The organism is Pseudomonas sp. AAC (genome assembly GCF_000725445.1).
GTDB classification, from domain to species: Bacteria; Pseudomonadota; Gammaproteobacteria; order Pseudomonadales; family Pseudomonadaceae; genus Pseudomonas; species Pseudomonas citronellolis.
The window spans coordinates 1-54,713 of sequence record NZ_KL647104.1; the positions used below are offsets into that span (position 1 = coordinate 1).

Genomic DNA, 54,713 nt, shown 5'->3' on the forward strand with positions numbered 1-54,713 from the left:
CTTTTAACCAATTGGTCGTAGGTTCGAATCCTACACGACCCACCACTATCGCAGCGGTTGTGCGGTACTAGGAAGGGGGGCTTGCCAGCCAGATTTCTAGTCTTGCAGCCGTCTGGAGCGAACCTTAGGCTCGCTCCCTTGTGATGTCAATATGAAATAGCCCGCCTTCCAAGGCGGGCTTTTTCGTTTCTGGGCCAGTGAAATCAGCTATTTGGGCGTAGGACAGCGCCGCTGGTGCGACAATGCCGCAGGCGGTCTAGCTGGGTGGAATCCGCGCAGCCAGAGGCCTGGCGCCAGAATTCAAGCACCAGGAGCTGCATCAGATTTTCCCTATGAGGATGTCGCGAGTGGATGCCGGTGATGGCGCTTTGCCATTCGTCGGTTCGTTGCGCTATGGCGAGGCTCTTGCCGCGAAACGCGTAGAGCTTCCTGCTGATCCAGTTCGAGAATAGGGCGTTGTAGCAGTGCTCGACATGATGGTGAAGAGCAAGCTGGGCGTGAACAATTCCTCGGGAGGCAAGGATGGCTCTGTACCTGCTCGGTCGAACTGCAGCTGCATCAGCGCGGCCGCCATCTCCTGGGTAGCAGGATCCGCGAGAACGGCTCGGCCATGTTCGAGCTGCAGCTGCTCTGTCGAGCGCAGCTCTCGCACCTGAGGTTCGCAGGTTCCTGGTGCTCCGGTTTCATCGGCGTGCCGAACCAACTGCAGAGCACCTTGATGCAGGCTGCGTTCGTGCAGTACCTCTCGCATGTGGTCGTAGTCGGCCTCGATGTAGCTCATCGTGGTGGCGATATTCGAGTGGTTCAGCAAGCTCTTCGTTAGGTGGATGTTCCTTTCAGGCTGCTTCATCAAATCGGTGGCTAGCGTGTGCCTGAATCTGTGCGGAGTCATCCTGACGCCGAGCTTGTCGATCAGCTTTTTATACATCGCTTCGACTTGGTCGGAGTTCATCTCTGCGCGTTTGTAATGCGGGGAGAATCTGTTGACGTTGAACAACTGATCCTTCTGCGAGAAGCCGAGCCTCTCGGCCTCGAGCAGGAGGCGTTCAATATGTGGAGCCAGGCCTTCCACAATCGGCACTCGGAATTCACGGTGCGTCTTCTCGGTCTCGCCTCGGACCAGGATCAGCTGGTTGTTCCAGTCGACATCCTGCAGGCGCAGGCAGAGGAGGGCGTTCAGGCGGATCCCGGTGTAGTAGAACATCTCAAAGGTGGCGAGCCAGAACCAGGCCGGGGTGATCCGGCTGCGCTGGTTCGTGCAGTGCTCTTCATCCGCAAGAGACATCAGCCAGCGCCGCGCTCGGTGTATCGCCTCGCCAGCGACGATTTTGCTTGGGCGCTTTGGCGCCACGACAGTGGTCTTCTTGAAGGGATTGACCATCGCCTGAGGCAGGATGCTGTGTTCGATAGCGTAGCCCCACACGGTACGCAGGTGGTTGGAGTATGTATTCCAGCTTCTTTTGGATAGCCCGCCATCGATGACTTTGTTGCGCCAGGCCAGGATCTGCCGGCGCTCAATGGTTGTGACGTCGACTGCCGGCCCGAAGAAGCGCTCTAGCGCCTTCATGGCCGCTTTGTAGATCTTTGCGCTGGCTTCGCGCAGATCGTGGTCGAGGATGTACTCCTCGACCAGTTCGATAGGCTTCATTGCGTGGCTCCGTCAGCTTGAAGGGCCAGGCTCGGGTTGTCGAAAGGGACCTCATTGAAAACTGCATGCGGATCCCGGAGAAGATACCCGCGCAGCTGCTTGGATTTGCGCGGGCCGACTACATCGAAGGTCCAGATGTTCAGGCTCTTCGCGGTCTTTCGGTGCAGCTTCTCTTTCTCAAATGCGCGTTGGACCAGCTGCCAGGACTTCACTCCTTGCGCTGTCGCCTGCCTTTCCAGGTCGGGGTGCTCGAGCACATAGCGTTTGAATATCCCCGGTGTGACGAGCATTGCGGTGCCATCGGCCGTGTGAACGAGGGCCTTGGCATCGTTGATGATGATTCGGTGGGAAGCGATCCCTGCTTTCAGCCAGGCAACGAATCCCTGTCCCAGTGAGTGGCTACTGGTAGGCATTGCAGTCGTGTCTTCTGGTGCAGGAGACCCAGCAGGGGTCTCGGAAGAGTCTTGAGCCTGCTCCTGGTCTTCCATTGGCATGGTTGGAGCGGCCGTTCGGCCGGGGCTATTGTCTAGCTCTTCTGATGGCGCGGTGATATTACCAAATAGTGACAATAATTCGTCTACTTCTGATGGACGGATATTTGACGCATCGTTGGGAGCCGGCTGTAACGTTTTTCTACGGGGTGCCGGCGGAGGGGATTGCTCGCCAGTTACATCGCCTTCGGTAGCAGGCTGGAGTGGTTCGTCAGGGATCCTGCAGGTAGTTTCCTCCGCGGTAGCGGAGCTGCTGTCCTCGTGTTCCAGGGTGAGGCTTCCCACGTAGGGCTCTGGCCGTTCTTTTGCGTCTGGCCAGATCAAGGCGGGCGCGATTTTCAGCATCGTGAAGGTGTTCTTCCAGCCACGCCCGTTGTCGACGGTAGCCTTCCAGATTGCCTTGTCCTGGGAGTTTGTCTGAATAACAGCCTGGTCCTGGAGCATGTTGAAGAATGGGGCATTCGAACTGGGGATTCCCTCAATGCCCTGGGCCAGAAGGTAAGCTCGAAGCTGATCAGCCGCAGGTTTGCTGACGAGCCACAACGCATCCTGGGCCAGCCAGCCATCGGCAGGGCCATCAGGGTGGTTCAGCTTGAATTTCTCACGCACCAGGTAGCGCAGTCCTTCCGCCAGTTGCCGCTGCAGTGACTGTTTGGGCGCTGCCAGCGCGCGGTCGGGATTGCCGCCGAGTTCCTGCGCGACGGAGGCTGAGTCAGCCCTCACGACGATTTCTCCCAGGATGCCAGCGTTCTCGTATTGGCCAGCGAGCAGGTAGATCAGTGGCTTCCAGAGTTCGGGAAATCCGCTGAGCCAGTCCAAGATGCCCTTGTCGAGGATCTGCGCGTAGATGAGTGCGGAGGCAGCTCCGTGCAGCTGGTATTCACGGCCTTTCACATATCTGAAACGGTAAGGCTTGGTGATCGGGCCGTGCCAGGGGTGCCACGTCCCGCCGCCCTGCAGTTCGACGATCACGTCGACGGCGATCTTCCCGAGGTCGTGGATCAACGCCCCGTAGGCCGCTGCTGCAGACCAGGCTTCCGCTTGAGCTGACTGGGACTCCGGCGGAGCTCCGATCGGGAGGAGATAGGTCTGCCTGATCTTCAGGGCGTATGCGACGATTTCCAGGCCGTGATCCAGTAGGCCGCCAAGATGGGCATGGTGGTGATTCTCCGAGGCAGGGAGTAACTGGACCAGTTCGGCGAAGCGCTCGAGCGGTTGTCGGTAGAGGGCGTCATACTGCTGGCGTGACAGCGAAGCGCGGCGCCAGATGTTCTCCAGAAGCTGCTGTCGACGAGGCAGGCTCAAGAGGTCAGAGGCGCGCGCGGGTAAGTGGAAGCCCTGCGGGGAGGCTTCTGACGGTGGCTCAGCGGATTTTGGTTTCCGGCTGAACCAGGCGAGGAGGGGCATGCGGGGCTCCAAGGCATATGCATGGAGCAGGGTTTTCTACCAACTGACAGCGGGTTATCCATAGAAAAGCGTATTCTCCTTTCTCGGTGATTTTGAGGCAAAATGCCATCACCGTGGCCAGTTGAGCTCATGTAAGGAGAGGTTTATGGAACTAACGAAGGATCAGCCGACAAAAGTTTTAATATGCGGTGACAATGGACTACGGCATACGTTGTATGTCAAGAGAGTTCCAGCGTCTGATGGCCGAGCTTGGCAGCTTGTAGATAAAGATACTGGAGCTCCAGTCTATGGCAGTCTTAGCTTTAAAGTTGAAAGGTCTGAGCATATAGAAATGGTTGGGTTTGTCACGATTGAAAATAATGTCGTGTACAATTTGAAAGTATTCCCTGTTGAAACAGGGCTGCGGATTGGTGAGCTAATTAGCTTCTCATAGTAAATAATAGATCCACTCTGAAAAGCCCTTCCCGGCCGGAGGTCGCCCTTTCGGGTAGGGCTTTTACCCTTCTGAACCATTCCATTATCTATTCCAACCCATTTCCCCTTTGGGCCATTTAGCTTGCGGGAACCTGCTGCAGGTGCCTTTCAACCTCCATGGCATCGTGGAGAATGCGGACGATCTCGACGACCTGGTCGTTGCCTAGCCTATAGAAGACGACATGCCGTGGCCTATCTACACGGCCGCTCTGCGACTCGGTGCGGCAGTAGAGTAGGTGCAAGCTGCGCAAGCCTGCTGCTAACTGCTTGCGATCAAGGCTGCCGATTCGCTCAGGCTCTGCAGCAACTGAGACGAAGGCAGCCTGGATTAGCCCTTGGTAGCGACGCCGAGCGTTCTCGCCAAACTTCGCTTGGGTGTATCGGAGGATGTCGATCAGGTCAGTTTGAGCGTCGAGAGATAGGCGAAATGCGGGCGAGCTCACTGCTTCGTGCTCGCCAGCTGGCCCAGTTCTTCCAGGTACTGCTCGAGCTCAGTATCGGATGCAATCTCGACGAACTGGCCGGCATCTAGTTGCATGATGCCGCTTGACGTTGCGTTGCGTAGCGCAACGAGCTTGGCTGACTCTTCCGCCTCGCGCTCGAGGAGCAGACGTAAGCCGGCGCGGACGACTTCGCTGAAATTCTGGTACCGACCTTCGCTCACGAGGTCATCGATGGATTTCTCCATGGGCTGAGGCAGTACGACGTTATGGGTGGCCATGACGATCTCCGGGTAAAGATTGGTATGGCGTTTTATGCCATGATGCTTGCGGAAATGCAAAAAACGGCGTATATCTGATATCACGGTGCCTTCCCGAAGGCGAGGAGAACGACCATGACTGCAGTGACCAAAGGATTTGCCAGCCGCCTTGGCTTCGGTGTTGGACGCACCCTGCGGTTCTTCATGAACGATCGGAAAGTCGGTCTTCGTTGGGTAAAAAGGGCTTTCCTCGTAACGGCGCTGCTGGTGGTTCTTGTGAACTCCTTCAGCTGGCTTCTCGGCTCATTGTTGACTGTTGGCTGTCTTGGTCTTGCTCTGTATGCCTTGGTGAGGGGTGATGCTGACGTCCTCAAAGGTGTCTTTTCTGAAGATAAAGATGCCCCTTACGGTCGCGATGTCTTTGGTCGGGAGCTGGACAGCTGGGGGAACATCGATGGCGAGTATCTGCACAGCAGTGATGACTGATATCTAGCCCTAGAGGGGGCTCTGGCCTGATCTCCAAGGCTAGCTATCTTCAGTTCCCTATTTAAAGGATTTGATTCCGTCTTGGGCGATTCCCCCCGCGTTCTCTCCTGATTTCTTGACGTCCCTAGTGGCGCTCGCCAGGCCATCTAAAGCACCGCTCGCTTTCACTCCGGCCCAACCAATTGCCGCAATCCAGAAGGCAGGAAGTATGAGGAACATTGCCCCCATAACAAAGTTCAAGATGGTATCTTGAGTTGCCGTGTTTATTCCCATCACTGGGTCAAACGATAGATGGGGTGAGCCGGAGCCATACATAGCATCAATAATGGTGCTATCGATCCATCTGGCAAGTTGAAACCAGAAATCAACGAATATCATTGCGAAGAAAATGACTGAGACTGTCATGGCGACTTGTAACTGGTATGAGCCAATTACTAGAACTATAGGGATGCAAATAACCAAGGCCATCTTCAAGAACGCCATGGCCATCGGTAACGCTTGACGAACCATATCCATTCCTGGGAAGTAGGCTAACGAGCCGACTGCTATACCCAAGGTTCCGCCTGCACGTGAGAGTCCGTTCCAGAGTGTCCCTCCTACCTGGCCGCCATAGTCCGTATAGACGTCGCCGTTAACTTGGTTGGATGGTGACACCAACTGTCGAATCAGCGAGTCAGTTACCTCTTCCTGCGATAGCCACTTTGCCCATCCGAGAAACTGGGTCAGAAGGTCCGGATCGACCTGGGCCTTCAGCCGATCGCGCAGGCCGATGCTACTGTCGGACCACCACTGCTTACATTTGGGATAGCCGCCTCCGCCTGTGACCTCCGGCATGCCGGCATCACGCTGAGAATCATAAGGCCACGCAGCCCGGGGCGTCCTCGAGTAATCGGTGTCGTAGTAACCACTGTTGTTCAGGAAGTAGTGCGAACCGATCCAGTTGAGGTCCTGGAGCGCTTTCTTGTCTTCGGCCATCGAGCCTAAGTCTGGCTGCCTCATGAACAGCCGCGCGCGCGAGGGGCCGAAGCAGTCATGGGTGAAGTCCGCCACCTCCTGGGCGAGGAGTGGGTTGTTGATCCGCGTCGAGTCGACATCCATGCGCATCTGGCGAAGGTCTGTGCCACAGGGAATGGCAGCGATAGCGCCGTTCGTGAAGCCCTTGGAGAGCGCGTGCATGAAAGCCCACCAGATTGGGAGCTCCGCGCTCTTGCCAGCTATCGAACTGAATGTGGTGTTCCAGCCGGTGTCAGTTGGCTTCGGCAAGGTGACTTGGCACTGCTGGGCGCGTTCCTGGTCGAACTGGATGGTGTCCAGCCCCACCGACACCGTGGGAATCCCCCCGAGGCAGACCACCACGTATCCGACGTAGATCTGCGTCTCGATGCGGGCGAGGGACAGGACACCCTTGTTGCCTTCGTCGGCCCCTTCCCCACGAACCTTCAGCCATTCCCGGACGATGATGATCAGAAAGGGAAGGGCAAACAGGCCGGTGTCCGAGATCATGTTCCAGATGCCGTTGTTTATGATCCAGCCGACCAGCGTGAGGTAATACTCAAGGTAATCGTTGGTGTAGAGGGTCATAGCAGGTCACCCCAGCTTACCGGGGCTTTGACGAGCTCGATGATCACAGCAAGGAACACTACCAGGAGCTCGATGCGAAGCATGCGGTTCTTTGTTTGGCCATCCTCAAGAGGGGGCATTCGGCTTTTCAACTTCAACCAGAAGGTGGCGAGCATCACGTATAGACAGATCCTCCAGGCCAGCAGCCACAGGTAGTTGTCTTGTCGCCAGTTCAGCCAGAGCTCTACACCGCCCAGGTGGTTGATGACGATCATGCTGAGCACGATGCTCACCAGGACGAGGCCCAAGGTGAACGCCAGACTGATGGCCACCCCCTTGAGCAGTCCGGCCTTTTTGGTGATTTGCTGGTCCATCGGGCTCACTCCTTGGTCGCGGGTTTCTGCAACTGCTGCAGGCGATCGGTTTCAGGAGCTCCAGGAAGCACCGCTCTGGAGTTCTCGGCGCGAGATTGGCCGCGCTCGACGATGGCCATCGGCGAGTTCTTGGCGAGTTGCTGCCTCATATCGAGTTCTGTCTTCAAGTTGGTGATCAGCTGTTGCAACGTGTCCGTGCTTCCGAGAACAGCATCCACCGCTAGCTTGTTCATATTGACGTTGGGTTCCTTGCTGCCGGTGATCAGCATTCGCTGGAGCAGCAGGCTCTTTTCGAGTACGTCCGCAAGGGCGACCTCTGAAGCCAGGCGTTGGGCCAATACCGACTGGTCGCGTTCGTCGCGCAGCGCCATGATTACGCCGCGTGTGACAGGCAAGGAATCGCTGCCAGCATCACGCAATTTCTCAGCAGTGATCGTTGCCCCTGGTTTGAGCAACTCCTGCAGGGCCTGGATTTTGGTCTCGTAGGTTTCCTGAATCAGGGGGGCAAGTCCGACACCAGGCGAAGATGCGCTGGAGCAGTTTTCACAGGTCTGGATCTGCTGCTCACCGAGTACGCGTGTGGCGAACTCTGCGGCTTTGGCCGGGGATTCCCAGGAGCCGCAGACCAGCCCATTGGAGCAGGCATCCTTCGGAATGCTTGAGGTATCGGTTACCGACCGACTGTTGAGCAGGTTGTAGCCAGCTTTGGTTACATCGCTTACAACCCGGATAGGCTGCTGGCCCGAGCCGCCAGCCTGAGATCCTCCAACCCAAGTGACTCCGGAATTGCCGTAAGCGCTCTCGGTCTTCTCCATGACGGCGACGGCGTCGGAGTTTGCAGTCAGTTCCTGGCCCATCTTTTGGCCTTCGGCGACTTTGCCCCACCCCATCTGGTTACCTGCAATGTCGGCCATGCTTTCGGCTAAGGCACGGCAACTGCCCTTCGATCTGTCGTAGTCGAGGCGGGCCTGCAGGATACCGTTAGTGAGCAGGTTGTAGAGGGCCGGATTGGCGCGTTGCAGGATGAGTGCAGGTAGCGATGAAACTGCTCCGGTAGCGTTCTGAATGACGGAGCCCATGATGTTCTGGAAGCCTTGAGTAGCGCCGTTCAGCTGGTTCTCCAGAGTGTTGTTCAGGCTCATGTTTCCGCAGACCAGGTTGTTCTGCCAGCCGGCGCCGACCGTGATGCTCTCCATCTGACCGGCGCTACCCATTGTCACCGCGCTTCCGCCGCCGATGCTGTAAAGCACGTCGTCTCCGATCACGCTGCCCTGCGATTCAACCTTGATGGGGTCAACGGCGAGTGCTGCGGTACTGCTCAAGCTGAGGGCGATTCCAATTGCTTTGGTGATGTGTTTCATATGGTGCTCCAGTGACTGATGCTCATTGGAAATCGGTGCTGCCCAGGAATGTCTGGCCGCGACGCTGACAGCAGGAGTAGGGGCGCCACAGCGCCCAGGCGTAGGCTTCGTCTTCGGCCTGAACTTGCGGACCGCCGTTGGGGAACACCGCGCACGTCGTCGACAGCGTCGGAGTCAGTTCCTGCCACTTGCCAGTGGTGGCGTCGCCCTCGAGGAGCTCGCCGGCGGGCCAGTAGCCTTCCTCTGGTGTGGCTCGGATAGGCATGTACAGATGAGGTTGGCCGTAGCGCGTGGTGACATCGCCTGCTCGCTGAGCGATTACCGCGCCGGCCTTGTGGTCGTCGCTCTGGTGTAGGAAGCCGCTGCGTGGATAGACACTGCCCCAGAGGTCCCCAGAAAGCATTCCGCCGACCTCACGCATCCCCGGAGTGAGCGATTCCGGATAGACCGACTCTGGAATGCCGTATCGCCAGGCAATCGTATCCAGCGTGCTGAGCATGTAGGGCATGAACGGAGTGGTTGCCCCCTTGCATGCGTATCCCGAGGCGCTGGCAAATCGGCTGAAGAGGGAGCCACCTGGGTGGCCGATGACATCTGCCTCCTTGAACTTGATGTTGTTGTTCTCGTTGTTGTGGTTCGTGGTGCCATCGTTACCGGCCTGCGCAGACGCATTGGGCGCGCCGAGCGAACTCATCTCCGTCCAGGGGTTGTCGCCAGTGTTGGCGTAAGCAGAGACCACGACGTCAGGGATGTAGTGACGGACCTTGGTGGAGGTTCTGACCTTACAGCCGTAGGGGGTGCAGAACAGCCAGTAGCAAATCCCAACGACTTTGTACTCGAGGCAGTCGGGAGATAGCGACGAGCTGATGATCGCTGCTGAGTTGATCGCGGCCGACGTGGAAAACGATGCACAGGCAGCGATTGCCGCAGCCAAGAGGCGAATAGGGGAGTTTTTCATCGCGTCTCCCTCGAGTGTTCGATGGCCTGCAGGGCTAGGGCAACATTCGGTTGGCCATACACGACGTATTTGCGGTCGACAACCACTGCAGGCAGCTTCTCGACTCCCACACTCCAGGCATCGGTGAGGCCTTGTTGGGCCTTGATCAGGTCCTGCTGAATACGTGCGCCTTCCGGGCCATTCAGAACTTTCTGCGCAGCTACTGCGGCCATCTGAGGGTTGGCCGGCAGCAGGTGGGAAAGCTGCTCCTCGAGGCGATGCTGTTCATCCAGCTGAATTAGCCGAATTCCGACGCCTGCAGGAAGGTTGACTGGATGCGCTGAGTCGGTGATGACCCAGGTTTCGGCGTGAGAGGTGGCAGAGGCGATCGCTCCGCAGAGCACCGCCACAGCGCGCCACAGGCCGGTCGAGTAGAAGTTGAACATGGTGCTGCACCTGGTAGTTGTTCAGGTGCAGGAGAACGGAACAGAGGGTGACTATGCAGCAGGAAATGAATATCGCGAGGGCGGGAATTTAATCCGTCGCCCTCGGACTCCCAGTAGTAGCTGAGCTCGCTCGTGCTGGCGAGGTTAAGCAGCGCTCTTTTGTTTGGTCGTTGCGGTTATAGCCAGCTCCCGAACGGCGTGGTCTAGGCTCCCGACGTAGCCAGGATACTTCTGCGAGGCTTGAAACGCTCTATAGGCTGCGAACCCGATTAACCCGGCCCCCGCGCCAACAACTAAAAAGTTGAGTACCACCCACCATCCTATGGCGGCGACTACAGCACCGAAGAATGCGAGCGGTTTGGCGTAGGTGTCGGGAGTAAGCCCCAGGCTTGCAGCCAGGTCTTCATTGCTAAGGACCCGTGTGGTGGTACCTGAACTGTGATTGACTACTGCTGCCACAAACAGTTGCTCGGCGTTCGGGCGGCAAGCGCCAATTACGCTGACTGTCTGACCGATACGAAGTGGCAGATTCGCTCCGGCAAGTTGGACAGGTACTTCATTACCTGCTTCATCCTTGATCCAGAACTCATGAATCTCGACGGTCCTTGAGCTGATTCGTGGAGGTGCTACATAGCCGCCGTTGGAGCCAACGTATCCGCCACCCCCATGAGAGCTGATCTGAGTCTCAGATCTCTTGTCAGTAGAGAGAACGACACCAGTACGGGTTTCCAGGTTGACTGTCGCGTTGCTGAAATTGAGCGTTTTCATCCAAGTTCCATCTAGGCCAGGTATTGCAATCTCAATACTATCAAAGAGCTAGTAGTGGCGGCTGCTGATCTACAAGGACGCTGCTGTGCTACCTGGTAAGGCTATCGACCGCGGAAAGCAGTGTTGTGCTGTCTGCCGGGCCTTCGAGCCTAACGGATCGTCCGGTTCTGTTGTCGGTGATCTCCAAGGTGGGGGTAGCTTGGATTCCTTTCTGTTGAGCATCGAAAAACTCCTGCTCTATATGCAGGGCGGTTTCGCTGCTGTTCGCACAGAGCTTCAATTTGGCCTTCGAATTCGCGCTGTCGAGTCCCAGTATCGCGAAGTCACTGGGAATCCCCTGTCCGTTGCTGCCGGTGCGCGCAAGTACCTGATCCACAGCGTTCCAGAAGGAGGCCGTACCGCCGAGTGTGCCTGCGCAATGCACGAGGCGAGCTTCGTGTACTGCTGCAACACCATGTATCTGCAGAGGAAAGTGATGCCATTTGAGGTTCACGTCAGGCTGCTGGCTCACCCAGCGTTTCAGCTGGGGTGTATAGGACCTGCAGTAGGGGCACTCTAGATCCGCATATTCGGTGATCGTCCACCTAGCTGTTGGAGATCCATACAGCCAGGGGCCGTTTGCTGCAGGTGATGACCAAGGCCACCAAACGCCGATGCCGGCGATCACAAGAAGTACCAACTGAATGCTGACTCGCGTAGGCATCGCTGCGGCTCGCCAAGAGCTGATGATGCCGTTCATTGCTCTGGCCCCGAAGGGGGCACTGATGGAATCAAGGACTGCCGGCGAAGAGCCTCGATCAACGCCTCCTGGGCTTTTTCCGGTAAGGGGTGCTGCTGCAGCCACTCGTCTAGGGCGGCCTGGATCTGGGGGCCGATGTCGCGACGATCGACTGCGCGCTCTTTGATCTGCTGCAGCTCATCGATGAGTACGGGAGCACACACCTCAAGCGTCTGCAGGGCTTCTTGCCCAGGATGTTTGAGCAACTGGGTCAGGTTTTCGATCAGGTTCTGGGTCAGGGAATTGAGAACTCTCATGCCTGGCGCTCCACGGCCTTCGCTGTTACAGAAAATGAAATGGGGTAGGGGGTGATGCCGCGCTTTCGATCAAGGTCGGCAGATACCTCCAGGGCCGCACCGAGCTCATCGCACCCGATAGCCTTCATGATGTCGTAGCGCTGCTTCTTTTCTTCCGGCTCGGTCATGGCAAGCGCGAGGTACAGGCTCGGAGGAACCACACGGAAGAGCAGTTCGATGCGCTTGGCCAGAACGACACCTTCGGTGAACTTGCCGTTCTCTTTCCGGGCCGACAGCATCATCGTCTTCTGGGCTGGCGTCAGCTCGCGGAACCGAGCGATCTTCTCGACTTCATCCGGCGGCATGTTCAGGCAGATCCACCACTCGATCATGTTGAGCAGGGCTGAGGCCTCGGGGGGGACGTCGTCGACGTTCTGGGTGGCCATCCAGAACCACGCCCCGAGTTTCCTCCACATCTTCGTAATTTTCACTGCGTAGGGCGACAGTAGCGGGACCTTCAACTGGATGTGGCCTTCGTCGGTGAAGAAGATCAGTGGGCGGCCCTTGAATTGGTCGCGCTCAGCGATGTTGTTCACCGTGTTGAGGAGGGAGATGTAGGAGATGGCCATCTGCGCCTGGTAACCCTCCCGAGCGTAGGTTGCCAGGTCGACGATGGTGATGTCGGCCTCGGGCCAGGGCGTTCCCTCGCGGTTGAACATTTCACCTTCCGTGCCCATGCAGAAGATCTGCATGGCCTCGGCCATTTCCATGAAGCGGTTTCGACGGCTCTCCGGGATGGATTCATCCGCAGCCATGGCTTTCAGGGCATCGCGCACATCTTCGGTCAAGACAACCCGGTTCGCCGTCGAGCATGTCGCCGCGGCGTCCAGGATGCACTGGCGGATCGCGCTGCGGTCCGCACGCGTCATCCTGGCGTCCTCGTTAGGCTCGCCGCCGGTGATCATCAGGCGGGCCGTGATTTCCAGTTCACCGAGGATGTCGCGCTGTTCATCTTCTGTACCGTCCAGAGCGCTGGCCAGGTGCGCGTCGGATGCTTCGAGGTCCTCCGGGTTTAACACCTTCGCCTTGTCGGGGCGTTCCACCAGTTGGATGGCATCGGCAAATGGGGCCAGGCTGACGCCAGAACCTGGAGCGAGGCGGACGCGGTTGACGGTCAAGCCCAGTCGCTTCGCAAACTCGCCCAGCAGGCCGAAGCTATTGCCCGCTTCCACGACAAACAGGCGCGGCCGGTAGACTGCCGTGATCTGGCAGAGGATGTTGGTGGCTGTGGCTGATTTACCGGCACCAGTCGGGCCGAACAGGAACAAGTGAGCGTTCATCTGCCGGTCGAGGCGGTTCAAGGGGTCGAAGGTGAGGGGCGCGCCGCCTCGGTTGAACAGCGTGATGCCGGGACGCCCAGTACCAGTGGAACGCCCCCAGATAGGGGCGAGGTTCGCGATGTGCTGGACGAACATCATCTGCACGTACCAGTCCATGGCTCGCGACTCGTTCGGGTCGAAATTGCAGGGTAGCCAGCGCAGGTAGCTGTTGAGCGGTGCGACTTCGTCCTGAGGCTGGACCGGTAGCATGCCGGCGCCCAGAAGGGCGTTGTTCAACTGGGTGGTCCGGGTCTCCAGTTGAGCCCTGTCGGCGCCGCGCAGGTAAAAGGCGACGCTGGCTCGATACATCTTGTGCTTACGCCCAAGGAGTTTTCGGGCCTCTTCAACGTCGGCGCGAGTGTGGGCGGAGGCTTGGGTGTCGCCTACGGCCTTCTTCGACAGCTGTTCCAGGTGCCCTTCCAGCAAGTCCTGTGGCGTGGCCACCATGGTGATGCAGAGGATCGTGTCCTCGGGCAGCCGGTCGAAAAGGGAGTTGAGTGCGTCAGCCTTCTTCGTCTCGCCGGTCAGGTGTCCGGTTTTCGGGGCATCGCGCAGGCGATCGAGCATGACCACTCGATGCGGCATGCCGTCGAATGACCAGAGCCCGGCTTCAATTTGGGACAAGGGTTCCCTGAAGAACAGGTTCTGGGCGAAGTCGGTCCCGCTGGCCAGTGGCAACTCGTCCTCGGGAAGATCATCTGGACGCTGGCAGACCAGCTCATAGAAGCGCCTGATGTCTGTGTCGCTGGTACCGAGATGATCGGGATGAGGGTTGAACCAGTGGATCAGCCATTGGCGGATGGCATGGCCATCCATACGTTTAGCGATCACGCCGGCGTTGGCCAGGGCTCCCTCCAGGCGGTCGCAGATAACAGCCAGGTAGGGGCCGGGAGCCTGGCCGCGCACGACGCTATCCTGTTTGGCGACCCGCCGATACACGACCAGGCGAACCCTACGATTTTGGCCGCGCCAAGGCAGTTTGCTGACGGCCGTATCCTCGAACAGTCCTCCGGGCTTGGAGATCGATTCCAGGTGCCGTTTGAACAGCGACCTATACAGCTCGGTGAATTCGCTGCCAGCTGCACTGGGCTTGATGTAGGACCGCAGGGTTTCCTGGTACTCGTCCCAGCTCGTTTCGTCCTGGGCGTATAGCTGCAGTACCCAAGGCGAGCTTTCCAGCTCTTCGAAACAGTCCTGCAGGGCGTTTTCCAGAGCATCACGCGCCGAGCGCAGCCACGCAGAGTCGCGGCCCTCGGTGCCGATCGGGGTTAGCTCGAAGAAGGCTGCCTGTGAGCGGCCGTCCTCGAGGAGCATCGCTTTCTCGGCCGACAGAAACTCCACCCACGGCAGCAGGTCCACAAAGGATGGAGCCACATCGTACATGCGGGCTACGTCAGCATCGGTGGCTGGTTTTTCCTTCGGATTGCGCCAGTCGTTTGGGAGCGGAATGCCGAGGTTGGCAAGGCGCTCCAGATGGCGTTCGGTCGCTGCTTCAATTTCACCTGGGTCAGCAGGTGCTGGCTGCGGGTCTTGCTCTTGGGTCGAGAGATACTCGTCGGAGTGATTGTCGAGTTCGACAACGGGCTCGACCGTCTCTGCCCGGGCTCGTCCACGGAGACGTTCAAAAAGGCCCATCAATATTCCTCCGTTCTTTCGCCAGGCATCGCGTACTGCACCCTTTGGTAAAGCGGGAAGACCGTGGTGTAACCGGGGACCGGTGCTGGATCAGATCCTGCGAGGTGTGGGAACACGTACATGACCAGGTCAGGGTTCGGCAGACGTTTGAACTGGCTGTAGATCTCGTTCTGCGCAGTGCGGGTGAACTCGTCATTGTCGTTCGTGGCTGCTGCCTGCCTTACGTCGATTGGGCGGCGGAGCTCCTGCCGCGCATCCAGCAGCAATCTGCTGCTGGAGCTGCCGCTGCTCCCGGTTGTCCCCTGCTGCCATACATCCATCATGCTGGTATCACCATGGGGGAGCAGCTCGTCCTTGTTGGTTGAGCAGCCACTGCAGAGCATGGCCAGCGCAAGCCAGGCGGTAACGGCTGCCCGGCGCTCAGTCAAGATTTGCGGAAACATGCGAAGCTCCAGCGGTGTAGTCGACCTTGCGGCCCTTGATCTCGTAGTCGATCGCCAGTTGCTGATCGAGATGGACGGACACCTTCGCCCCGGGCGGAACGTAGACAGCGGCGAACGCCTCCCCGTACAGCTTGTTCATCCAGGACCGGATATCGCTCACCCCCCCCGACAGGATGCTGCCGATGGCGGAGTTCCCTGAGGTGCCGGTGGTACCGAACGATGTGCCGTTGCTGCTGAACACCGCGGAACTGCTGCTGTCGTCCGCTTTCAGCAGTTTGGCGACGCCGGCGCCGGCGGCAGTGACCAGCGATTGGTTGGTCAGGTATTCCTTGGCGTTGGAGCGGCGATCGCCGGAGATGCAGGGGATGCCATAAGGGTCGCTGATCCAGCCAAGGCCGCCCTGGATGGACTGCTGACCATTTCCACTGCTGGCCTGGTTGTTGTTCTGGGTGCCGTTCGCCTCCTCGGCCGGAGCGGGGAAGGTCCGCACTGTCCCATCGTTGAATACGAAGGTGAGGCTGCGGATCTGACCGCGCACGCAAGACAGCGTCCAATCGCCGGAAGCAGTACCGGTGGCCACCGCGCCGGCGACGTCGGGCAGCTCGATGCCATTGGCGGTCAGGTTGTCCGGGCCGATCAGTACCTTGAACGGGTATGGATCGTTCACGGTACCGTCGATCGGAACCCTGCCGATCAGCGCAGACATGGCCACCGATCCCATCAGCGTTGAGTTTTGAGGCAGCGTGTACGTCTTCCGGACCTGCTTACGGGCGTCTTGCGGCGATATTTCGCCACCAACGCTGTGAGCGCTGTTGTTGAGGATGTTCTGTCCTCGGTCGGCAGCCTGGCCGAAGCTCGACGGGAAGCTGAAGCTACTGGCGGATTGTCCTGAGCCAGTGGTGAGCGGCTTGCCGCTGGCATCCAAAGCCGTAGCATCCTGGGGTTCAATCCAAACCATGTCCTGTTTGGAGCTGGCGTTGTGCTGGAATGCTTGGCCATCGCCTGGCTGGACGCCGAAGCCGATCGGCAGGTCGCTGCCTGTAGAGTTGGCACTTTCCATTCCAGACTCGCGCTTGGAAAGGGTATCCATCTGCTTCTGCAGCTTGTCGAGGATGCCTTGGCTCTGTTCCTGGGAGTGCTGTTGCAGTTGCTGTTGGGCGGCGTTGAGGCGTTGATCCACGGTCTGGTTGATGTTGCCCAGGCGGGCCTGCAGCTCCTCGTTCTGTCGTTTGAGCTCGCCGTTATCCTTCAGGGCTTGTGTCATCTGGTCCTTCAGCTGCCGACTTTCCGCGACAACTGTACGAAGGGTGTCACTGGGCGTGTCGCCGTCGACACCCAGCGCCTTGGCCTGGCCAGAGCCGATCTTGGGCTTTTCCTCGGGCGTGGCGTCATCGCCTTTGTGTTTGGTAAGGCTCGTGAGTATCACGATGACGAATATGCCGAAGGGGACGGCCAGCCACTTCAGGAGGGGATTACCTTTCAGAGTTGCTGCCACGCTGGCCTCCTTTCGGATCTACCTGGCTGATGGATGCAGGCAACAACGACTCGCGGAGCCCCTTGCCCTGGGTGACCAGGTAGACGGTTGTGGTGTCCGTCGCGTTGCCCCGCGCACCGAGGTAGGGGTGTTGGAAGGTGGCCGCAACGAAGTTGCCCATCAGGTCGCGAGGATCCAGCTTGAGCTGTTGCGAGCTGGTGTTGCGCAGCTTGACTGCGGTCACGTAGAAGCCATCCAGCTTCCAGGCGCCCAGCGCACTTGCTTCCAGCGGCTGTACCGGCAGCAGTGTGCTCAGGTCAATTCGCCGATCGATGCGCACCTGGGCAATACCCGCAACAGGTTCAACAGTACGCAGCGGGGCATACAGCATTTGGGCCGCGTACCGGGTGAGCACTACTGGGGAGGGGGTTTCATGCTGCGGCGCCGGGGGCGCATCCTCTTCTGGCTGCCCAGTAGTAGTGGTCGCTGCTGTGCTTTGGGGTTTGGTGTTGGGCGATTGGCCATAACGGGTTGGCGTCGTATCTCCAGCGACAATCTTCACAGGCTCCAGTGCAGGTTGACCGTCCTGTGCCGCGGTGGCCGCGATGTCCACCAGCACGATTTCGCCGTTGGCGACGTTCTGCAGCTGCAGGCGAGAGGGAGCGATGGTCTCGTTGGCGAGCAGGTAGATGGCGCCGCCCGTACTCTGCACTCGAAGCTTCCCGACCAGCTCAGGTTTCATACCCACCCGCACGTTTTGGTCGACGAACACGATCCGCTCCTGGCCGACACGCAGGGGCACCGCGAGGGGGATGCGCTCCCATTGCAGTATCTCGACCGCCTGCGCATTGGCAGCAATTAAGAAGGACAGGGCACCGCCCCAGCGAAGCATGATCTTCATTGCTGGCCACCTGGTCCGGTAATGTCGTTGTCAACCTCGATCCGCACCGGATTGCTGGTGTAGCAGTCCCACTGCAGGCCGAAGGGGTTGCGTTCGGGGTCAAGGTCCGCACGAACGATATGGAGGGGATAGCGCGATAGCGCGCGCTTTACGCGCTCTCCCCCGTAGTGCTCATCGGCTGCAATGTCGAGGTTCACGGTCCAATCGTTAATGGTCTGGACGATGGTGTGCTGCTCATTTTTGTCATCTACACCGCGACCAGGGATTTCAAAGACACCGCGCTCGCGCTTGCGAAGTTCGCCCGCGTTGCGACGTAGCTCGAAGTCTTTCTGCAGGTAGGTCTTACAACCGGGAGTAAGGTAGGCATCCAGTCGGTCGATGTTGGCCTGGTAGTCCACTTCGCCATCACTCGGCCAGCGGTTCATCTGCTGGAAGATGTACAAGGCAAAGCTGTAGACGCTCTCCGGCGGTACATCCCACCACTTACGAGTGCTACCCGAGCGCAGATCCGGAGGGACGTGCACGGTCAGGTCCTTCGGTGCTTTCCACCACCCGTATGCGAGTGCCAGGCACACGATGGTCATGAATCCCAGGGCCAGGCGCAGGCTCAGGATGTGCGCCTGCTGGGCGTCCACCTTCTTGCGAAAACTCATGGTTACTCCGTGCGGTGACAGGTCCACGCGCCGGAGCGCGTGATCAGCCCGCTGTCACCCCAGAATGGGGCGTATTGGGCAATGTAGAGTTGCACCTGGCGGTAGAACCAGGTGTCGGGTCGGTTGCGCTTCATCTTCCGCAGGATGCGGCTTGCGACGGTCAGCCCCAACACCCCGCCTGCTAGGGCACCAGCGATGATCAGTGCCAAGTTGCCGGACAGAATCGCGACAGGGATTCCCAAGGCAAAGCCGACCGCACCGCTGAGGAAGACGGTGCCCCACATCTCATCGGCAGTCAGACCGCCCATGATCACGGGCTGTCTGTTGAGATTGGTGGGAAGGAACTTGAGGGTCCCGTCGTCAAGGTGTTGGTCGTCGGCCATGGTTGCAAACCTTCCTCAGAGGATGCCGGTCGCTTTTGTGACCATGAAGATGCCGACACAGATGATGCCGATGCCCACAACGGCGGTAGCGCCCAGATCCCGCCACTTTTTCTTACCGTCGTGAATGTCGTGGTAGACGCCATAGGCGTGCCAGGAGACGCCTAGGATCATCGCACCGAGAATGATCAGGCCCAGCAGCATGAACCCGTCGTAGCCATAGTTCTGGATGGTCTGCAGCCAGTTCGAACCTTCCCCCCGACTGGGGGCTTGGGCCTGCGGAAGGGCCGCGTTGGCGAGCCCGGGCAAACTCAGCAGGATCATGCTGAGGGTGAGTGCACGGGAATAGGGCAGCTTGGACATTGGTGTACTCCGTGAGTTAGCTGAGGACAAAGAAGGTGAGAATCATGAGAAGCAAGATCAGGCGGATGGCCGATGATCCGGCTATTGAGCGGTCGAGGTTCTTGGTCGCCCAGCCGCGCCAGATGCTGTAGGCCGCCCAAGCGCCCCACAGCATCGCCAGTGCGACCAGTGCTCCGACGAACAGGGTTGTTGTTGCCTGGGGTGTGAAGCCGCTGGCGGCTTTAAATGCCGCGGACTGCGAGGCGCTCATGCTCATGGCATACGGCCTTCCGTCAGGGTGTAGTTGCCGGTGAGTTCGGCCGGATCTCGGGGCTGGGCGCGACTGGGGGTGAGGTAGTCCTGCAGGCCCTGGCGAATACGCTGGATATCGCTTGCCAGGCGCTCGTAGTCGAAGTAGTAGCGCTGCCCAGGCTCATCGGCGACATGCGCGCTGCGCCTGGACGAGTCCTCGAGGGCATTCAGCTGGCGTATCATGACCTCGATGTTTGCCTGCTCGGACGCACTGGCGGCGTCCGCCAGCTGCGGGAAGCAGATCCACCCGATGATGGCGATGAGCCCGTACTGGGCGATTCGGCTGAGAGATGCGGAGGAAGGGCGGCGAAGGTTCACGGCTACGCTCTGACAAGTCGGTTGATGCCAGCTTGCCGGCACCAACCCCTTGCTCGCCGCAAGAAATAGTTACTGGGTTCGCGCGGATTTTCTCGAGCCCGTCACGACTGCGTTTCGCGTTTGAAAAACAGCAGGTAGCCCACCGGCATAGCGAAGCCATATGCCCACCCCTGGGCGTTCTGGTTACCGATTCTTGTCTCGCCGCGGCAAATAGACTGCACGCTCACCAATTCCCAGCCGTCAGTCCCCTGCGGCCCGAGGAGCGCCTGGAATGTGTCGTGCTGCAATAGCTGGACAAGGTCGGGCTCGAGCGTGACCTCGGTCGATTTGAACAGCACTCCGCTTGTTTGGGTCTTGAAAGGAATGGAGACCTGCTCGATGCGGTGCTCAAAGCGCTTAGAATTCATGATGTGCTCCAGCTGGAATAAAGGCTCCAGATATCGGGCTCCGGTGGCCGGAAGCACAATCAGAAATACTCAGCAGCACCTGCATGGATTTTCGGGCCGGAGCTCAGGCCCTCTGTTGATGGGCTTCTGGAGCAAAGCTTCGACGTCTTGCTCCATAATCGCCAGGACTAAGCTGATGATGGCGAGGAGCCGCGTGACGCGGGTCGCCAGCACATAGAGCAGGTTGTGCTCGTTGTCGCGCCGCCAATTCCAAGGAGCTGTTGTAGCGAAGGTAAAGAATGCGGAGCGCAGGGTGATGGTGCGCATAGCCAACTGCGTGATTGCACTGACTTGCCCCCAACTTCACTCATCCTGACCAAACATTTGCATTTGTGCTGACCACCGTTTTGCCCGACTTGACCAGCCACACCGAATTAACGACCAGCTGCAATCGACCCCTAGCAGACGTTTTCCCCATTAAAACAGCCCAGTCGGCACGCCTGCCGTCTGGGCTGATTTTCAGAGTTGTTTCTTCCGAATACTCACAATTTTCGGGGACTCCCTTCATAGCGGAAGTCGAAATCCACCTAGTCGCTGATCTGCAGCCCTTTCGTTTGTTCCTCGGTCACCTTGGAGCCCATCGTCATTGGCGCCCACTTCAGAGCATCAACGATAACCGTGAGCGAGAGTGATGGTGAAATGGTCGGCGTTGATCGTTTTGATTGTGCCCTCCGCCCTTGCTGCGGGAGAAGCATGTTTATTCTGAGCTACCGTCATTCCGGACATATCCGCGGCCAAGGCCGGATAGGAAAGGATGAGCAGCAAGGCACCTGCGGTAATTTAAGGTGGCTTTCATTGGGTTTCTCCGGAACGGTGTTGCGAAAGTGATGCTGTTTGGCGACGTCGCATTAGCCAATAGGCTGCGGGGATGACGAACAATGAGAGGAGTGGAGCTGTGACCATGCCGCCAACCATGGGAACAGCAATTCGGCTCATTACTTCGCTACCAGTTCCGCTGCTCCAGAGAATCGGCAGCAGGCCGGCGACGATTACAGCAACGGTCATTGCCTTAGGACGAACTCGCTGTACTGCACCCTCCCGGATGGCGGTAAGCAGTGCAGCGGAGTCTCCGGGGCCTTGGCGTTCCGCCCAGGCATTCTTCAGGTAGATCAGCATAATCACTCCGAACTCGGCCGCGACTCCCGCAAGCGCGATGAAGCCAACACCCGTTGCCACTGACAGATTGAAGCCCATTAGATAGAGCAACCACACTCCGCCTGTAAGAGCGAAAGGCAACGTGGCCATTATCAGAATCGCTTCATCGAAGCGTCCGAAAGTCAGATAGAGCAGCACAAAAATGATGGCAAGAGTCGCGGGCACCACCAGTTTGAGCCGAGCATTAGCGCGCTCGAGATATTCGAACTGACCCGAATAGCTTAAGCTCATTCCAGGCGCGAGCTGTACGTTGCGCTCCACTGCCTGACGTAAATCCCCCACTACCGACGCCAAGTCACGACCACGAACATCCACGTAGACCCAGCCGGAGAGTCGGGCATTCTCGCTCTTGAGCATCGGCGGCCCGTCGATAATGCTCACTCGCGCCACACTGCCCAACGTGATCTGGCCGCCTTGAGAGGTATAGATCGGTAGTTGCTGCAGCGCACTTAATGAGTCTCGCCATTCACGCGGGTATCTCACATTGATCGGATAACGTGCTAATCCCTCCACCGTTTCACCGATGTTCTGGCCGCCTATTGCGCTACTGACAATAGCCTGCACATCGGCGATGTTCATACCGTAGCGGGCTGCAGCTTGTCGGTCGATGTCGACATCAATGTATCGGCCGCCTGTCAAGCGCTCGGCGAGTGCGGAGCTTACCCCAGGTACTCCCTTGGCCACTCGCTCCACCGCCTGTGTGGCGCGGTCGATTTCGGCCAAGTCTGTGCCGGCGACCTTCACCCCTATAGGGCTCTTGATGCCAGTGGCGAGCATATCGATACGGTTACGGATGGGCGGAATCCAGATATTGGTCAGGCCAGGTACCTTTACTGCGCGGTCCAGCTCCTCCACAAGTTTCTCGCTAGTAACTCCCGGTCGCCATTCTTCTTTGGGTTTAAAACGGATGGTGGTTTCAAACATTTCCAGGGGAGCTGGATCCGTGGCTGATTCGGCGCGTCCCGCTTTACCGAAAACAGTTGCCACTTCTGGAACACTCATTATCAGGCGATCTGTGCTTTGCAGCAGCTCCGAGGCTTTCTGGGCGGACAGGCCAGGCAGAGCTGAAGGCATATACAGCAGATCGCCCTCATCCAGCGGCGGCAAGAACTCGCCACCCAAATGGGACAGAGGCCAAATCCCGGTGAGGAAAATCACAACCGCAGCTGCTAGCGTTGCGCGCGGGCGTCGCAGTACTGCATCCAGTGCAGGCTGGTAGATGCGGATTAACCATCGATTCAGTGGATTGCGCTGTTCTGATGGCAGATGGCCGCGAATCCAATACCCCATCAGCACCGGTACCAAAGTTACTGAGAGCCCGGCGGCACCTGCCATCGCATAGGTTTTGGTGAATGCCAACGGACCAAATAGGCGCCCCTCCTGTGCCTCCAGAGTGAACACGGGTATGAAGGACAAAGTGATGATCAGTAAACTGAAGAACAGAGCCGGTCCCACCTCGACTGCCGCCTCGGTCATAACGCGCCAGTGTTGCTCGCCCACTAGCGGCGTACCTGGATGCTTCTCGTGCCAAGCCTCGACGCGCTTATGCGCGTTCTCAATCATGACTACCGCCGCGTCGACCATGGCGCCAATGGCAATCGCGATGCCACCCAGGGACATAATGTTGGCATTGATCCCCTGGTGGCGCATGACGATCAACGCAATAAGTACCCCAACGGGTAGCGAAACAATGGCCACCAGCGATGAGCGCAAATGCCATAGGAACGCTGCACAGACCACCGCGACCACTATGAATTCCTCAATGAGTTTGCTACTGAGGTGGATCACTGCTCGGTCGATCAAATTACTGCGATCGTAAGTCGTTACGATTTCCACGCCTTTGGGCAAGCTTTCTTTCAACGAGTCGAGTTTTTCCTTCACTCGCGCGATGGCTTCGCGTGCGTTCTTACCGCTGCGCAAAACGATCACTCCTCCCACGGCCTCGCCTTCGCCATCCAACTCTCCGATCCCGCGGCGCATTTCCGGGCCAAGCTGGATAGTGGCGACGTCACCGAGGGTTACCGGACTGCCGTTGGCAGCTAGGCGCAGTGGGATTGCGCGGAAGTCAGCAAGACTTTTTAGATAGCCCGAGGCGCGCACCATGAACTCGGCCTCGCCGAGTTCCAACACGCCACCACCGGTTTCCTGGTTGGCCTTGCCCACCGCTTCAATTACTTCGTTCTGAGTTATACCCAGGCTAGCCAGTCGCACCGGGTCCAGTACTACTTGATACTGACGGACCATTCCTCCTACGGTCGCTACTTCGGCAACATCCGGCACCGTTTTCAGTTCGTATTTGAGGAACCAGTCTTGCAGGCTTCTCAACTGGGCTAAGTCATGCTGGCCGGTCCGGTCCACTAAGGCGTACTGATAAATCCAGCCCACACCGGTCGCATCTGGGCCCAGAGCAGTCTTCGCGGTTTGCGGCAGCCGCGATTGCACTTGATTCAAGTACTCCAGCACTCGTGAGCGCGCCCAATAGAGGTCTGTGCCATCTTCGAATAACACATAGACGAAGCTGTCGCCAAAGGAGGAAAAACCGCGTACGGTCTTTGCGCCGGGCACTGACAACATCGTGGTAGCCAGTGGGTAGGTAACCTGGTTTTCGACGATTTGTGGTGCCTGTCCCGGATAGCTGGTGCGGATGATTACCTGCACGTCGGAAAGATCAGGAAGTGCATCGATCGGCGTACTGCGTAGAGACCAGATGCCCCAAGCGACGATGAAGAGAGTGGCTAGCAGTACCAGGAAGCGATTAGCCACCGACCAGCGGATTAATTTCGCGATCATGGCTGCGCCCCCAGCTTGCTAACCTGCTCGATCACCAAGCCGGCATCACTCTCACTGATTTCGAAGCTGAGGCGGTCCCCCACCTTAACTCCATCAGCCAGCTCGGGTCGGGCGAGGGCGTAAAGCATGCTCATTGCTGGCATACCCAGGGTGCTAATTGGACCGTGGCTGATCGTGAGTCCTTGTTCGCTAACCGCCACTACTCGGCCCTCCGCTTTATGGCGGGCGGGAACAGCCTTGGCCAGTGAGCTGTGCTGGGCCGTCCGCGCCTCGATACCTTTTAGACTGGCTTCCGAGTCAATGAGGAACTGTCCGGAGGCGACTACCCTTTGTCCTTCCTCCAAACCATGCAGAACCGCAATGAGACCGTCGCTCTCCTGGCCAAGACTAACCTCAACAGGGCGGAACTTACCTTCACTCTCGGCGAGCATTACCAAATTGCGCTTGCCGGTACGTACTACCGCTTCGCTGGGGATCTGTAGAACGTCGGACTGCCCGGCGAGGTCAAGACTGACCTCTACAGTCATCCCAGGACGCAATTGTCCGTCAGGATTGGGCAGTTCGATGCGTAGGCGTAGGGTGCGACTCTGCTGATCGTTTTCTGGAAGGATGCTAGCTAAGGTGCCAGTTACAGGGCGATCTGGAAGCGCAGGCAGGCGAGCATCAACTGTCTGGCCGACCTTTAGCCCGCCGGCCTGGGTTTCGGGGACCGCAGCTTCGAGCCAAACCTGGCGCAGGCCATTGATTCTCGCTAGGGGAGCGCCGGCAGGAAGGGACATCCCAGTGCGCACGTTAAGTTCTCGGATGACTCCTGCTATCGGCGAACTCAATGTAATTACCGGGCGTGTCTGTCCGCTTCGTGCAATCTGCGCCACGAGTCTCTCTGGCATGCCAGCCAACAGCAGGCGTTGCCGTGCAGCCGAAATTAATGTCGGCTCTGCGGAGTTCCGAACAGCGATATATTCCTCCTGCAGGCCGGCCCATTCCGGTACTAGAACATCAGCGATTGGTGCGCCTGCTTTCACTAGATCGCCTGGAGCTAAATTGTAGGTTCGTTCGACGAAGCCGCTGGCACGCGACTGCAGCAGGGCGACATCGCGGTCATTAAAGGTGAGCAGGCCGGTGACCTTTAACGCGCGGTCGAGCCTGCCGCGGCTGACCGTAGCCAGACGCATGCCTAGGTTCTGCTGGATTCCCGATTCAATGCGCACTGCCTCGACATTCTCTCCCTCAGCCCCTTCGTCAGCGTATTTAGGTATTAGTTGCATATCCATGAACGGTGATTTGCCTGGAGCATCGAAATGCTGCTGCGGTGACATTGGGTCGTACCAATAAAGCGGTTTACGTTCTGTAGATGCAGGTGGTGCTGGTGGGGTATGGCTTTGCCGCTTTAGTGCGAGCCAGTAGCCACCTGCGCCGCCGGCGGATAGAACGAAAGCAAGCAAGACTAGAATCTTCCAAGAGAACCGAATCATTTCGGCGCCTCCTCATAAGTGAAATACAGACGCGCCGCTATCAAAGCTAAGGAGCCTTGGAGGTCAAGTAGCCGGAGTCGGGCCTCGACCAGTTGCTGGCGAGCGCCTATCACGTCGTCAAGCTGGAGCTTTCCGGCGCGGTAACTAGCCGTAGCTAGTTGCACTTTCTCTATGGCTAGAGGGACTAAGTTGCTGTTGCTACGCTCAACCGCGCGCTGCAGCCTCCGGTATTCCGCGAGGTCATCTTCGAGCGCTTGCTGGTATTCGCGGGTCAGTGCCTCGCGTTCCGCCTCCAATTGCCTCACTTGCGCGCGTCGCGCCGCAATCTTCGGATCCTGGCGAGATGCCGTGAATAGCGGTAGGTCGAAGCTCACCTGTAGCGTCATCATGTCGCCGAAGTCGCGACCGCGGCGCTGGTAGTCCACCTCCCAGCTCCAGTCCGGCTGCTTTTCGGAGACTGCTTCTCGAACCAAGGCTTCCGCCTCGCGAGTTGCAGGACCATACGCGGCTAGTTCCGGATGCTGGTGCAACGCCTGAAGCGAATGCGAGGCGTCTATAGACCACCTCGGGAAATCTCCCGTCAGTGTTGCTGGCGCCTCTTGACCGATCCAGCGTTTGAGCGCTGCTCGTGCTTGGACTGCCTGTCGCAGTAGGTCGTCTTTTTGCTCATCCAGCACAGCAGCTTCTTGGCGAGGGGCAACCGTATCGACTGTGTTTGCGCTTCCACCTGCCAAGCGTGCGCGGACAGTTTTGTCCAGCAGACGGTTCTCGCGATAGAACTCGTCAAACAAGGCCAGCTTGCGTTGCAGCGTGTATGCCGCAATCCAAGCTTGTGCGGAAGCATTGCGAACCTTTAATCGTTCGACGTCGGCTTCGGCATTCGCGCGTTCTACGGCGGCCTGAGCGGTCTCAATGCGAGCCTCACGCTTGTCGCGGTTTGGGACTTCTTGCATCAGGCCAACCATCTGCATAGACATACCATCGCGCTGAGTGGTCCAGCGATCATCCCCTTCAATCGGAATGTTCTGGAGGCCCAAGTTCAACTTAGGGTCGGGTAACTCCCCTGCGGGGATGGCTGCGTTTTTCGCAGCCGAAATTTTTTCGCTCTGCGCTAGGAGTGATGGGGCATTACGTTCGGCTAGCATTAAAGCGTCGTCCAGCGAGAGCGACGCCCCTTGGGCGGAAAAGCTGGACAGCAAGGCGAGCAATATCCAGCTCATATGAAGTCGGATGGATTTCATAACGTGGATTCCTCTGGAAAACCAACGCATAGGCGTGAACCACCCGGACGCAGCAAGAGCCCGGGCGAGATTTAGGTTAGAAGAGGAATTAGGCGCAGGGAGGTCGCCAGAGGTCGGACGGAACTCGTCCAAAGATGGAATCAATATAAGGGAAGGGGGGCTGCATCGCAGCAGGAGCTATGGGAGCCTTCAAGACGTCAATCTGGAGTATAGCCCCGCTCTTGCATTCTTGACCGCTTTTGCATTCCTTCTTACCGTGCTGGGTTAGCTTGCTCATTTCTTGGCAACAATCATTGTTGACCCTCGCCATCTGCCCATGGCCCGCACTTTTCATCGGGCAAGGAGCAGTCGGCGCCTCAATGCCCGCTATTCCAGTAAGAGGAAGCGTACAACTGAGGAACAAAATTATGAGCAATCGAAGGCGGCGGATCATAGCGGACAGTCTATGGGGCTCTTTTACAGGCAGCAATCTAATCCTAAGCATTGAGGCTTTTTGTTGCGTTTGCATTGAAAGGCGGCTTAAGGCTGATGGCGAGCACTAACAACCATTCGTTCCGACCCCTCGCCGAGACTCAAGCTGTCATCTAGACTGTCATGAAACTGGCAGGTTTGATTGATCAGGGTCAACTGTGACGGAATGGTCAGCGGTATTCTCTGAAATGTATCCCTAAGGACTGAGCAAATGACTTGGTTCCGTGACCATCAAGATTCTCTGTTACGCATAGCAGTAATGCTGTGGGTGCTGGCGTTCGGGGTTGCGGCAAGTCATGGCTGTTTGTCTTTTTCTGAGAACCATGCTGTGCCATCCCCTTCGGATGTCACTGTAGGTATGCAAGGCAAGACGTATCAACTGCACTCAAGTGCCTGCCTGGAGTTCTGTAACGACAGCGCATCAGCGCTCCATCTGGCATCGTGGTATATTCACTTCGACCAGACTCTCTGGGTGCTCCTGCTCACACTCCCCGTCCTTTTCCTGTCTTCCGTTATCCCTCCGCGCTTTGGCGCACTCGCCTTGCACCTGCCTGCGCCGCCTCGGCCGCCGGCACGCCTGAGCTTCGTCCGCTTCAACGATTAACTCGACTTTCGTGCACCCGGACCACCGGGCGCACAGTCTTGCTGCGCCTGCACTACCAGGCGTGGTTGCGCTTCATTTCACCCGTTGAAACACTTGGAGATCGCCATGCACATCACCCTCAAAACGCTTGTCGCCGCACTACTGATTGGCAGCCCGCTGCTTGCCGTGGCTGTCGATGAACATCACCCCGATCAGGCTCCGGCGAAAGCCGAGAGCAAAGCTGCGCCGGCTCAGGGCCAGGAAAAGGCCATGGCCGCACAGATGCAAAAGATGCAGGCCATTCACGACAGGCTCGCTGCCGCCAAGACCCCGGAGGAGCGTCAGGCGGCTATGCATGATGGCATGCAAGCGATGAAGGAAGGCCTGGGCATGATGCAGAGCGGCTGTGCCGGCAAGGGCATGGGCCAGCACATGAAGATGATGGATTCGAAGATGATGGGAATGATGATGCAAATGATGGATCAGCAGGCCGGCATGATGGGCTCGCAGTCGGACATGAAGGGCATGCCCATGCAGCACTCCATGGACCAGCCGGCCCAGAAGCCAGCCCAGTAATCACATGGCGCAGCTCCAGTCTTGGTCTGTAGTGCGGAAGCATCCCCAGGCCAAGACGGAGCCCCCCACTTTCGCCCTGGAGAATACTTATGAACGCTTCGCCTTCATCCCATCAGCCTCCGCCGTCCTTTTGGCGCAGTAAGCCCGGTATTGCCCTGGGTATGTTGCTGGTGATTGCCTTGTTCTACCTGGCGCGAGAGCACTACGGTCATATCTCGCTGCTGTTGCCGTACGCAATCCTGTTGCTGTGCCCGCTGATGCACCTGTTCGGCCATCACCACGGCGGCCACGGCCATCATGGCGGAACGGACAATGCCCCCAAGGACGACGATAGAGGCTGACTCATGCACAGTCATGAACACACGCATCCATTACCCGGAAACGAAACCTCCTCCGCTGAAGTGAAGGACCCTGTCTGCGGGATGATGGTTAAAACAGACAGTCCCCATCAACTGCAGTACGCCGGGAAGGTCTACCGGTTCTGCAGCGAAAAGTGCCTGTCAAAGTTCAAGGCGGCACCGGAAAACTATAGTGCCGCTGTGCGGGAAGAGACGACCGACCTCCCGACGGGAGCAAGTGACACCTGGTACACCTGCCCAATGCATCCCGAGATACGTCAGCTCGGTCCAGGCTCCTGCCCAAAGTGCGGCATGACCCTGGAGCCGGTGCTGCCGGAACTGGAGCAGGAAGAGAACCCTGAGCTCCGGGACTTCTCCCGGCGCTTCTGGTGGACCTTACCCCTGACCATCGTGGTCACCATTCTGGCCATGGGGGGGCATGCCTTGAACCTGTTCCACGGCGCCACGCAGAACTGGGTCGAGCTGGTGATCGCCAGCCCGGTGGTGCTCTGGGCGGGCTGGCCGTTCTACGTGCGCGGAGTGCGCTCGGTGCTACAGCGCAGCCCCAACATGTGGACGTTGATCGGCCTGGGGACTTCCGCCGCCTATCTCTACAGCCTCGTAGCCACCCTGGCGCCGACGGTCTTCCCTGCGAACTTCATGATGGAGGGCCGCATTGGCGTCTACTTCGAGGCGGCGGCCGTCATCATCTCGCTCACCCTGCTGGGGCAGATACTCGAACTCAAGGCCCGCTCGCAGACCTCGGCGGCCATCAAGTCGTTACTTGGCCTAGCACCGAAGACAGCCCGGCGGATCAATGCCGATGGCAGCGAAGAGGACATCCCGCAGAGCCATGTGCACCCGGGCGATAGGTTGCGCGTCCGCCCCGGAGAGAAGGTCCCGGTCGATGGCCTGGTCGTACAGGGCGAAAGCGCCGTCGATGAATCCATGCTGACTGGCGAACCTCTGCCGGTGCTGAAGCAAGTGGGCGACACGCTCATCGGGGCAACCTTGAACACCCACGGCAGCCTGGTGATGCAGGCGCAAAAGGTCGGATCGGAAACCATGCTTGCGCAGATCGTGCAGATGGTTGTGCAGGCGCAACGCTCGAAGGCGCCGATGCAGCGCCTGGCTGACGTCATTGCCGGCTACTTCGTGATGGTCGTCATCGCCATCGCGGCCCTGACCCTGATTGGTTGGGGAGTCTGGGGGCCACAGCCCAGTTGGGTGTTTGGTCTGATCAACGCTGTGGCGGTGCTGATCATCGCCTGCCCCTGCGCCCTCGGCCTGGCGACCCCGATGTCTGTAATGGTCGCTACGGGCAAGGCTGCTGGCAGTGGGGTACTGTTCCGCGATGCGGCGGCCATCGAGAACCTGCGCAAGATTGATACGCTGATCGTCGATAAAACCGGCACCCTCACTGAAGGGCGCCCGGTATTCCAGAGCGTCGAAGCAGCATCCGGCTTTAGTGCTGAAGAGGTTCTGCGGCTGGCCGCCAGCCTTGACCAAGGCAGTGAGCATCCACTGGCGCATGCTATTGTCGATCAGGCCAGGGTGCAGGGGCTGGCGTTGAGCGAAACGGATGAGTTCGAGAGCGCCTCGGGGATTGGAGTGCGCGGCCAGGTCGATGGGCGGCGCCTGCTGTTGGGCAACACTGCCTTGCTGGCCGATGCGGGCGTGTCCAGCGAGGCCCTGCAAGCACGTGCCGAAAAACTGCGTAGCGAAGGCGCAAGTATCATGTACCTGGCGGTGGACGGTACCTTGGCCGGCCTGTTGGCGGTAGCTGACCCTATCAAGCCGACCTCCCGGCAGGCCGTGCAATACCTCCAGGACGCCGGCGTCAGGGTCATCATGGCCACTGGCGACGGTCCGACCACGGCGCGTGCAGTGGCCCGCCAATTGGGTATTGAAGAAGTGCACGGCGAGGTCAAGCCACAGGACAAGGAGCACCTCACCGCTAGCCTCCAGGCGGCTGGGCATCGTGTGGCGATGGCCGGAGACGGCATCAACGATGCGCCTGCCCTGGCGCGTGCCGATGTTGGTATTGCGATGGGGACCGGTACCGACGTCGCGATGAACAGTGCCCAGGTCACCCTGGTCAAAGGTGACCTGCTTGGTATTCTCCGCGCCCGCAACCTATCCATGGCGACGGTGCGCAACATGCACCAGAACCTGGCCTTCGCCTTCGCTTACAACGCCATGGGCATACCCCTCGCCGCCGGATTGTTCTACCCCCTGACGGGGCATCTGCTGTCCCCAATTATTGCTGCATTGGCCATGAGCGTAAGTTCGGCATCGGTCGTCTTCAACGCCGTGCGCCTGCGTAAGGCATCGCTCGATGGCTAGTTTCGGAAAGCTTGACCTTGCCCCCATGGCAAGGTCGAGGATAGCTCCACGTTCCGGACAGGTTCAGCCAGTGTTCCGGGCGATAAGGCTGATTATTGAGGAGTCACCACGATGAAAAATTTTGATCTGCACGTTGAAGGCATGAGCTGCGCTTCGTGCGTCCGCCACGTGAATGCTGCATTGGCGCCGGTCACTGGTGTTGCCGAGGTTTCGGTCGACCTCGCGGCGGGACGGGTGCGCGTCAATGGGGACGCCGATGTCCAGGCGCTGATGGCCGCGCTGCAGGATGCCGGTTATCCGGCCAAGCTCGATGCTCCGCACCAGGCCCCGGAGGGTGGCAAGGCGCGCGGCTGCGGCGGCAGTTCCTGCTGCTGTCACTAAGAGGGGGAGCATCATGCGCAAGGCACTTCGCTTGACGGCGCTGGCCGGACTGTTCATGGCCTCCATCGCCCAGGCCGCCACAACCATCGACGTATACCGCGACCCCAACTGCGGTTGCTGCAAGAGCTGGATCAAGTACCTGGAGGCCAATGGCTTCAGCGTGAACGACCACGTCGAGCCGAATATGAGTGCGGTCAAGCAGCGCGTAGGCGTTGCTCCGCGTCTGTCCTCCTGCCACACCGCAGTGATCGGTGGAAAATTCGTCGAAGGGCATGTTCCGGTGGCACAGATCCACGAGCTGGAGAAGCGTCCGGAACTGCTTGGGATCGCGGCTCCAGGCATGCCCGTCGGTTCGCCTGGCATGGAAATGGGGCAGACCAAGCAGGCTTACAAAATCATTGGGCTTACCCGTGACGGCACCGACGAGGTTGTCGCCGACTATCCGTCAACCCAATAACCGTGTGGACTTTCCCGCCGGGGGCTTTCAATTAGCGTGTCTTGAGCTCAACAAGACGCGCCGCTAGCCCGGACATCGCACCTTCAAGGGCGATGTGGAAATTCCAGATGGAATGCTGTCACTCCGTCTGATGAGGTGCACCAGATGCGGCCATGGTGCGCCTCGACAATTGAACGTGAGATCGCGAGGCCAAGGCCTGCGTTATGCGATTCCCCCTCTCGACGTGCAGGGTCGGCACGATAGAAGCGATCGAAGAGCTTCTTGAGGTGCTCGGAAGGAATTGTCTCTCCAGGATTGACGACCGAGAGAGTCACGGTATTGGCGTTACTCTCAATGAGCACATCGATTGTTGCGCCCGCAGGGGTGTAACGGACAGCATTCGATAGCAGGTTGGAAACGGCTCGATGCAGCATCAGGCTATCGCCCTGAATAGAAGACGAACCACTGAGGCGAAGCTCAATGCTGCGTTCCTCTGCAAGCAGGCTGTAGTATTCGAAGAGCCTCTGCACAATCTCCTCAAGATTGATCTTGGTCGAGCCAGGAGTGATAAGGCCATTATCAGATTTTGCCAAGAAGAGCATATCGTCAATCATTCTCGACATATGATGCAAACTATCAAGATTGGAGTAGAGGTTTTCCTCATAAACATCAATGCTGCGCTTTTTTCCGAGGATCACCTCGGTGTGCGTGAGTAGTGTTGTAATAGGCGTGCGGAGCTCATGGGCAATATCCGCCGAAAAGTTGGAAAGGCGTATAAACGAATCGTCTAGCCTGGCCAGCATCTCATTAAAGGAGCTTACTAATTCTTGAAGTTCAGAAGGGATGGAGTCCAGTGGGATACGGTCTTTCAAGGACTTTGCTGATATCGATGCTGCCACTGCGGTAACTTGTCGTATCGGTCGCAAGCCACTTCTGACAACCACGACGCCCAAGGCGCCGCTTGCAATGGCGCTGATCGCCAAGCCTATCCAAAACCAACGTTCTAGCGTCACGAAAAAGTGAGAGTGGCTGGTGACATCCAATATCAGGACGGCCGTTGCCGAGCTAGGCCCCGACTGTGGGCCAACCCGAGCAGTCATACCCCTATACAGCCGCCCATGGTTCTCCCACTCCCACATGCCGGCACTTTCCTGCGAAAATTGAGACGGCAAATTAGCAATGGTTGAATTCGAGAAAAGTACATTGCCCTCCGTCGTGGTAATGATCGATTCGAGTTCATGGTGCGCGCCAAGTAAGGCATTCAGCTCCAAGCGAATGTGACTGCTCTCCAGATTGGCATTCGAGGACATAAGGATTTGCTGAATGGAGTTGAGCTTTTCGGTGATCGTCTGCTGATCCTGCATCCAGAAGTGCCGACGACTCAACTCACTGAAGCTCACTCCAGCAACGGTCAGGACGGACACCACAGCAAGCATGAACATCAGGCTCATGCGAGCAGTTAGCGATAGTCGCTTCATTTCTGCTCGGGCTCTTCGAGCATGTACCCCATTCCCCTAATCGTATGGATCAGCTTGGGCTCGAAGTCATCGTCGATCTTGGCCCTCAGCCGCCGTACTGCCACCTCGATAACGTTCGTATCGCTATCAAAGTTCATGTCCCATACCTGAGAGGCAATCAGTGATTTCGGTAGAACCTCCCCGCGTCTCCGCATCAACAGCTCAAGCAGCGAGAATTCCTTTGCCGTCAGGTCAATGCGCACCCCGCCTCGCACTGCCCGGCGCTTGAGCAGGTCCACTTCGAGATTCGCAATTTTTAGGGTCATCAGGGTTGGAGCTGTTGTCGCGCGCCGTAGTAGCGTGCGTACGCGCGCCAAGAGCTCGGCAAATGCGAAAGGCTTGACCAGGTAATCATCTGCTCCCAACTCAAGTCCCTTAACGCGATCATCCACGCCGTCGCGTGCGGTCAGGAACAACACCGGAACATCCTTGCCGGCGGCCCGCACCATGCGCAGTACTTCCCACCCGCTCAGACCAGGCATCATCACGTCCAGTATGAGCAGGTCATACGACTCGCTGAGTGCATGCTGGAGCGCTTCAGTACCCGAATTGACCAGGTCGACATTGAAGCTGGCCTCGCTCAGTCCTTGCTTCAAGTACAAGCCGATCTTGGGTTCGTCTTCAGCGACAAGAAGTCTCATTTTTCTGCCCCATAGCCGAACAATGCTGTGAGTGTGCCGCTACTGGTTGCCACCAACCAGATCCTTACAAAAATGTAATCTTGGCATAAGCCGACGGTCAGGCAGGTAGCGCTATGGTTGAGACGACTTCTAGAGCGAGTACTTCGTTTGGACGATCTGAACACGCGAGGTGTGACGATTGGCACGATCCCCTTAAGGCCTTACCAATGCTCCTTTGGCCAATCGGCGCCGCCTTGGCGCCGATTTTTTAGCAATCAGTACGCGCTCAAGAGCTGATGCCAAGAGCATAATTTTTTAACTGAGCTGGCCTGGAATTAAACTTCTATTGAGAGGTGTTCTATGGGTACTAAATTTTGGAATTTCCTAGTTGCGGGGATTTTACTCTTTCTCTCTGCAGTTTCGATGGCCAGTGAAAAGGCAGTGAATTTCGATTTTGGAAGTCGCAGCGCGCCGGAGAAAGCAGATCGGACAGTTGAGATTAAGATTGGGGATCTCTACTTCGAGCCTTCTCGTATAGATGTAAAAAATGGCGAGACCATTCGATTTGTATTGAAAAACGAAGGGCTGGTTCTTCATGAGTTCAATCTGGGCAAGGCAGCGGCGCACGTGCAGCACCAGAAGGAAATGGTGGAGATGTTCAAGAGTGGCTATTTAACGGCAATGAAAGTTAACGACGCCGAGCACGATATGGCGGGTATGGAAGGTGACATGCATGGCATGAGCATGCCCAGCATGAACCACAATGACGCCAACAGCGTTTTAATTGAACCAGGTCAAACCAAGGAACTGGTTTGGACATTTAGTAAAACATCGGGGCTGCAATTTGCGTGCAACGTTCCAGGGCATTACCAGAAAGGGATGGTAGGGCAGATTGCCATAAACTAGTGGATGGCGAGGTTGCGCTGCAGGCTTGTGGGTAGGGAGTAGAGCTCCCGCCGGCGGCTAACAGCGATGCTGGCCGCGTGCGGCTACGCCCTGCGAGCCCCGGCAGGTAGCGGCAAGGCTGATCCTTACAGAAATGTAATCATCGCGACTGCCTAAATATGGCAAATTTTTCAAGGACATCTGAGCCTCTGATCGTCAGGCTCGAAATGAAGTCCACTTCATAATGGCTCGAAAATGGCCCCAGAAATTGGTTCCTAAGAGCTCTCTTCAAGCAGGGTCGTAGTGGAATGCAGAACAAAACGTCAAGACGGACTTTCGTTAAGGGCCTTGCGGCGACAGGCATTCTCGGTGGTCTCGGTTTGTGGCGCACCCCCGTCTGGGCCCTTACCAGCCCGACTCAACCGGCCGTGCTTGCCGGTACCGAGTTCGACCTGTTCATTGGTGAAACTTCAGTCAATCTGACTGGCGCAGTTCGTACAGCAATGACCATCAATGGATCGCTTCCTGGGCCAACTTTGCGTTGGCGCGAAGGTGACACGATTACACTCCGCGTTCGTAATCGCCTGAAGGAAGATACCTCCATTCATTGGCATGGAATAATTCTCCCAGCCAACATGGATGGTGTGCCGGGTTTAAGTTTCCAGGGAATTGCTCCCGATGGCATGTACGAATATAAATTCAAGGTCAATCAGCATGGTACCTACTGGTACCATAGCCACTCTGGCTTCCAGGAGCAGCTTGGCGTTTTCGGGCCGTTAATTATCGACCCCAAAGAGCCAGAGAAAATTTCTTGCGACCGTGATTATGTCGTCATGCTGAGCGATTGGTCGGATGAGAATCCCAGTCGTGTCCTTGCCAAGCTGAAGAAAGACTCTGGTTATTACAACTTTCATAAACGCACTGTCGGGGATTTCATTGATGATGTAAGCGAGAAGGGTTGGTCGAAAACTGTCGCCGACCGAAAAATGTGGGCTGAAATGAAGATGAGCCCAACCGATCTCGCCGACGTAAGTGGTTATACCTACACCTATCTCGTCAACGGTCACGCACCTGATACCAATTGGACCGGCATTTTCAAGCCCGGAGAAAAGGTCCGACTGCGCTTCATCAACGCCTCTGCAATGACCTACTTCGATGTTCGGATTCCCGGACTGAAGATGACAGTAGTGGCTGCAGATGGGCAGCCAGTCCAGCCGGTAAGTGTTGATGAGTTCCGCATTGCCGTTGCTGAAACCTATGACGTCATTGTCGAGCCGACAGACCAGGCCGCATACACCATCTTTGCTCAATCGATGGACCGTACCGGCTACGCCCGAGGCACGCTTGCGGTAAAGGAAGGAATCAGTGCGACAGTTCCGGCGCTAGATCCCCGCCCACAAATCACCATGGACGATATGGGGATGGGAGGCATGGACCATGGAAGCATGGCGGGCATGGATATGTCCGGGATGGACCACGGCGGCATGGCGGGTATGGATATGTCCAGCATGGACCACGGCGACATGGGTGGCATGGATCACAGCCAGATGCAGGGGATGGGCGCACAGATGCAATCCCACCCTGCGTCCGAGGCCGATAATCCCTTGGTCGACATGCAGACCATGACCCCTACGGCGAAGCTCAACGATCCGGGTATTGGCTTGCGTAACAATGGCCGGCGTGTGCTGACCTACGCCGATCTCAAGAGCACATTCGAAGATCCTGACGGACGAGTCCCATCCCGAACCATCGAGCTACACCTGACCGGCCACATGGAGAAGTTCTCCTGGTCGTTCGATGGCATTGAGTTCGCTGATGCCAAGCCGCTACTCCTCAAGTATGGCGAGCGTGTTCGTATCACCCTGGTTAACGACACCATGATGACGCACCCCATCCATTTGCATGGCATGTGGAGTGATTTGGAGGATGAACAGGGCAACTTCATGGTGAGAAAGCACACCATCGACATGCCGCCGGGCTCGAAGCGCAGCTATCGCGTGACGGCTGATGCGCTTGGTCGATGGGCCTATCACTGCCACCTGATGTATCACATGGAACTGGGCATGTTCCGTGAAGTGCGAGTGCAGGAATAGGAGAACAGCATGGACCTCGAACAGACCCGTCACTCCGTTTTAGCCAGCATCGCAGTCCTTGGGGTGAGTTTGCTCCCTTTGGCGGGTGCCCACGCTGAAGAGCCGATGCAAGGCATGGATGGCTCCCAGATGCAGGGCATGGATCACTCCCAGATGCAGGGTATGGATCATTCCCAGATGCAGGGTATGGATCATTCCCAGATGCAGGGCATGGATCATTCCCAGATGCAGGGTATGGACCACTCCCAGATGCAGGGCATGGATCATTCCCAGATGCAGGATGCGGACTACTCCGATATGCAAGGAATGCAACCGGCTGCACCAACGGAAAGCCGCACGCCAATTCCTGTATTGACCGATGCTGATCGTGCCGCTGTGTACAAGGGCAGCATGGACCACCATATGGGACAAGCACTCAATTCCCTATTCGTCATTGATAAGTTGGAGTGGCAGGACGCCGATCAAGGTAGTGCCCTCAGTTGGGAGGCCAACGGCTGGGTCGGTGGCAATATTGATCGCCTGTGGTTGCGCTCCGAAGGGGAGCGACTCAATGGGGTTACCGAGAACGCTGAGCTGCAGGCCCTGTGGGGGCACTCCATCGGTCCGTGGTGGGACGTAGTTGGCGGCGTGCGGCAGGACTTCAAACCTGGCTCGCCACAAACCTGGGCAGCCGTTGGCGTCCAGGGGATGGCCCTGTATGACTTCGAAACCCAGGCAACTGCCTTCCTGGGGGAAGGTGGCCAAAGCGCTCTGAGGCTCGAAGGAGATTACGACATCCTCTTGACCAATCGCTTGATCCTTCAGCCGACCGCCGAATTGAACCTCTACGGCCGGAATGACCCGCAACGTGGTAACGGGTCAGGTATCTCTAACTCAGAAATCGGGCTGCGGCTTCGTTACGAGGTCGTCCGGGAGTTCGCGCCCTACATAGGCGTTACTTGGAACCACCTCTACGGAAAAACAGCGGACTACGCCCGCGAAGAGGGGGAGGACGCCAGCGAGGCACGCCTGGTCCTCGGTGTACGTATGTGGTTCTAACTGGCTATTTCACCCCTTCCGTGTTTCTTCCTAAATAAACATAGCGGTTTTAGCCGCGAGGAGTCTTGCATGCAAAATCTCAAAACGTTCGCCGTCATGGCTGCGCTCGGGGCGGGAGTGCTGCTGAGTACGGCAGCCCAGGCACACCCCAAGCTGCTCTCCTCCTCGCCCGCTGAGGGAAGTGTCGTCGAGGCTCCGGGCAAGATCGAATTGCACTTCTCAGAAACGCTGCTGACTCAACTCTCTGGCGCCAAGCTTGTCATGACTGAAATGCCAGGCATGTCTCACTCCTCCCCCATGGGCGTGAAAGCAGCTGTCTCGGGCGGCACCGATCCGAAAGTGATGCTCATCACGCCGGCAGCTCCTCTCACCACCGGTACTTATAAGGTCCAATGGCGGGCCGTTTCTTCTGATACGCACCCGATTACTGGCGCTGTTACCTTCAAGGTGAAGTAAGTCATGGGCGACCCCGTCACTATCGCTCTACGCTTCGCCCTGTATGTTGATCTGATTATGCTTTTCGGTTTGGCGTTGTTCGGCCTGTACAGCCTTAAGGGACAAGAGCGGGTCAGCGGGGCGGTATTCAACTTCGAGTCGATATTGGTGTGGGCCGCCTTGATCGGTATCTTGCTATCTGTAGCTGCAATGCTTCAGATGGCTAAGGTGATGAGCGGTGTTTCCAGTTTCTTCGAAATACATCGCCATATTTTAGAGATGATCTTAGCGGGCACCGATGTCGGGTTGACTTGGATAGTCAGGGTCGCGGCCTTGGTATTGGCAGCGATCGCTGCCCTGTTCAACAGGCGCGCGCCAACATTGAGTCTGCTGGCAGTATCCGCACTAGGTGCTATCGCCCTTGCTAGCTTGGCCTGGACAGGGCACGGCGCTATGGATGAGGGTATCTTGCGCTATGTGCATTTTACCAGCGACATTGCCCACCTTCTCGGTGCAGGGGGATGGCTGGGCGCCTTGGTAGCCTTCGTATTGCTACTCCGCTCCAAGAAGCTTGAAGGTGAGCAGCATCTCCGCTTGTTGTCGCGGACGCTCACAGGTTTCGAGAAGGCAGGAGCTCTGATCGTTATTAGCTTGACAGTTACTGGCATCGCTAATTATGTGCTAATAATTGGTCCGGAAATTGGTGGATTGGTAAAGAGCACGTACGGTTTATTGCTGACAATCAAGGTCGCGCTCTTTGTTGCGATGTTAGTGCTTGCTGCAGCAAACCGCTATCACCTCAGTCCTTTGCTAGATCGGTCGTTGCAGACTGGTAGTTATGCTCCTGCAATTAATGCGCTACAGCGCAGTATCATTCTTGAGTTCGCAGTGGCGATTGTCATTGTCAGTCTCGTAGCTTGGTTCGGAACACTGAGCCCTGAAATGGACATGGCTATCGAATGATATTGAATTTACTTTCTGCAAGCGTGACTCAGCAATTCCGCGAGACTCGCACTGATCGTCTGAGTGGGTTGAAAATTGCCAAAATGTAATTTTGGCCTCAGCTTCCCAACAGTATGCCCTGGCTACTATGTCCTTGAGCATAATGCTCAAGCCGTCAAATGACGGATGAATATTAGCAAGGACCAATATATGAACTCATTCAAAACTCTTGTGGCAATTGTTGTTTTTGCTGCTTCTTCTCTAGCCATGGCCGAGAGTGGTGGGGATCGCACGTTTGCCAAGATGGAAAAAATCCGCCAATCCTTCGTTGAAAACTCTCTAGTTAATAAAGAGCAGAAGGCATCTTCTCCCGTAGCAGAGTCCGATTTAAAGGGAAATGAACACAGCAAGTGCTAGGCACTTCGTTGTCTCGCTGCTTCCTCACGCCCGTCGAGCACTGATGGGCAAATGCGTCCATGTGCCGATGGGGTCGTGAGGATAAGCTCTACGGCGATGCAGCCAAAGAAAGTTGCCATACGTATGTAACGGTGTCTAAACCGACAGGCATCCCGATGCTGCCGGGTGCCCCTTGATACGTACCATTTTGGTGGTCGATCCCGTGCTTAAAAAGTTTGGTAGGGTTTACCACCGAGCTACGGGATCGGCGAAGCAGGGATAGTCAGAATAGGAGCCTGAAAGCGGGCCTAAATAAACGTCCCTTCGTGGACCAAGCTGTGTAAAAACACAGCGAGCACTGGATAGGCCGGACATGGATTGATTTTAACGATATCCAGCGGCCTCTTGGAGGCCTGGTGTGTCCATCATGGGCATTCAGTTGATTTGGCAAGTGCTGCTTCCACGATTCTGTGCGACGCGTTCGGAAGGCTGCCAATGGGGTTTCAGGCCTTCATTGCCGCTATCAGCGCACTATTGCCCAGCAGGTTCAGCACCCGTTTGAAGTTGTAGGCGAGCACATGCAGGCTCATTTCCGTGCTCACGCGGTTGAGCGTCTTGGTGAGGAAATGGGTGGCGTCCATCCAGGCCTTCAATGTGCCGAAAGGATGCTCCACTGTCTGGCGGCGGATGCGCATCATCTCCGGTAACTGATCCAGGCGGGACTGAATCGCGTCGATCACCGACTCGTGTTCCCAGCGACTCACTCGCCGCAGCGCACTCGGTGTGCACTGATCTTTCAACGCACAGCCTTGGCGATTCGAACTCTAGGAACGGTGCAGCTTCAGGCCTTTCTCAACTGCCGGCAGACAACACGAATGGCTTTGCCGTTGTCCTTGCGGAAGTTGGCGATGGTCTTGACGTCCGGCATCAGGCGTCCGGTCAGCCACATCAACTCGACGTTGCTTTGTGCTTCACGCTCGAGGCGGCGACTCGACTGGATGCGGTTGAGGTAACCGTAGATGTAGATCTTCAGCAGGACGGCCGGGTGATACGCAGGGCGGCCAGTTTTGGCGGGAATCACGTGGCCGAAGCCCATCCGCCCAAGATCGAGTTCATCGACGAACACATCGACTATTCGCACCGGATTGGGGGCCGCGACGTAATCATCCAGGCTCTCGGGCAGCAGTGTGCATTGACCTCGATGCTCGCCGTGGATGAAACGCTTCTTGGACTGCCCCGCTATGACTGCCGACGGCAGGACAGCAAGAGCACCAGCCACGTTTTTTACACGGCCTGGGCCAGAAGCGGACGGCGAAAGTTTAGCCCGCAAGCTTTTTCGTAGCGGTGTTTCATCCGCGAGGACGGAACTGTGATTCTTCAACCGAGATTTCTCTTGAGCGCCGCCGGATTCTGAAATGGACGCATGAAAGCGACCTACCATCCGAGTAGGTGCCTGCAACTGCCGATGCGACACAATGCGCCAGAGCGACTCAAGCGACTACGTATTGCCTCGGAAACGGGTTTGAAAGAGATGCATGGGGCGTCTGCGGGTCCTAGATCTTGATGGTGCCGGTCACCAAGCCATAGATCCCGCCGAGAGCGGCAGCAATCGTCACTACGAATATCATCAACTCGACACCGGAGAACAGCCGAGCGTTCTGCTCCTTCCTGGCCCAGAAATAAAGCACCGTACCGGCCAGGCAGAGCACTGCCATCAGCAGAACATATTCGAGCCCGGCAGCCACGAACATGAACAGGGTGTAGATAACGGCGAGCGCACCGATCACCAGGTCGCGGCCTCGCTCGCCGGAAGCGTGCTCGTAGCCTTCGCCGCCGCGCGCCACCTGTACGCCGTAGATGGCAACCAGCAGGTACGGCAGCAGTGCAGTGACACTGGTCATGTCCAGCATGAGGTTGAAGGCATCGCGCGACCAGAATGTCGAAATGACGAAGCAGGAAACCACCCCGTTGGTGAGCCAGAGGGCGTTGGCCGGAACCGCGTTGGCGTTCTGCGTCCCGAAGACCCTGGGCATGTCTTTTGAACCTGCGGCGGCGAACAGCACTTCAGCACAGATAAGCGACCAGGCGAGGTAGGCGCCGAGGACCGAAACCAGGACGCTGATCGAGATGAACACCGCCCCCCAGTGGCCGACGACCAGCTCCAGGGCCCCCGCCAACGAAGGGTTGGAGACCCCTGCGATGACCGCCCGTGGCGCTACGGCGTATGGCAGGAGGGTTACCGCCACCATCAGGCCGGTAACGGCGACGAACCCCAGGATGGTGGCGCGACCAACGTCCGAGCGAGTCCGCGCATAGCGCGAGTAGACGCTGGCCCCTTCGATGCCGATGAACACAAAGACGGTGATCAGCATCGTGTCCCGCACTTGCTGCAGGAGGGGCTTCTCCGGCATGCCGGTGCCACCGAAGAAGTTCTCGGCGAATTGATCGTAGTGAAAGAAGAAGATGAACGAAAGGATGGCCACTAAGATGGGCACGATCTTCGCGATGGTCACCACGGTGTTGATGTAGGCGGCCTGCTCGACCCCACGCAGGATGAGGAAGTGAAACAGCCAGATGCCGACCAGCGAGACGGCGATGGCCGGGGCGCTGCTGCCATCGCCGAAGACTTCGGGAAAAAAGCGCCCGAGCGTCGAGCCGATCAGCACCCAGTAGAAGACATTGCCCAGGCAACTGCCCAGCCAGTAGCCGAATGCCGACAGAAAGCCTACGTAGTCGCCGAACCCGGCCTTGGCGTAGGCGAAGACGCCGGAGTCGATGTCCGGGCGCTTCGCGGCCAGGGTCTGGAACACCCGAGCCAGCATGTACATTCCGGTGCCGGCGATCGCCCAGGCGATGATGGCGCCGAAAGGACCGGTCGCGGTGGCGAAGCGTCCCGGCAGGTTGAAGATGCCAGCACCGACCATGGAGCCGACAACCATCGCGAAAAGCGCAAGCAGAGAGAGCTTGGTGGCGGGGCGTTCACTCACGTTGATCTCCAATGTCCTTGGCTACCAGAGTAAAGGCTTACGGAAGCTGAGCGACGCAGGTCGCTAGGCCGGCGCAGAGTATAGTCACAGACTTAACACGCAGCGGGCATGAGGCAGATGCTGCCAAGCCCTCTCCGTTTAAACTGGGCTAGGCGTGTTGCTTTCACGGATTGAACCCACAGGCTTGCTCTGCCGGTCGCCTCTTCGCGAGGCTGTCAACACGAATGCGGTTGGCTGATCAAATCGGATGCAATCGCTGGTCATGTGAGGTGCTATTTCGCAGCCTGCTAGCGTGGTCGTTTGCCAGTGCCGGCGAATGCCAATCTATTGTGCTTGTTGGCTCGCGATCCAATGATGGGCTGTTGATCTGGTGTCCACTGCATATTGTGCTCCTTAGAGGTACTTCTTGAAGCTGGCAGCTGTGATGCTGACCGAAACACCCAGCAGCGATGCACAGGGCAGCAGGACCAGGAGAGGGCTGATGCTAATCGGTATGGCGAGATACAGCGTCCAGGGCAGGATCGCCAAGGGAAGCATCGTGCTTCTGGCCTTGTGGTACAGGTAGCTGGACTCCCGGCCGGCGCCGAACTTACGCAGGTCGCGCCGGACCAGTCCGTCGACTAGACCGGTGAAGGCCGCCATGGCGAAGAGCGGGATCGTCAGCACCAGGACCACTGTCCTGACGCAGAAGGTCAGAATTGTGAAGAGTGCGGCCAGGGCATAGGTCTGCACGGTGGACACTCCCTGGGCGGCGAGGTAGCGGACGTCGAATTCCGATCTGGGGCCTGCCTGCGCCACCGAGGACATCCCTTGCATCCAGTCAAAGAGGCCGGTTTTCACGATCAGCCACTCGTAGATCAGGCCCACGATCCATTTCGCCGTGTGGCCGGGTTCCTGGACCAGAACGCTGTGCAGAAGTCCCTGGGACAGCCATCCCAGCTCGTAATTGAGCATTTCCTGGGCATGCTGCCAGCCAGCCTCTGGCCAGAAGAAGTAGAGGCAGAGCCACTCCACTACCACCGCTGCCAGCAACGAGCCGAAGAGCACGCCGGCGAGCTGGAAGGGGAGGCCAATGATCGTACGCAGGAGGGACTCTGGGCGCTCCTGCTGGGTCTGGGCTCGTTCAGCGATTTCAGCCATGGTTCATCTCTCAAGCCGCCTCGTCGCTGCCGCCCAGGTGACGGAAATCGTCGACCAGGTCGGCAGGGAGCCCATCGTTGATGTTCTGGTAGCCGGGGGCCTCCCACCATTCCCCGGAGTTGGATGTCGCTCCTTTGCGCATGCCTGCTGCCATTTCCTGCAGGTTCTTCGGTAAGACCTCGTCGGGATCGTTGGCAGGTAGTGGCATGCGGATCTTCCACAGGTTTCCGCCTTCGATGAGCGCAAAGCACTGTCCCTTTGGCAGGCCTACCACGTGTGCCGGCTCAATCATTGGCACGCTGGTCATCTGCACCTGGTCGTGGGTATTCGAGGTGAACGCCGTCTTGCCGTTGACCGAGTCGTTCGCACTGCTCGCCGGCGTGCTGTTGTAGATCTGCACCTTGGGCAACTGATTGGTCAGCAGCTCGGCCGTAGCTGTCTCACGAACCCGTAGCATGAACAGGTTGTTGAAGTTACCCACGACCTGGCCAGCTTTTGCCCGGGAGCCGATCTTGGCCTCGATGTCGCTCAGGGTCTGCGTATACGCGGTCACCTGGATGCCGGCTCCGCCTGCCTTGTTGACCATGGGGATGAACTCGTCGCCGATCAGCTCGTTGAACTCGTCGGCGTGAAGGTTGATACGCACCTTGCCTGCGGCCTGGCCGCCGGGAAGGCCATCGTCGAGACCATGTTTGTAGATGTGGCCGGCAACCGAGACCAGGTCGCTGAACATCGAGTTGCCGACGGCCGAGGACACCTCGGTATCCGACAGGGCGTCGAGCCCGATGTAGACGACAGCGCGCTTCCGGATGACCTGCATCCAGTCGAAGATTGGCCGCGAGTCGTTGAGGTCCAGGTAGTCGGGTGAGAGCAGCTCTGCGATCCGGCCGGTCGTGAGTTTCTCCAGGAGCGGCAAGAGCGACGCGACGATCTTGTCGAAGTAGGTTTTGTCGTAGCGCACTGCGCTGCGCAAGCCATCCATGACGGAGTCCGAGATGCGCTTCTGCGTAAGGTAGGCATCGATGGCCACCACCCGCAGCGGCCGGTCTTTCATTGCGAAGCTGAGAGTCTTCCGGTCGATCTTGCCCTCGATGGCCACGATGGCTTCCCAGGCCTTGAGATCGTGATCGGCGAAGTATTTCTGCGCGTACTCCACAAACAGTTCGTCGATGTTGATGACGTGCCGGCGGATCTGCTCGTAGTCCGGACGCCTGCCCAGGGCGACCAAGGACTGGGCGATGATGTTGACGAATCGCCAGGCAAATTCTCGGAATGCCGCGCTGTTCCCCTCGCCAGACAGTTGCCCGGCGATGCGAGTCGCCACTTCGCTAATGCGGCCAAACCGCCCGACAGCATTGTAGCGGGCGGAGATGTCGGGCCAGCCCAGATGGAAGACGTAGAACTCATCCAGTCTTCCCGCACGGGCGCACTCGACGTACATGCGCTTGAGTAGATCGGCATCGCCCTTCGGATCGAAGACGATTACGACCTCGTGATCGGGCTGCTCGCTTTCGCGCCGACGTCGGTGGCCATGGTGAACGGTCTGGGTACGCCGCCCCATCTGGACGCGCCGGCGCCGGCGATGGGTTCGACGGATATCTTGGGTGATGAACAACTCGGCGAGTCGGGTCTTGCCCACCCGAGTTGTGCCCAGAACAAGCGTGTGGCCCGGCCGCTCCCCCAGCGCCAAGCTGACGTCGTGCTCCTCTGGCTCGATACCATGTAGCCGTGGCAGGCCTCCAACGGGTGGTAGAGGCCGCGCTGGGTTCCAGGATGAGTCCCACGATGTGGCCTTGGCCAGAACGCTCAGCGGGAATGGTGCGAACTCCAGTCGCTCCTCGAGGCGCCGCGCGCGCTGGTACAAGGGCGATGGCTCTACATAGGGGGCGAACTGAGGGAGGTAGGTATCAGCCAGGCGTTGCGTATGCTTTTGAGTCCAACGGAATCCCTTGCCGATAAACAAACGCTCGTTGCTGATGGGCATCTCGGCGCTGGTCATCGTGTAGTGCGGTAGTCGACGGATGTTCTTCTGGTAGCGAAGAACTCGAAGCGCTTGCATCAGCCGGATCGTTCCCAGGTAGGCGAACATCAGCGCAGCGATCAAGCCGAAGAGCGGCGTAAGGGCTAGTGCCCAGGGCGCTAGGACACAGAGCGCCGCGGCCATGTAGCTGATGGTGGTGGTGTATAGCTCCACAGGAGGGCGCAGTAGCGCATCCAGCGTATACGTGGCGGCCATGGCAATTAGCTCCCCGGAGACGTGATGCTTTGTTGAGGATCCTGCTGGTTTCCTGTTGCGAGCCGTTCGCGCAGACGCTGGAGCATGGCTAGGAGGTCGTCCTCGGTTCTCCAGGCAACGCGGCCGCCGAAAAGGGTGATGACGTGTTGCATCTGGTCGAGCATGAGGTCCTGGCGCCGCACGTCCTTCGGCAATTCGATCATCAGGGTCATGCGTGGAGAGTTGAGCGACGACAAGAGCGCCTCCTACTGCTGGACGGTGGTCGATGTGATGAGGACGGGGTAGTGGCGTAGGCCGAGTCGACCGGCGATGTCCGATCCCAGCGTGGGGAGCAGTTGTAGGCCCGGTCCCCACTTCCTCACTTCGGCCAGACGGCTCGGCCCGCTGACGTTTACTACCAGCCCTACCGCCTGCAGTTGTTGGAGCTGCTGCAGGTGCTGCTGCAGCCAGGTCCTGGAACGCTCATCGTCCCCAACCAGGAACAGGGGCTGGAGCCCTGGAGCGTTGATCACCCGGCCCTGAACTAGGCCGGGAGTCATCTCCGGCGTTACAACGGGAAAGGCTCCGCCCATTTGGACGCCCTGTAGTGGAGGGCGCTGGGCGTCAGCCGGATCAGGTACGAGGTCCTGGTAGTAGGGGAGGGCGGAAACACCACCATGATCCTCGAGGACAACCAGTTGGCCAGCGGATGCCAGGGTGTAAGGGAAGGTTAGGCTGAGCGCGACCAGGCAGCGCGCGAGCGGAAGCTTCATGGGTTGGTCACCAGGAGGTTGATGCCGGTTACTCGGCTGAGGTGGCGGGCGAACGACTCGCGATAGCGCGCAGCTGGTGCGCCACCGGCAGGCCGGTGGTAGCGACCGGCAGCGTCGATCCAACTGCCTCCCTTCGCTTTTTGCTCGCTGAGAATTTCGGCAGTAACAGCCAGGTTCTTGTAGGGGTCGAGGCCTTCGCAGGGGGAGCTGTAGCGATGGCCATTCGCGCCAATGTTGGTTTGCCCGAGTCCGACGTCGACACGAGCGGGGCCGGCTGTGACGAGAGCGATCATCAGCGCCTGGCAGGCATCTTTCCGCGTGGCGAACCGATAGCCGGCGCCGGCGACGTTCAGCGTCCAGGGCCATGGCACCAGTTGGTCGCGGATCCGCGCGCCACTCTCCTGCAGCGCGACGGAGTAGAGGACTACCGACGGTACGCCATGCGCGATCGCTATCGTCTGATAGGCCGGTGGTGGCTCTTCGGCGGCGCGGGCTGATACGCAGAGCTGCAGCGCAGTGACGAGGGCAAGGAAGCGGGTCACTGGCGTTGCCATTGTCCGTTGACCTTCATGACGGCAGCGGGCAGCTCACCTCCCAGGCTCAGGCCAAGCCAGCGGCCCTGGTCATGGTTGAGCGTGATCTGCCGGCTCTTCACATTTGCCGGCTCGATGCCGGCGAGGATCGCCCAGCGCCGGATTCGATCGTCATCGCCCTGGCTACCTACGAAATACAGGTCGAAGGAGCGTTTGGCGGTCTGCAGCGCGCGCACCTGGTCGATGCACGGAGCGCAATCGTCCTTCACAAAGACTGCCAGGCGCCCGCTGCTCTCCAGGGTTGCCTTGCCGGCCGCGCCGTTGCGGCTGGAGCTCGGGGAGATCTGGATGACCTTTTCACCCGGGTACATGCGGGTGTTGGCTTCGTCGTAGGCACGCTGGTACGCAAGCTCTTTTTCGACACGCTGTCGTTCTGCTTGCACCTGCAGTTGGGCATACCGTTGCCGCTCCGCGTCCGATTGCGCCTCGATGCCCAGCGCTGTCAGCGGGTCAAGGCCTGGGGAGTAGATTCCGCGGGGACCTTGCATCAGCAGCTGATATCGCTCGTATTCCTGCTCAGTGAGCCCCCATTCACGGGCCAACTGGTCTTGCTGGGCCTGCTGACCGAGGTTCTGTTCTGCTGTGTGTTGCCACTGCGAGGCGGCGGACTGGGAGCTTTGCTCGGCGCCCGACGTGCAGATGCTTGCCAGCATCAAGCACGCCGAGGCAGCTGCTATTGCGAAGTGATTGAGAGCTCGTTTATGCATGGTCGGACCTATGGCTGCAGGCTGATGGTCTTGGTTGTGCCGGCGGCGTCGAACCGAGCGGCTCGGTCGTCGAGAGAGTTGAGTCGCCAGGTAGTGCCGGCGACTGCGTCGCCGGGGCGAATCAGGTAGATCTGGCTCAACCGCGTGCTGCCCGGTGGGGCGACCGAGAGGAAGCGTTCGCCTCCTCGGTACTCGATGCCCACGATGTGGAACGGCGGAGGTTCCGGCGGAGAAGGTTTGGCTTTAGGAGGGGAGGGCTTAGCTTTCGCGACAGCGGGTTTCTTGGTTGGGGCCGGTGCTGAGGCCGGTTGGGCTTGCGGCCTCTTCAGCTCCTGGACGGAGTTGCTGAGTGTCTCCAGGTCGGCCTTCAGTAAAACGATGTCCCCTGCAGAGGCTGACGTCTGCGCGAGCTGGCTCACGTTGTCGGCTGCTTGTTTGGCATATGCCTGAGCCGCGTCTATCCGGTTGGATAGCGCCTGCTGGGCAGCTCGGAAATCCTCATCGCTGACCATGTGCTGGCCGGCGAAGGTGTCGACTCGCTCGTCGAGCTTGCCCACTCGGCTGAGAAGAGCGTTGATCGACGTTTTTTCGGCAGCACCTTCCAAGGAGCCTCGCATATTGACCAACTGGTACTGCTGGTAAGCCGCGAGGCCCCCGAGGGCAAGAAATCCTATCGTGATGAGCAGCGATGATCGGGTAGGGCGCAGGTTCATGGGTGTCCTCTCGAAGCCGGAAACACCCTCGCGCATCAGGGGGATGGCTGCAGCAAGAAATGCGTAGCCCACCCGCATGGATTTTTTCTGATGTTGGTTGACCTTAAGATGACCTTCTTGACGTGACGTTGGGACCGCGGCTCCTAGATTAGGAAGGGGAACTATCTTTAATATTCATTGAGGCCCATCTCAGTTTTTCTGTAGAGAAAAACTAGCTGGGGCATGTGGCAGAGGAGCTGGACAGTGGGAACTGTAATCACATTGGATGTCGGAGGGTTGGAACTCTGTTATTCCAAAAATCATGTTGGGATAAATCACGGCGCTCTATTTCAGGAGGTTGATAGAAAAAGAACTCGTGGTCGAAGTATTAGTGATTATGGTGCGCGAGATGGTCTGGAGGATGATTCTGCTGAGTTGGAGTGGGCGTTTAGACGAACTTTGAGGCACGTCAAGCCGAGGCTGGAGTTGCTCGGTTATACATTGATGCGAGCAAAGTTCGAGTACGAGAATTATCTTTCCTCTATAGTTGATTTGGATGAAGGGGAAGCCTCTCCGATGAGTTTTGAAGAACTCCTGGCTTTCATTAAGTCGCGGCCTCTTGAGACCTTTGAGGATATTTATGATGGAGGTGTGGATTTTGAGTGGATGAAGGGGAATTTATTGCATGATCCACGGCTGGAGAGAATTCCTACTATTGAGGGTTATGATAATAATTTTTATTCTGAGCTAAGTTATTTTCGGACGCTTATAGATTTTTTGCATCCTTATTTGTTTATGCGGATGCTTTGTGAGAACTCAGATAATCTTAGATGCGAGGTGGTTTGGGAATACGGCCCTTTGGTGGATGCTGGATGGGCAAGTGAAAGTGATTTCAATGCCGGGGTCGAAAGAGCAGATAAAATTCTAGTTGTCACAGAGGGAACGTCCGACGCGCTGATAATTTCCCAAGCGCTTAGTATCCTTAGGCCCGATGTGGCAGATTTTTTCAAATTTATTGATGCCGCAGGCCATCCCTTCTCTGGAACTGGAGGTTTGACAAAGTTTGCAGAAGGTCTAGTTAATATTGATGTTCAAAACCAGATTGTTTTTGTGTTCGATAATGATGCTGAAGGAGTGGAGGCTTATGGCAAGGTTGGAAGGCTAAAGCTCCCGAGTAATATGCGTAGGATGTGTTTGCCTGATCTTGTCGATTTTGAAGATTTCCCGGTGTTTGGGCCGGAAGGGGAGGGCATGGCTAATATTAATGGTAAGGCGGCTGCAATTGAGTGTTATTTGGATCTTGAGCTGCCGGGATATAATCCGGCTCGTGTTGCTTGGACTAATTATAAGCAGTCACTAAAGTTGTATCATGGTTCTTTGGATTTTAAGGAGTCGTATACAAGGGATTTTATGTCCCTTACTGCTGAGGAAATAAAAAGTAGAAATTACGACTTTCACAAAGTTGGCGCTGTGCTTGATGCATTGCAGAAAGAATGCGTTCTCATGGCGCAAGGACCAGTGCTGTGAGGCTATTAATCTCGCAACGGAGTGATTATAGAGGGAGCATCCCTTCGTTGGCTTACAGCCTTGCTTACGCGATAGAACTCGAATTCGTCCGCTGGCAGGCCTTTGAAAAACTGGAGAGCCTTATTCGCAAGCTCGATAATGTACCGACTCCAGATGGCAGGATACCAAGCGAAATTGGGTTTAAGAACCAGAGTGGTTGAGACGTAATTTGTCCTAATGCGCATCTGCGCTTATCTGGCCACCTGACTACACTCGATTTGACCAGTTACTTTTACCAGATCTGACGCATTTACTGCGTGGCCGCGATCCGCATATAACGCCCCATAGCACGTTCAGCCGGCTAGAGCCGCAGCACTCCATCCGAAGTGCGTTTCTTAAATCCAACGTCGGGTGCGAGAGCAATACTCAGCAAAGTCATCGCCAAACAAGCTTTGAAGCGCTCGCTCCTCGGGACGAATCTGCCAACGATCGATCCAGAGAGCGAAGGCTGCGACACCTACAAACGCAAAGAACGAAGCGAGCAGGACTGCCCAGCCCACCAGCATCAGGGTGAATCCTAGGTACATCGGGTTTCGCGTCAGTCGGTAAATCCCTTGGGTGACTAGATCGCTGGCCGAGTCAGGGCTCAGCGGATTCACCGTTGTCCTTGCCCGCCGGAACGAGCGAACGCCCGTGAGGCAGATAGCGGTGCCCGTAGCCGTGATGGCCAGAGACAGCGGGAGCCGCCAGATCAGCGACACCTCCAGGGGCGGCAGCAGTCTGGCGGCAAATCCCATCAGCAAGGCGCAGACCAGCATCAGCACAACGGGCGGGATGCGATGCTCGAGCCACGCCATGATCTTCAGTTCCGGCTCTTGGCGACTTCTTCGCGAACCATCTGGCGCAGCACGTCCGGGCTGTACTGCATCAGTTGCTTGCCGTTGACGAAGAAGGTGGGTGTGGACTTGATGCCAACGGTCTGGACGTCCTGCTTGTCGGCGGCGAGTACCGCATCGACGGCCGGGGCGTACATGTCCTTTCGGGCTTTCTCGACGTCCAGCCCAACAGCGGCAGCAGCGTCCCAGGCTGCGGCGGCGGTGGCGTCGTCATGCCACTGTGGCTGCGCCTTGAGGACCACCTCCAGCACCTGCGGGAACAGGTTCTGCTTGCGCGAGGCTTCGAGCATCCGCACCACCTCCTCGGAGCCCTTGTGGAACAGTACGTAGCGCAGGACCAGGCGCACGTTCTGGGTGTCCTCCGCGAGGATGTTCTTCACATAGGGGTAGAAGGAGCGGCAGGCCTCGCAGGACGGGTCGAAGAACTCGACGATGGTGACGGGGGCGCTGGCCCGGCCGAAGGAGGGCGAATGGAAGCGAACCAAGTTGTTCTTCACCGAGGCGGGCGGCGTTGCTGACGTTGTCTCAAGGGCCGATTCCGATGTTTTCTGAGGCTTGAAGACGTATGCCGCCGCAGCGAAGACGCCGAGTAGCAGCACGCAGATGGTCACGACAAGGGCGCGGCGATTCATGGCGTGGTTCTCCGGCGAACGATGAGCAGGGTGGCGGAAATCAGGATGAAGGCGAGGAGCGCCAGGAAGGGCAGCGGAATCACGCCGAACAAGGTCGTGTTGGCGTCGGTACAGGAAGGACCGGTGGGGCTGCAGGGCTGTATCTGCTGAGGAATGATGCCGGCATAGAGCAGGCTATGGCCAAGGGCGAATAGGCCACCGATCACCGACAGTGGCAGCGCATAGCGCCAGATCTCGAAGTCTGATCGGAAGCAGGCGATCGCCAGTAGGATCGCCAGCGGGAACATGAGGATGCGCTGGTACCAGCACAGCACACAGGGTTGTTGGCCAAGCACTTCGCCGATGAACAGGGCTGCGAGCGTCGAAACCAGTGCCACCAGCCAGGCAAAGAGCAGCAGATACCAGGCGCGCGAGCTGAGAGCTTGAGTCATGGCGGGCACCCTCAATCGCTGCCGGGGAGGACGGCGGTGAAGGTCGCAGGAACTCGCTGCCCGTCGCTGAACTTCAAGGTCATCTGCACCTTGTCGCCCACGGCCAGTGGCACCTGGCGCTGCATGAGCATCAAGTGATAACCGCCGGGCGCGAAGCTGAGTTTTCCGTTGGCCGGGATTTCTACCTGCATGAGGTGTTGCATGCTGGCGGTGCCGTCGCGTTGCACGCTCTGGTGCATCATCACGCTGGCGAAGGCAGGACTTTCGGCGCCTTCGAGGGTGACAGACGTCGGGCTATCGTTGGTCAGGGTGAAATAGCCGGCTGCCGGCAGGTCGCCAGGCAGAATCCTGATTCGGGCATCGCCGACCTCGATGGCGGCCTGGGCAAACATCGAGGTCAGTAGTAATGGCAGGCATAGCGTGCAAGCGTATCGCATCCTTTCGGTCCTCATCCCTTAGGGGTTTTTAGGCGATCCGCAGCAAGAGACTTCTGCGGCGGTGTTCTTGGCCGGCTCACTGATGCCGAGCAATGGGCTCTGCGTCGTTTTTACCGGCTCGCTGCAGGAGGTCGTATGCTCGGCGCAGCACGAGCTGAGTGCTTTCGCCGGCGCCGGTTCGCAACAGGCAGTGGCTTTTACGGCCGTCGCAGTAGCGGCGCCGCTCTGCTCGTCACAGCAGCCCTTGCTCTGGGATGCGGGTGGCGCGCAGCAGGTGTCGGTGGTTGTATTGGTTCCGCCACAGACCCCCGCGCTGGCAGCGCTGCTGGTGGCAACGACCGCTTCTGCCCGTGGCGCTGGGTTGGCTCGCCACTCCGCCAAGGCTTCGCGGATCACCTGCCAGGCCGAGTGCAGGAACAACGCGGCGATGGCCAGACCGACGATGATGTCCGGCCACAGGCTGCCGGTCACTGCCACGAGCCCGGCCGCTACGATCACGCTGGAGTTGGCAAGCAGGTCGTTACGCGAACAGAGCCAGGTGGAGCGCATGTTCAGGTCGTCGGAACGGTGAGCAAAGAGGAGGTAGAAGCACCAGCCGTTGGCCAGCAGGGCGAGCAATCCTACGGCGCCCATCCAGTCCGCTGCTGGAACTTCTTGTATCAGGAGTTTGCGAACGGCATCGGCCACCACCACCAGGCCGAACAGCAACATGAAGCCGCCCTTGAACAGCGCGGCTCCGGCCCGAGCGCGGACGCTGCGATGCAGGACGAACAAGGTCAGCGCATAGACCGAAGCATCGCCGAACATGTCCAGGGAGTCCCCCAGCAGGGCTGTCGAGCCGGCGATCCAGCCTGCGGCGAATTCCACCAGGAACATCAGGGCGTTGACCGCCAGCACGATGTACAGCACGCGGGCCTGTTTGGCGCGCAGTTGTGCCAGTTCCCCGGCTTTGTTTTCGCAACAGCTGTCCATGGTGGACTCCCGCTCGGTCGATTCAGCGGGTAGGATGGACCTTATAGTCGCTATAAGGTCAAGAGCCATGAACGATGCCCAATTCACCATCGGCCAGCTCGCACGGGCCACGGATACCAAGTCGGTGACCATTCGCTATTACGAGCAGCAGGGTCTGCTCGCGCCGCCGGTTCGCACGCCGTCGGGCTACAGGCTCTACAGCGCGCAGGAGCGGGATCGCCTGCAATTCATCCGGCGCAGCCGCTCACTGGGCTTCAGCCTGGATGACATCCGCGAGCTACTGGGCTTTTCTGACCACCGCCAGGCCTCCTGCGCCTCGGTGGACGCCAAGGTGGCGGAGCAGTTGGTGCAGGTGCGCTCGCGCATTCGCGACCTGCAGGAGCTGGAGAAGGAATTGCAGCGGCTGCTCGCCTGCTGCCACGGCGGGGTGATCGAGGAGTGTCGGATCATCGAATCGCTGAATCGCTGAATCGCTGAATCGCTGAGGGCGTCACTTGTCGTATCCCCCCTGGGGGGATATTCTGGGCTTCAGGGTTTCATGCCCCGGAGGGCTCCCGATGCTCTGGATTCTGACCAAGTACGCCACCACTGCCGGCATCGTCGTGCTCGTCTCGGAGCTGGCCAAACGCAGTGACCGACTGGGTGGGCTGGTGGCGGCATTGCCGCTGGTCACCGTGCTCACGCTGATCTGGCTGCAGGTGGAGAACCAGGGGCAGGACAAGATCGCCAACCATGCCTGGTACACCTTCTGGTATGTGGTGCCGACGCTGCCGATGTTCCTGCTGTTTCCGGCGCTCCTGCCGCGCCTGGGGTTCTGGCCGACGCTGATCGCCAGCATCTTCGTCACCTTGCTGTTGTTCGCCCTCTTTTCATTGCTGATGCACCGATTCGGCATCGAGCTGTGGTAGAGCCACTTTTTACGCTGCACGAGGAATTCACATGCAGGATCACGGGCCGCACTCTTCCCATGAGGCGGTGCGCAAGCGACTCAAGCGCGCGGAAGGGCACTTGCGCAGCATCATCGCAATGATCGAGGAACAGCGCGCCTGCGTGGACATCGCCCAG

The 54,713-nt window shown here is 58.2% G+C and carries 59 protein-coding genes and 1 pseudogene (1 of these 60 running past the window's edge); 18 read left to right on the forward strand and 42 right to left on the reverse strand.

What is annotated here, in order from left to right; all coding sequences use genetic code 11:
* Nucleotides 1–391: 391 nt before the first annotated feature.
* Together xerC and mobH are read right to left on the reverse strand one after the other, a co-directional pair.
* Nucleotides 392–1,648 carry a site-specific integrase gene (xerC, locus tag FG99_RS29900; protein WP_043273869.1) on the reverse strand — a complete coding sequence of 419 codons (1,257 nt, stop codon included), beginning with the start codon at nucleotides 1,646–1,648 and terminating at the stop codon, nucleotides 392–394.
* Nucleotides 1,645–3,546, reverse strand: a complete 1,902-nt coding sequence (gene mobH / locus FG99_RS29905) for a MobH family relaxase (RefSeq protein ID WP_141678357.1) — start codon at nucleotides 3,544–3,546, stop codon at nucleotides 1,645–1,647. Before mobH ends, xerC begins: the two co-directional genes overlap by 4 nt.
* A gap of 145 nt (nucleotides 3,547–3,691) precedes the next feature.
* Here mobH and FG99_RS32365 point away from each other — a divergent pair, with 145 nt between their 5' ends.
* Entirely contained in the window at nucleotides 3,692–3,979 is a 288-nt protein-coding gene (locus FG99_RS32365; protein WP_141678358.1) for a hypothetical protein, read from the forward strand.
* A 118-nt stretch (nucleotides 3,980–4,097) separates the two neighbouring features.
* Here FG99_RS32365 and FG99_RS29910 read toward each other — a convergent pair whose 3' ends face one another.
* Nucleotides 4,098–4,463 carry a type II toxin-antitoxin system RelE/ParE family toxin gene (locus FG99_RS29910; RefSeq protein WP_043273871.1) on the reverse strand — a complete coding sequence of 122 codons (366 nt, stop codon included), beginning with the start codon at nucleotides 4,461–4,463 and terminating at the stop codon, nucleotides 4,098–4,100.
* A complete protein-coding gene (locus FG99_RS29915) occupies nucleotides 4,460–4,741 on the reverse strand; it encodes a type II toxin-antitoxin system ParD family antitoxin (RefSeq protein ID WP_043273872.1) in 282 nt (93 codons plus the stop codon). Before FG99_RS29915 ends, FG99_RS29910 begins: the two co-directional genes overlap by 4 nt.
* Before the next feature lie 114 nt (nucleotides 4,742–4,855).
* On the opposite strand from FG99_RS29915, the gene FG99_RS29920 reads away from it, so the two are divergent.
* Entirely contained in the window at nucleotides 4,856–5,206 is a 351-nt protein-coding gene (locus FG99_RS29920) for a hypothetical protein (RefSeq protein WP_043273874.1), read from the forward strand.
* Nucleotides 5,207–5,263: 57 nt separating this feature from the next.
* Here FG99_RS29920 and FG99_RS29925 read toward each other — a convergent pair whose 3' ends face one another.
* From FG99_RS29925 to FG99_RS30025, 22 genes are all read right to left on the reverse strand, one after another.
* Nucleotides 5,264–6,787, reverse strand: coding sequence for a conjugal transfer protein TraG N-terminal domain-containing protein (locus FG99_RS29925; RefSeq protein ID WP_043273875.1), 1,524 nt, complete (start codon nucleotides 6,785–6,787; stop codon nucleotides 5,264–5,266).
* On the reverse strand, nucleotides 6,784–7,140 hold the full coding sequence (locus FG99_RS29930; RefSeq protein WP_043273876.1) for a hypothetical protein: 357 nt from the start codon (nucleotides 7,138–7,140) through the stop codon (nucleotides 6,784–6,786). The genes FG99_RS29925 and FG99_RS29930 overlap by 4 nt, the downstream gene beginning before the upstream one ends.
* Before the next feature lie 5 nt (nucleotides 7,141–7,145).
* The gene (locus FG99_RS29935) at nucleotides 7,146–8,501 is read right to left on the reverse strand and encodes an integrating conjugative element protein (RefSeq protein WP_043273877.1); all 1,356 of its coding nucleotides are present in this window, start codon (nucleotides 8,499–8,501) and stop codon (nucleotides 7,146–7,148) included.
* 22 nt (nucleotides 8,502–8,523) lie between these two features.
* Nucleotides 8,524–9,459, reverse strand: a complete 936-nt coding sequence (locus FG99_RS29940; RefSeq protein ID WP_043273878.1) for a TIGR03756 family integrating conjugative element protein — start codon at nucleotides 9,457–9,459, stop codon at nucleotides 8,524–8,526.
* The gene (locus FG99_RS29945) at nucleotides 9,456–9,884 is read right to left on the reverse strand and encodes a TIGR03757 family integrating conjugative element protein (protein ID WP_051879419.1); all 429 of its coding nucleotides are present in this window, start codon (nucleotides 9,882–9,884) and stop codon (nucleotides 9,456–9,458) included. The genes FG99_RS29940 and FG99_RS29945 overlap by 4 nt, the downstream gene beginning before the upstream one ends.
* Nucleotides 9,885–10,028: 144 nt before the next feature.
* Nucleotides 10,029–10,652, reverse strand: a complete 624-nt coding sequence (locus FG99_RS32370; RefSeq protein WP_141678359.1) for a hypothetical protein — start codon at nucleotides 10,650–10,652, stop codon at nucleotides 10,029–10,031.
* 88 nt (nucleotides 10,653–10,740) lie between these two features.
* Complete coding sequence (locus FG99_RS29950) at nucleotides 10,741–11,391, reverse strand: DsbA family protein (protein ID WP_043273879.1); 651 nt, start codon at nucleotides 11,389–11,391, stop codon at nucleotides 10,741–10,743.
* On the reverse strand, nucleotides 11,388–11,687 hold the full coding sequence (locus FG99_RS29955) for a hypothetical protein (protein WP_043273880.1): 300 nt from the start codon (nucleotides 11,685–11,687) through the stop codon (nucleotides 11,388–11,390). Before FG99_RS29955 ends, FG99_RS29950 begins: the two co-directional genes overlap by 4 nt.
* Nucleotides 11,684–14,680, reverse strand: a complete 2,997-nt coding sequence (locus tag FG99_RS29960; protein ID WP_043273881.1) for a conjugative transfer ATPase — start codon at nucleotides 14,678–14,680, stop codon at nucleotides 11,684–11,686. Before FG99_RS29960 ends, FG99_RS29955 begins: the two co-directional genes overlap by 4 nt.
* Entirely contained in the window at nucleotides 14,680–15,063 is a 384-nt protein-coding gene (locus FG99_RS29965) for a TIGR03751 family conjugal transfer lipoprotein (RefSeq protein WP_371263892.1), read from the reverse strand. The genes FG99_RS29960 and FG99_RS29965 overlap by 1 nt, the downstream gene beginning before the upstream one ends.
* A gap of 37 nt (nucleotides 15,064–15,100) precedes the next feature.
* A complete protein-coding gene (locus FG99_RS29970) occupies nucleotides 15,101–16,606 on the reverse strand; it encodes a TIGR03752 family integrating conjugative element protein (RefSeq protein ID WP_043274005.1) in 1,506 nt (501 codons plus the stop codon).
* A complete protein-coding gene (locus FG99_RS29975) occupies nucleotides 16,596–17,489 on the reverse strand; it encodes a TIGR03749 family integrating conjugative element protein (RefSeq protein WP_371263893.1) in 894 nt (297 codons plus the stop codon). Before FG99_RS29975 ends, FG99_RS29970 begins: the two co-directional genes overlap by 11 nt.
* A gap of 5 nt (nucleotides 17,490–17,494) precedes the next feature.
* On the reverse strand, nucleotides 17,495–18,151 hold the full coding sequence (locus tag FG99_RS29980; protein ID WP_043273884.1) for a PFL_4703 family integrating conjugative element protein: 657 nt from the start codon (nucleotides 18,149–18,151) through the stop codon (nucleotides 17,495–17,497).
* 2 nt (nucleotides 18,152–18,153) lie between these two features.
* The gene (locus tag FG99_RS29985; RefSeq protein WP_043273885.1) at nucleotides 18,154–18,534 is read right to left on the reverse strand and encodes a TIGR03750 family conjugal transfer protein; all 381 of its coding nucleotides are present in this window, start codon (nucleotides 18,532–18,534) and stop codon (nucleotides 18,154–18,156) included.
* A 15-nt stretch (nucleotides 18,535–18,549) separates the two neighbouring features.
* A complete protein-coding gene (locus FG99_RS29990; RefSeq protein ID WP_051879421.1) occupies nucleotides 18,550–18,894 on the reverse strand; it encodes a TIGR03745 family integrating conjugative element membrane protein in 345 nt (114 codons plus the stop codon).
* Between the two features lie 16 nt (nucleotides 18,895–18,910).
* Nucleotides 18,911–19,150: a TIGR03758 family integrating conjugative element protein gene (locus FG99_RS29995; RefSeq protein WP_043273886.1), complete on the reverse strand. Its 240-nt coding sequence runs from the start codon at nucleotides 19,148–19,150 to the stop codon at nucleotides 18,911–18,913.
* Nucleotides 19,147–19,503, reverse strand: coding sequence for an integrative conjugative element protein, RAQPRD family (locus FG99_RS30000; RefSeq protein WP_043273887.1), 357 nt, complete (start codon nucleotides 19,501–19,503; stop codon nucleotides 19,147–19,149). The genes FG99_RS29995 and FG99_RS30000 overlap by 4 nt, the downstream gene beginning before the upstream one ends.
* 101 nt (nucleotides 19,504–19,604) lie before the next feature.
* The gene (locus FG99_RS30005) at nucleotides 19,605–19,910 is read right to left on the reverse strand and encodes a hypothetical protein (protein ID WP_043273888.1); all 306 of its coding nucleotides are present in this window, start codon (nucleotides 19,908–19,910) and stop codon (nucleotides 19,605–19,607) included.
* Between the two features lie 69 nt (nucleotides 19,911–19,979).
* Nucleotides 19,980–20,216: a hypothetical protein gene (locus tag FG99_RS30010; RefSeq protein ID WP_043273889.1), complete on the reverse strand. Its 237-nt coding sequence runs from the start codon at nucleotides 20,214–20,216 to the stop codon at nucleotides 19,980–19,982.
* 525 nt (nucleotides 20,217–20,741) lie between these two features.
* Nucleotides 20,742–23,894 (reverse strand): efflux RND transporter permease subunit, encoded by a 3,153-nt coding sequence (locus tag FG99_RS30015; RefSeq protein WP_043273891.1) that lies wholly within the window; start codon nucleotides 23,892–23,894, stop codon nucleotides 20,742–20,744.
* Complete coding sequence (locus FG99_RS30020; protein WP_043273893.1) at nucleotides 23,891–25,369, reverse strand: efflux RND transporter periplasmic adaptor subunit; 1,479 nt, start codon at nucleotides 25,367–25,369, stop codon at nucleotides 23,891–23,893. The genes FG99_RS30015 and FG99_RS30020 overlap by 4 nt, the downstream gene beginning before the upstream one ends.
* Entirely contained in the window at nucleotides 25,366–26,610 is a 1,245-nt protein-coding gene (locus FG99_RS30025) for a TolC family protein (RefSeq protein ID WP_043273895.1), read from the reverse strand. Before FG99_RS30025 ends, FG99_RS30020 begins: the two co-directional genes overlap by 4 nt.
* A 682-nt stretch (nucleotides 26,611–27,292) precedes the next feature.
* On the opposite strand from FG99_RS30025, the gene FG99_RS31795 reads away from it, so the two are divergent.
* The 6 genes from FG99_RS31795 to FG99_RS30050 all read left to right on the forward strand — a co-directional run bounded on the left by FG99_RS31795 (nucleotide 27,293) and on the right by FG99_RS30050 (nucleotide 31,762).
* Nucleotides 27,293–27,685 (forward strand): hypothetical protein, encoded by a 393-nt coding sequence (locus FG99_RS31795; RefSeq protein ID WP_141678361.1) that lies wholly within the window; start codon nucleotides 27,293–27,295, stop codon nucleotides 27,683–27,685.
* A 105-nt stretch (nucleotides 27,686–27,790) separates the two neighbouring features.
* Nucleotides 27,791–28,240, forward strand: coding sequence for a hypothetical protein (locus tag FG99_RS30030; protein ID WP_043273896.1), 450 nt, complete (start codon nucleotides 27,791–27,793; stop codon nucleotides 28,238–28,240).
* 89 nt (nucleotides 28,241–28,329) lie between these two features.
* Nucleotides 28,330–28,581 carry a DUF2933 domain-containing protein gene (locus FG99_RS30035; protein WP_043273897.1) on the forward strand — a complete coding sequence of 84 codons (252 nt, stop codon included), beginning with the start codon at nucleotides 28,330–28,332 and terminating at the stop codon, nucleotides 28,579–28,581.
* A gap of 3 nt (nucleotides 28,582–28,584) precedes the next feature.
* Nucleotides 28,585–30,924 (forward strand): heavy metal translocating P-type ATPase, encoded by a 2,340-nt coding sequence (locus tag FG99_RS30040; RefSeq protein ID WP_141678362.1) that lies wholly within the window; start codon nucleotides 28,585–28,587, stop codon nucleotides 30,922–30,924.
* Nucleotides 30,925–31,035: 111 nt separating this feature from the next.
* On the forward strand, nucleotides 31,036–31,305 hold the full coding sequence (locus tag FG99_RS31800; protein WP_065084501.1) for a heavy-metal-associated domain-containing protein: 270 nt from the start codon (nucleotides 31,036–31,038) through the stop codon (nucleotides 31,303–31,305).
* A gap of 13 nt (nucleotides 31,306–31,318) precedes the next feature.
* Nucleotides 31,319–31,762 (forward strand): DUF411 domain-containing protein, encoded by a 444-nt coding sequence (locus FG99_RS30050; protein ID WP_043273901.1) that lies wholly within the window; start codon nucleotides 31,319–31,321, stop codon nucleotides 31,760–31,762.
* Nucleotides 31,763–31,845: 83 nt separating this feature from the next.
* On the opposite strand, the gene FG99_RS30055 is transcribed toward FG99_RS30050, so the two are convergent.
* Nucleotides 31,846–33,219 (reverse strand): heavy metal sensor histidine kinase, encoded by a 1,374-nt coding sequence (locus FG99_RS30055; RefSeq protein ID WP_043273902.1) that lies wholly within the window; start codon nucleotides 33,217–33,219, stop codon nucleotides 31,846–31,848.
* Nucleotides 33,216–33,899, reverse strand: coding sequence for a heavy metal response regulator transcription factor (locus FG99_RS30060; RefSeq protein ID WP_043273903.1), 684 nt, complete (start codon nucleotides 33,897–33,899; stop codon nucleotides 33,216–33,218). The genes FG99_RS30055 and FG99_RS30060 overlap by 4 nt, the downstream gene beginning before the upstream one ends.
* A gap of 339 nt (nucleotides 33,900–34,238) precedes the next feature.
* Here FG99_RS30060 and FG99_RS30065 point away from each other — a divergent pair, with 339 nt between their 5' ends.
* The 6 genes from FG99_RS30065 to FG99_RS31805 all read left to right on the forward strand — a co-directional run bounded on the left by FG99_RS30065 (nucleotide 34,239) and on the right by FG99_RS31805 (nucleotide 39,688).
* Nucleotides 34,239–34,784 (forward strand): cupredoxin domain-containing protein, encoded by a 546-nt coding sequence (locus FG99_RS30065; protein ID WP_043273904.1) that lies wholly within the window; start codon nucleotides 34,239–34,241, stop codon nucleotides 34,782–34,784.
* 287 nt (nucleotides 34,785–35,071) lie between these two features.
* A complete protein-coding gene (locus tag FG99_RS30070; protein WP_043273905.1) occupies nucleotides 35,072–36,856 on the forward strand; it encodes a copper resistance system multicopper oxidase in 1,785 nt (594 codons plus the stop codon).
* 162 nt (nucleotides 36,857–37,018) lie between these two features.
* Nucleotides 37,019–37,894 (forward strand): copper resistance protein B, encoded by an 876-nt coding sequence (locus FG99_RS30075; protein WP_371263894.1) that lies wholly within the window; start codon nucleotides 37,019–37,021, stop codon nucleotides 37,892–37,894.
* Between the two features lie 69 nt (nucleotides 37,895–37,963).
* Nucleotides 37,964–38,350, forward strand: coding sequence for a copper homeostasis periplasmic binding protein CopC (gene copC / locus FG99_RS30080; protein ID WP_043273908.1), 387 nt, complete (start codon nucleotides 37,964–37,966; stop codon nucleotides 38,348–38,350).
* Between the two features lie 3 nt (nucleotides 38,351–38,353).
* Entirely contained in the window at nucleotides 38,354–39,292 is a 939-nt protein-coding gene (copD, locus tag FG99_RS30085; RefSeq protein WP_043273910.1) for a copper homeostasis membrane protein CopD, read from the forward strand.
* A gap of 189 nt (nucleotides 39,293–39,481) precedes the next feature.
* Nucleotides 39,482–39,688, forward strand: a complete 207-nt coding sequence (locus FG99_RS31805) for a co-regulatory protein PtrA N-terminal domain-containing protein (protein ID WP_081884768.1) — start codon at nucleotides 39,482–39,484, stop codon at nucleotides 39,686–39,688.
* A 482-nt stretch (nucleotides 39,689–40,170) separates the two neighbouring features.
* On the opposite strand, the pseudogene FG99_RS31810 reads toward FG99_RS31805, so the two are convergent.
* The 9 genes and pseudogenes from FG99_RS31810 to FG99_RS30130 all read right to left on the reverse strand — a co-directional run bounded on the left by FG99_RS31810 (nucleotide 40,171) and on the right by FG99_RS30130 (nucleotide 48,795).
* Nucleotides 40,171–40,910: pseudogene (locus FG99_RS31810) on the reverse strand (transposase).
* Nucleotides 40,911–41,220: 310 nt separating this feature from the next.
* Nucleotides 41,221–42,654 carry a basic amino acid/polyamine antiporter gene (locus tag FG99_RS30095; RefSeq protein ID WP_043274007.1) on the reverse strand — a complete coding sequence of 478 codons (1,434 nt, stop codon included), beginning with the start codon at nucleotides 42,652–42,654 and terminating at the stop codon, nucleotides 41,221–41,223.
* Between the two features lie 393 nt (nucleotides 42,655–43,047).
* Entirely contained in the window at nucleotides 43,048–43,794 is a 747-nt protein-coding gene (locus FG99_RS30100; protein ID WP_043273911.1) for a TIGR03747 family integrating conjugative element membrane protein, read from the reverse strand.
* Between the two features lie 10 nt (nucleotides 43,795–43,804).
* Nucleotides 43,805–46,030 (reverse strand): type IV conjugative transfer system coupling protein TraD, encoded by a 2,226-nt coding sequence (traD, locus tag FG99_RS30105; protein WP_043273912.1) that lies wholly within the window; start codon nucleotides 46,028–46,030, stop codon nucleotides 43,805–43,807.
* 5 nt (nucleotides 46,031–46,035) lie between these two features.
* Nucleotides 46,036–46,266 carry a hypothetical protein gene (locus FG99_RS30110; RefSeq protein ID WP_141678572.1) on the reverse strand — a complete coding sequence of 77 codons (231 nt, stop codon included), beginning with the start codon at nucleotides 46,264–46,266 and terminating at the stop codon, nucleotides 46,036–46,038.
* A gap of 9 nt (nucleotides 46,267–46,275) precedes the next feature.
* Nucleotides 46,276–46,782: an integrating conjugative element protein gene (locus FG99_RS30115; RefSeq protein ID WP_043273914.1), complete on the reverse strand. Its 507-nt coding sequence runs from the start codon at nucleotides 46,780–46,782 to the stop codon at nucleotides 46,276–46,278.
* Nucleotides 46,779–47,336 carry a lysozyme family protein gene (locus FG99_RS30120; protein WP_043273916.1) on the reverse strand — a complete coding sequence of 186 codons (558 nt, stop codon included), beginning with the start codon at nucleotides 47,334–47,336 and terminating at the stop codon, nucleotides 46,779–46,781. The genes FG99_RS30115 and FG99_RS30120 overlap by 4 nt, the downstream gene beginning before the upstream one ends.
* The gene (locus FG99_RS30125) at nucleotides 47,321–48,028 is read right to left on the reverse strand and encodes a TIGR03759 family integrating conjugative element protein (protein WP_081884769.1); all 708 of its coding nucleotides are present in this window, start codon (nucleotides 48,026–48,028) and stop codon (nucleotides 47,321–47,323) included. Before FG99_RS30125 ends, FG99_RS30120 begins: the two co-directional genes overlap by 16 nt.
* A gap of 62 nt (nucleotides 48,029–48,090) precedes the next feature.
* Nucleotides 48,091–48,795: a hypothetical protein gene (locus tag FG99_RS30130; RefSeq protein WP_051879444.1), complete on the reverse strand. Its 705-nt coding sequence runs from the start codon at nucleotides 48,793–48,795 to the stop codon at nucleotides 48,091–48,093.
* Between the two features lie 243 nt (nucleotides 48,796–49,038).
* Here FG99_RS30130 and FG99_RS31815 point away from each other — a divergent pair, with 243 nt between their 5' ends.
* Nucleotides 49,039–50,301 (forward strand): HEPN/Toprim-associated domain-containing protein, encoded by a 1,263-nt coding sequence (locus FG99_RS31815; RefSeq protein WP_065327973.1) that lies wholly within the window; start codon nucleotides 49,039–49,041, stop codon nucleotides 50,299–50,301.
* Between the two features lie 374 nt (nucleotides 50,302–50,675).
* Here FG99_RS31815 and FG99_RS30135 read toward each other — a convergent pair whose 3' ends face one another.
* From FG99_RS30135 to FG99_RS33035, 5 genes are read right to left on the reverse strand one after another with little or no spacing between them, the layout of a single operon-like run.
* A complete protein-coding gene (locus FG99_RS30135) occupies nucleotides 50,676–51,137 on the reverse strand; it encodes a methyltransferase family protein (RefSeq protein ID WP_043273918.1) in 462 nt (153 codons plus the stop codon).
* 5 nt (nucleotides 51,138–51,142) lie between these two features.
* Nucleotides 51,143–51,808 (reverse strand): DsbA family protein, encoded by a 666-nt coding sequence (locus tag FG99_RS30140; protein WP_043273919.1) that lies wholly within the window; start codon nucleotides 51,806–51,808, stop codon nucleotides 51,143–51,145.
* Complete coding sequence (locus FG99_RS30145) at nucleotides 51,805–52,239, reverse strand: disulfide bond formation protein B (protein ID WP_043273920.1); 435 nt, start codon at nucleotides 52,237–52,239, stop codon at nucleotides 51,805–51,807. Before FG99_RS30145 ends, FG99_RS30140 begins: the two co-directional genes overlap by 4 nt.
* Before the next feature lie 11 nt (nucleotides 52,240–52,250).
* Nucleotides 52,251–52,676: a copper chaperone PCu(A)C gene (locus FG99_RS30150; RefSeq protein WP_043273921.1), complete on the reverse strand. Its 426-nt coding sequence runs from the start codon at nucleotides 52,674–52,676 to the stop codon at nucleotides 52,251–52,253.
* Nucleotides 52,677–52,694: 18 nt separating this feature from the next.
* Nucleotides 52,695–53,648 (reverse strand): cation diffusion facilitator family transporter, encoded by a 954-nt coding sequence (locus FG99_RS33035; protein WP_081884771.1) that lies wholly within the window; start codon nucleotides 53,646–53,648, stop codon nucleotides 52,695–52,697.
* A gap of 67 nt (nucleotides 53,649–53,715) precedes the next feature.
* Between FG99_RS33035 and FG99_RS30160 the strand changes: the two genes are divergently transcribed.
* The 3 genes from FG99_RS30160 to FG99_RS30170 form a co-directional block, all read left to right on the forward strand.
* Nucleotides 53,716–54,117 (forward strand): MerR family transcriptional regulator, encoded by a 402-nt coding sequence (locus FG99_RS30160; RefSeq protein ID WP_043273922.1) that lies wholly within the window; start codon nucleotides 53,716–53,718, stop codon nucleotides 54,115–54,117.
* An 88-nt stretch (nucleotides 54,118–54,205) separates the two neighbouring features.
* Complete coding sequence (locus tag FG99_RS30165; protein WP_043273923.1) at nucleotides 54,206–54,556, forward strand: DUF3147 family protein; 351 nt, start codon at nucleotides 54,206–54,208, stop codon at nucleotides 54,554–54,556.
* A gap of 31 nt (nucleotides 54,557–54,587) precedes the next feature.
* Nucleotides 54,588–54,713: the 5' portion of a metal-sensing transcriptional repressor gene (locus FG99_RS30170; RefSeq protein WP_043273924.1), read on the forward strand. The gene runs 153 nt beyond the window's last position; 126 of the gene's 279 nt are visible here — the first part of the coding sequence; its start codon is at nucleotides 54,588–54,590; the stop codon falls past the right edge of the window.

Excerpts from the sequence above, each read along its gene's own strand:
- xerC (WP_043273869.1), bottom strand. The coding sequence starts at position 1,648 with ATGAAGCCTATCGAACTGGTCGAGGAGTACATCCTCGACCACGATCTG.
- mobH (WP_141678357.1), bottom strand. The coding sequence starts at position 3,546 with ATGCCCCTCCTCGCCTGGTTCAGCCGGAAACCAAAATCCGCTGAGCCA.
- FG99_RS32365 (WP_141678358.1), top strand. The coding sequence starts at position 3,692 with ATGGAACTAACGAAGGATCAGCCGACAAAAGTTTTAATATGCGGTGAC.
- FG99_RS29915 (WP_043273872.1), bottom strand. The coding sequence starts at position 4,741 with ATGGCCACCCATAACGTCGTACTGCCTCAGCCCATGGAGAAATCCATC.
- FG99_RS29920 (WP_043273874.1), top strand. The coding sequence starts at position 4,856 with ATGACTGCAGTGACCAAAGGATTTGCCAGCCGCCTTGGCTTCGGTGTT.
- FG99_RS29925 (WP_043273875.1), bottom strand. The coding sequence starts at position 6,787 with ATGACCCTCTACACCAACGATTACCTTGAGTATTACCTCACGCTGGTC.
- FG99_RS29930 (WP_043273876.1), bottom strand. The coding sequence starts at position 7,140 with ATGGACCAGCAAATCACCAAAAAGGCCGGACTGCTCAAGGGGGTGGCC.
- FG99_RS29935 (WP_043273877.1), bottom strand. The coding sequence starts at position 8,501 with ATGAAACACATCACCAAAGCAATTGGAATCGCCCTCAGCTTGAGCAGT.
- FG99_RS29940 (WP_043273878.1), bottom strand. The coding sequence starts at position 9,459 with ATGAAAAACTCCCCTATTCGCCTCTTGGCTGCGGCAATCGCTGCCTGT.
- FG99_RS29945 (WP_051879419.1), bottom strand. The coding sequence starts at position 9,884 with ATGTTCAACTTCTACTCGACCGGCCTGTGGCGCGCTGTGGCGGTGCTC.
- FG99_RS32370 (WP_141678359.1), bottom strand. The coding sequence starts at position 10,652 with ATGAAAACGCTCAATTTCAGCAACGCGACAGTCAACCTGGAAACCCGT.
- FG99_RS29950 (WP_043273879.1), bottom strand. The coding sequence starts at position 11,391 with ATGAACGGCATCATCAGCTCTTGGCGAGCCGCAGCGATGCCTACGCGA.
- FG99_RS29955 (WP_043273880.1), bottom strand. The coding sequence starts at position 11,687 with ATGAGAGTTCTCAATTCCCTGACCCAGAACCTGATCGAAAACCTGACC.
- FG99_RS29960 (WP_043273881.1), bottom strand. The coding sequence starts at position 14,680 with ATGGGCCTTTTTGAACGTCTCCGTGGACGAGCCCGGGCAGAGACGGTC.
- FG99_RS29965 (WP_371263892.1), bottom strand. The coding sequence starts at position 15,063 with ATGCTCTGCAGTGGCTGCTCAACCAACAAGGACGAGCTGCTCCCCCAT.
- FG99_RS29975 (WP_371263893.1), bottom strand. The coding sequence starts at position 17,489 with ATGCTTCGCTGGGGCGGTGCCCTGTCCTTCTTAATTGCTGCCAATGCG.
- FG99_RS29980 (WP_043273884.1), bottom strand. The coding sequence starts at position 18,151 with ATGAGTTTTCGCAAGAAGGTGGACGCCCAGCAGGCGCACATCCTGAGC.
- FG99_RS29985 (WP_043273885.1), bottom strand. The coding sequence starts at position 18,534 with ATGGCCGACGACCAACACCTTGACGACGGGACCCTCAAGTTCCTTCCC.
- FG99_RS29990 (WP_051879421.1), bottom strand. The coding sequence starts at position 18,894 with ATGTCCAAGCTGCCCTATTCCCGTGCACTCACCCTCAGCATGATCCTG.
- FG99_RS29995 (WP_043273886.1), bottom strand. The coding sequence starts at position 19,150 with ATGAGCATGAGCGCCTCGCAGTCCGCGGCATTTAAAGCCGCCAGCGGC.
- FG99_RS30005 (WP_043273888.1), bottom strand. The coding sequence starts at position 19,910 with ATGAATTCTAAGCGCTTTGAGCACCGCATCGAGCAGGTCTCCATTCCT.
- FG99_RS30010 (WP_043273889.1), bottom strand. The coding sequence starts at position 20,216 with ATGCGCACCATCACCCTGCGCTCCGCATTCTTTACCTTCGCTACAACA.
- FG99_RS30015 (WP_043273891.1), bottom strand. The coding sequence starts at position 23,894 with ATGATCGCGAAATTAATCCGCTGGTCGGTGGCTAATCGCTTCCTGGTA.
- FG99_RS30020 (WP_043273893.1), bottom strand. The coding sequence starts at position 25,369 with ATGATTCGGTTCTCTTGGAAGATTCTAGTCTTGCTTGCTTTCGTTCTA.
- FG99_RS30025 (WP_043273895.1), bottom strand. The coding sequence starts at position 26,610 with ATGAAATCCATCCGACTTCATATGAGCTGGATATTGCTCGCCTTGCTG.
- FG99_RS31795 (WP_141678361.1), top strand. The coding sequence starts at position 27,293 with ATGACTTGGTTCCGTGACCATCAAGATTCTCTGTTACGCATAGCAGTA.
- FG99_RS30030 (WP_043273896.1), top strand. The coding sequence starts at position 27,791 with ATGCACATCACCCTCAAAACGCTTGTCGCCGCACTACTGATTGGCAGC.
- FG99_RS30035 (WP_043273897.1), top strand. The coding sequence starts at position 28,330 with ATGAACGCTTCGCCTTCATCCCATCAGCCTCCGCCGTCCTTTTGGCGC.
- FG99_RS30040 (WP_141678362.1), top strand. The coding sequence starts at position 28,585 with ATGCACAGTCATGAACACACGCATCCATTACCCGGAAACGAAACCTCC.
- FG99_RS31800 (WP_065084501.1), top strand. The coding sequence starts at position 31,036 with ATGAAAAATTTTGATCTGCACGTTGAAGGCATGAGCTGCGCTTCGTGC.
- FG99_RS30050 (WP_043273901.1), top strand. The coding sequence starts at position 31,319 with ATGCGCAAGGCACTTCGCTTGACGGCGCTGGCCGGACTGTTCATGGCC.
- FG99_RS30055 (WP_043273902.1), bottom strand. The coding sequence starts at position 33,219 with ATGAAGCGACTATCGCTAACTGCTCGCATGAGCCTGATGTTCATGCTT.
- FG99_RS30060 (WP_043273903.1), bottom strand. The coding sequence starts at position 33,899 with ATGAGACTTCTTGTCGCTGAAGACGAACCCAAGATCGGCTTGTACTTG.
- FG99_RS30065 (WP_043273904.1), top strand. The coding sequence starts at position 34,239 with ATGGGTACTAAATTTTGGAATTTCCTAGTTGCGGGGATTTTACTCTTT.
- FG99_RS30070 (WP_043273905.1), top strand. The coding sequence starts at position 35,072 with ATGCAGAACAAAACGTCAAGACGGACTTTCGTTAAGGGCCTTGCGGCG.
- FG99_RS30075 (WP_371263894.1), top strand. The coding sequence starts at position 37,019 with ATGGATCATTCCCAGATGCAGGGTATGGATCATTCCCAGATGCAGGGC.
- copC (WP_043273908.1), top strand. The coding sequence starts at position 37,964 with ATGCAAAATCTCAAAACGTTCGCCGTCATGGCTGCGCTCGGGGCGGGA.
- copD (WP_043273910.1), top strand. The coding sequence starts at position 38,354 with ATGGGCGACCCCGTCACTATCGCTCTACGCTTCGCCCTGTATGTTGAT.
- FG99_RS31805 (WP_081884768.1), top strand. The coding sequence starts at position 39,482 with ATGAACTCATTCAAAACTCTTGTGGCAATTGTTGTTTTTGCTGCTTCT.
- FG99_RS30100 (WP_043273911.1), bottom strand. The coding sequence starts at position 43,794 with ATGGCTGAAATCGCTGAACGAGCCCAGACCCAGCAGGAGCGCCCAGAG.
- traD (WP_043273912.1), bottom strand. The coding sequence starts at position 46,030 with ATGGCCGCCACGTATACGCTGGATGCGCTACTGCGCCCTCCTGTGGAG.
- FG99_RS30115 (WP_043273914.1), bottom strand. The coding sequence starts at position 46,782 with ATGAAGCTTCCGCTCGCGCGCTGCCTGGTCGCGCTCAGCCTAACCTTC.
- FG99_RS30120 (WP_043273916.1), bottom strand. The coding sequence starts at position 47,336 with ATGGCAACGCCAGTGACCCGCTTCCTTGCCCTCGTCACTGCGCTGCAG.
- FG99_RS30125 (WP_081884769.1), bottom strand. The coding sequence starts at position 48,028 with ATGCTGGCAAGCATCTGCACGTCGGGCGCCGAGCAAAGCTCCCAGTCC.
- FG99_RS30130 (WP_051879444.1), bottom strand. The coding sequence starts at position 48,795 with ATGAACCTGCGCCCTACCCGATCATCGCTGCTCATCACGATAGGATTT.
- FG99_RS30135 (WP_043273918.1), bottom strand. The coding sequence starts at position 51,137 with ATGGCGTGGCTCGAGCATCGCATCCCGCCCGTTGTGCTGATGCTGGTC.
- FG99_RS30140 (WP_043273919.1), bottom strand. The coding sequence starts at position 51,808 with ATGAATCGCCGCGCCCTTGTCGTGACCATCTGCGTGCTGCTACTCGGC.
- FG99_RS30145 (WP_043273920.1), bottom strand. The coding sequence starts at position 52,239 with ATGACTCAAGCTCTCAGCTCGCGCGCCTGGTATCTGCTGCTCTTTGCC.
- FG99_RS30150 (WP_043273921.1), bottom strand. The coding sequence starts at position 52,676 with ATGCGATACGCTTGCACGCTATGCCTGCCATTACTACTGACCTCGATG.
- FG99_RS33035 (WP_081884771.1), bottom strand. The coding sequence starts at position 53,648 with ATGGACAGCTGTTGCGAAAACAAAGCCGGGGAACTGGCACAACTGCGC.
- FG99_RS30160 (WP_043273922.1), top strand. The coding sequence starts at position 53,716 with ATGAACGATGCCCAATTCACCATCGGCCAGCTCGCACGGGCCACGGAT.
- FG99_RS30165 (WP_043273923.1), top strand. The coding sequence starts at position 54,206 with ATGCTCTGGATTCTGACCAAGTACGCCACCACTGCCGGCATCGTCGTG.